This window comes from Legionella lytica (genome assembly GCF_023921225.1).
Classification (GTDB): domain Bacteria; phylum Pseudomonadota; class Gammaproteobacteria; order Legionellales; family Legionellaceae; genus Legionella; species Legionella lytica.
Genome location: NZ_CP071527.1, coordinates 2,004,027 through 2,061,697 on the forward strand (window position 1 = coordinate 2,004,027; position 57,671 = coordinate 2,061,697).

Consider the following 57,671-nt stretch of genomic DNA (forward strand, 5'->3'; position numbering starts at 1 on the left):
ATCGGTATTTATGGTTTACAAAAAGAGTTAGCCAATTCTCATGAGGCCTATACCGAAGAAGCCAATTTTAACTCTTCAGAAAGCAGTTTTTCCCATCATTTGGTCAACCAATGGGAGCAAACAGCCCTTCAAGGAATACAGTATGGCATACCCGTAACCATCATGCGTTTTGGTGTCGTGCTCAAGCAAGGTGAAGGAATGTTAAAAAAACTTGAATTGCCTGCTCGATTTGGAATGGGGGCAGTAATCGGCGCCGGAAAACAACCTCTAGCCTGGATTGATCATAGCGATTTAGTTAATGCTATTTTATTTCTTATCGACCGTCCTGAAATTACTGGACCAGTAAACTTGGTAGCACCAGAACTTGTATCTCAAAAAACTTTTAATAAGACCCTTACTGAAGTATTAAACAAACCAACATTCCTCCATATACCTGCGTGGCTGATTCAAATGCTTTTAGGTCAAATGGGAGCCGAGTTACTTTTATCGGGACAATCCGTAACCCCTGCTCGCCTAACAAAGTACCAATTTGATTTTAAATATCCTACTTTACTGCATGCTTTAACAAAAGAATTTAAAAAACCACAAAGAGAAAATTAATCACACTTAGTCACCACCACGAGATCAGATTGAATGATTTTAAACCTTTGGATACTATAGCCCATCCTATTGTTTTTTATTCAATGTGAAGAATCGACTATGACCAAACGTAATCGCGACTATAATGGCTATGATGATGAATCGGATACACTACGTTCAGGAGAATCTTATTCCAAAGCAAACAGATCAGGATATAGTTATGAGCACCATTCCAGACGCCATCAAGTGGTAGCTGAAGTGGGACTTATAGAAGACAACCCTTTTTATCGATTGCAAAGACATCTATATATTCTGACTGAACAGAAAAAAAAATTTAATTCCATTAATTCGCCTGATGCTCAATTCCGCAAAGAAGTAAAAGAACTTTTTAATTCGTTTGAGTATGCAGTCCTATCTTTTGAAGACTGGATAAAGAAAAGAGAACATATTGATGGCGGCAAACATATTATCAATAAAACTATTTCTTTTATTTTTCTTAATTTAGGCCAACTTTTAGAATTTACAGATGTATCGCTATCCGCCAATAAGTTAGCATTAATTATTCGTGAATTAGAACAGCCAACATTGCAGACACCTACGTTAATATCACGAGCATTTTATGGGCTTGGAACCATAGCTGACGCCAATAGGCTCAATGGAAAAATCCCAACAGCACTAATTGAAAATCTTTTAAATCAACTGTTACAATTCCCAAGACTTACTGACCAAGAACTCTCTTCTTGCATTACAGGCCTGGGATCATTAGCCTCTGGTTTAGATACACCAATTAAAACAGAATTAATACACCAACTATTAATGCGAGTTAACTCGAATACCTCAGAAAACCGTGAGTCGATAATTCGTATCACTACATTATTAAGCCGTATGTCTCGGGAAGATAAGTTAACAACACCTATTGATAGTGCCTTAATACAGTCTCTTATTGAGAAATTCTATAATGTTCCTGATTTGACCGAAACAAACCATCATAAGATGCTCACAGGCTTGGAATGGTTTATTTATTCAAAAAAATTTCATGGTGACTTTGATGCCCATATTATCCCCAAACTATTAGAGTATGGATTGTCCAGAGACAGAAGCCTATACCTAAACTTAGGTTTTTCTATCCTCCAACAATTGACTCAAGGTAATCATTTACGAGGGGCCATTGATTTTTCTTTAATAATCAATAAATTTAATAAACGAACACCCGATATAGGATACATCTCCGAACTAATTTATATCACCGGCATATTAGCGCAAAAAGGCCACTTAAAAGCACTCTCCCCCCAAGTTGTACAGGAACTTATTGATACACTTTCTAAAGTAACGTGTCATGATGAGAGGCATGTAGGCGATATTTTCACCGGTCTTGGCTTGTTGATACAAACTCAACATGTGAATATAAATCAAATAAACCAATTAAATGGCTGCTTGGCCCCACTCCTGAACGAACTACCTCTACAGAAAAGAAGCCCTGTTAATGCTGAAAAAATTCTATTTGGACTTGTAGAGCTTAGAACAAAAATGCGCTGCAATGATGAACAATTACATCAGATAATACATTCTGCTTTAGCATCAAAAAATCCCATGGCTCCCCGTGAGCTTATCAGGTATATTGATTGGTTTACAAAACTCAGCCAGGTATACCCTATTGCTCCACTTAACCACAGTTTTGAAAATCTTTTGTCTTCAATTCACTTCCAAGTTAACACGTTAAATACCGAGGAACGCGAGCGCTTTGACAGAATGTTATTAGCCCTTCCTAACCGCACTTGGGCTAAATCATTAAGCATAAAATTGGGCATGCCCACTGTTCAAACAAGACCTGCCCCCCTACACCGAGATGAAGATGTACCAATGCAAGAATCCAATACATCTCAACAAAAAACATCACAAGTAAGGAGCAGTCCACCAACAAGAACAATACTCCCCGTTCGAGGTGCTCCTGTTAGAATGCCCATCCAAAGAACGGAAACAACAACAGAGCAAAGACAGTCATCAGTACTCTCTGCACCAATACAGCATACTCAAAGAACAAGAACAGAATCAAGAAGTCTTCAATTAAGACCCTCACAGAGTAATAGCTCCGATCGTCCCGAAAGTTGGAACACTGCGTATAGGAGCAACGCCTTATTTAAGGCCATTGCAGATAGAAACATGCACCAACTTTCGGTATTATTAGGCGTTAATTTTCCTATTAGAACGCATGTCAATTCTGGGCAATCAACCTCTTCGAGTACAGGTAATAATCATCGGGGAAATCACTCTCAAGTCGAACGCGACGACCACCACGTTGCTAATGCGGCAGTTACTCAACTGTTGGAAAAAACACAACCCAATGCATTACGCATCTTAATAACCCAAGCTAATGCGGCTTATTTTGAATTGTTATTGCGGGCATGTTCTAACCATACGCGATATCAATTAGCGCAAAAAAACGCGTTACGCCCCATTATGCTTTATTTACCAATTCAAGAGCTTGAGCGTTATATACCTAATTTACTTGGTTTAGAATTCTATAGAGACAGCACTGCCCTAGTAAAACTTGTAAATGCTCTAAAGACTCGAGCAACGGAACATCCCGAAGAATTAGAGCGAATAAAGCAATTACAAATCCAACTGCTCGACCGAGCAATTGAATTTCATACTCGTCTCCATCATCCTAATGTCCTCAGTATTCTTAGGACAGAAAAAGCCCTGACTTTAAGAATGACAGCGAATACGAACCAATCATCTCTGACCCAAATACCTCAACGCATGTTTGCACCACAGCCTCAGCGTGTAGTACAGCCTCAGCGTCTAGTTATTAATAGACGATATCATTATGAAACCGAGGATATGAATCGTATTCTGCTCTTACGTCTTAGAAATCTAAATCTGAGCGAAGAAAATACCCCTAGCTTAAGCGTATTAAGTGCTGCGAATATGAGTGATGGAACTCAAGGAAATCGAGTATTGGATATTTTAAACCAATATTTTGCTGGTAATGAGGGGCAATTAGTAATAAATAGCCAAATAGAGCATAATCTTATTATTCCTATTGTACATAATAATCATTGGGTAGGTATTCGTATCCACTTGAAGCCTGGTGAGTCTCCACAAATTACCTATTACAATACAGTAAGCAATTATGAATATGATGATGAACTGCAAGTGAGTATACTTTTGGAGGTAAACAGAGCCTTACTTAACCATACTTCATGGACCCAGCCCTCGATAAGACACCATGATAAGACCTTAATCCAAGATGACGCCTCCAGTTGCGGTCCGTTGTTAATTGAAAGCATTTATTGCCATTTAACAAATAGATCTTGGAGACAAACCAACCCTCCTGAGTTACTTGCTGAAAAAATTCGCAGACAGCAGTTAAAACTTCTCGAAGAAAAGGACCCACAATTTTATCATAGGTTCTATACGCATCAAGCAGAACAATCTGAGCAAAATAACACAATGAAAATGTCTTAATCATTGCTTGGATGGAGACTCTCAATTGAAACTCCCGCGGGTTAACCGCGGGAATTCAAAAAAAGATTCATTAGAATTAGTTCCGAGGCTAAGTCACAGCATTAACTAGGAAAATTTCTTCCCTTATTAAGTAAGCCATGCCCCTTGTCATGCATAGGGCTTACTTTTGACGCACTATGTCCATGCTCTTTATTTTCTGCCTGATGATGCTTTGCTTTTTCATCAGCAGCACGTGGCTCTTGCTTCATAACTTGTGGAGTATGGGATATATTTGATTTGCTGTGCTGAACTACAGGCTTAGCAGCTTTTTTCGCGCTATTTTTCTCACCTGCTTTAGTAACCGTTTTGGTACTTGGTTTTGCAGCAGACTTAGTATGAGCAGCCGTTTTCTTAGCTACGGGCTTTTTTGCTGTTTTGCTTGTTGCTGAACTTGCTTTTTTTGCTGTCGAACTTGCTTGCTTTAGTGTCGAACTTGCTTGCTTTATTACGTCTCTCGCAGCTTCGTCGGTACGATGAGATACTTTTATCCAATGATTTTCTAAAATACTAAAAGTATCACGCATGTAATCAATAGCCATATGGCTATTACGAATAAACATATTCATGTTTCGTTCTAAAAGCTCTTCTGGTTTTTTTATGCTAAAAAGATCACCAGGTTTCATATAAGAAAAGCCTTGCATCGTTTTGATATTCAGTTCCATTAATTTTTGTAATGGAAACTCCATATTACCAAATATTTTTTGATCAAAGTGAACGTTTTTCATTATTTCTCCCTATGCGGCAGTGCACAACTCAAGATTAGTAATCCTCAATCAATTTGTCAAATTTAATAAACCATGAATATTATTTTGAATATTTTCTGTAATTCGATCTGTTTGCGGTTGAGAAAATAACCCCCATCGTTTCGTAAAAAGGTAATTAACTCCTACCGCAATCCCATACCCGACAACTAAAAGCCCGATAACTGCTGCAATCTCACTAATTAACCATTGAAGATCACGATTATCTCGAAAGTAAGGCCGGTGCTTAGCTATTTCCTCGAAACAACGCTGACTATATAGAGGAAGAAGCCCAGGATCAGGGTTATCCATAAATTCATTAGTGTATTTAGCAAGTTTTTTATGTAATCTTTTAACCTGATTTGCAATTTCAATAAAACCACGCCCCACTAGGTCCCCTTCCTTTTGTTCCAGATCGCGCAACAATTTATTAATTAATATAAGTCGATGCTCATAATGATGCAGTTTGGCTTTTGAAAAAGTTTGGATCGTTGCCAACTGATACATTGGACGGGCAACTTTTGCAAACAATTCAATCGCCTTCTCCAATGAAAAACGAGTATCTGGATCCTCCTGCATGAGTCCATTTAGACAGGTTCTAACGATCGCCTCATCGCTTTTAAACAAATGAGCCCCTGGACAAGTAAATAAATAATTATTCTTCGTCATTTGCTTCGTCTCAGGCCAAGACCAAGCTTGTTTATTATTTAGATAATAATTTGTATAAGAATCACCCCATACATAGCTCAATATTCTCCCTACGGCATAAGCATCCGATTTTTCTGAATACTGTACAGGGACAAGAAAGGATTCAGGTGAACGATACGCCGGTGTTCCCACAATACGCGCATCCTGATTGTCCATTAACATGGCTCGCCCATAATCAATAATTGCAATTTTAGGCGGGCTTTTTTTCATATCAATAAGCATATTTAAAGGTTTCAAATCACGATGCACAATTCGTTTATCAGTGACTTGAGCCTTGACCGCATGCAAAATAGCAAACGTAATGTCTAATCGCTCTTTTACCGTGAGCTTGCCATGACGTCCCTTATCCCATAAAAGTTTTTCCAGGGTACAACCCTCTGCCTTATCCATAAGCAAATAACTTGTTTTACTATCCGCTTTAAAAACAAAAACCGGTGGCTTCACTTGAAGATAAGAGGCGCGTTTTAAAAATTGGTACTCTGCTTCAACTAATGTTTTCCGCTCATGATGCATATGATCTTCAATTTTAATAACTTCCGTAGCATTACGGCTTATAACAGGCTGATGGGTTTTAAATTGTATTGTGCCCAATACAGGATATACCGCCCCATAGAATCCTCTCCCCAGAGGCTCTTGTGTTGTATCAAAAATGACAAATTGCCCTTCCGTATCTCCCAATCTTAGCAATGAATGAGTAAAACAAAATTGATACTTAACATTTTGATGCGTATGCTCGTAACAATGCTTCTTAGTCCATAAAGTTCCTGTTTGTGCGTTATTAAAAAATTCCGCCAAGACCTCCAAACACTGAAAATCAAATAAAGCGGGCTCCATTTTCAAAGGATTTACCGTAATTATCTTAGAATAAGTCATAAAAAATCATATGGAATAAATTTAAATAATATGGGTGATTGTACAGCGATCATAATTTGATGCGAATCATGAAAAACTGCAAGAATAATTTGGTGTTAATCATTAAAAATCGATGGCTTTTTTCTGAAAGTTTCAGGTAGGATGAGTAGGCAATTTAAAAATCTTACGGAGGAGTACAATCATGAGCAAAGTAAATGCTATGGGTATGGACGAGATCAAAAAGGAACGAGAAGAGCATGAAGCAAATTTACAACGATTTATGTCCCAACCATTTAACCCATCCAATAAAGAGCAATTAGACGCATTGAAAAAGCGCATTGATGACTTTGAATTTACGCTGAATCAGATGTATCTATTTCAAGGCATGAATACGGGGCTTCAGGCCTGGGGTATATTTACAACGGTCAGAATGCTATTGCCCCTACCAGAATTTGCTAACTACTTCTTATCTGCTTTTCTTTATTTAGGTGCCGCAGGATTTATTCTACAAAAATTTAGCACCACTGATTTCTATAACGAATTGCAAGAAATGAAAGAAATTTACAACTGGGCTCTCAAAGATGGCAAGGACCTTTATGATGGCAAAACCAATAATGCAGAGAAATTAAATACCACAGAAATTCAACGATTAATTACTTTATTAGCTCCCCTATGCTCTCTTCCGTTTATGCTGGCTTGGCCTAAAGTTACTGCAGAAGAAGAAGTCAAAACAGGTTTTAGTGCTGTATTTGCCGTAGGGCAAAGCCTCTATGGTAGATTTTTTTCTTCTGCGCCTGAAGTTTCAGATAAACTAAAACCGCTGCAAATTCAGGTAGAAACCGAAGCATTATCCATTAATGCTTTAGCCGGATTTGAACAATCTCTACGTTATTTTGCTACTAGCCCCTACTGTCGGGACTTACTGAAAGCAAAAATTCAACAGCCTGTTGAGTACGTCAAAGGGATAATTCCTGAAGTGATTACCTCGAGTTTTTCACATCAAAAAATGGCTTAAAGAGAATAGAGTAGACTGGGCTGAAAAGCCCAGAATACACAAAATGTACTACTCTTAACGCTGAGGCTCGTCTCAACTTAGCCTATTTAACGAGAAGAAATACCAACTTATAGCTAAAAAGATCGTAGAGTTCCCGCATGAAAATCGACATTGTCGTCGCTTTCGCTCTCATTATCGAGACTAGATTCCTGAACTCTCATTTGCTGAAGACGTTCATAAGTAGCCCCCACATCATTTGCGGCACCCACTCGAAGTCTAGCACTCCCCCCAACGGAAGCCCCCATAACTTGGTTAATCAACTCCTTTGGCCAAACAGGAGCGCCTGTGCATTGGCAAAGTTTTGCAGCAAATAACAATCCATTCTCACTCCACTGCGTAATAGTATCTAGATCCATTAATAACTGAGAAAAAGTCTCATGAAGCTTAGCTTGTAACGTAAATCGCATAATAGCTAACCTCAAACAGATGAGCTCAATTACTATACTTATAGATTATTAATAATCCATTAAGGACTTATTTTTTCCGTAAACCGAGTTCTAAGATAAAAGCCTCTGGGTAATGTTTTTACCTTATTTCCTTCGCTATCAAATCCATAACAGAGGGATTTACCACTAGCTCCTTTGGGTCTTACTTGCAGATACTCTCCAACACTAGCATCCACTGTTTCAAGATAGCCCGTGCTGATTTGTTGGGTTAAATAATTCCAATCAGCAGCCAAGATACGCTCATCCTCAACACTCGGTGACCATATAAATCCCTGACCAATTCGCCGTTGGGAGTATGGAATATCGGTATCACCTTCAACAGGAACCCAGAGTACACGTCGTAATTTGGCATAGCATTGCGATGTACTCCACTCTTGCTGATGGATGGTCAGTAAAGGAATTGATGTGATAAAGGTAGATTCTGTAGGTTTTCCAGATGCAGCCATAGGCAAAGTTTTAAGTTCAACACCTAACTCTTGAAAGTCAGGCAAAGACTGATTAAATGCATTCGCGCCTAAAGCGAGTTCAATGACTTGCCCTATCCAACCTTTGCGCTGGTCTGGGTTTTCGGGAATAGTTAGGCCCAAGCTCAGGCTCAATTGAGCAAAACTCAGGCCAACCAGATTGGCGCAACGTTGAATTAGCTCCGCCTCAGTTGTGGGAGGGCTAATCCTTGGCAACAAGTTGTCCATATCCCTCTTTAATTTCTATGGCAAGTGGTTCAACTGGCGGTCTAACATTTGCAGCTTTAAATTGAGCCGTAATCGCAAAAAGTACATTCGAGCGCACTTCAAAGCGTGAGTGTAATTGCACATTCACATAATAGCGGGCCTCGAACTCAATGAGCGCTTCATCAATTTTCTTAAGAAACACTTGTGCAGGAGGGTCTGGCACAATTTCAGGAATAATTGCCAGAACATCAAGAATTAATTGCTGAATCATTACGGGGTCATCGGCACGGCTTACCTTGATGGGAACAACCGAGCGCACAATACCATCCTGATGGGTCCAGTTAGTAAATGGCTTGTTAAATGTTTCTGCATTAGGAATTAATATTTCCGTATTGTCCCAGGATGACACACGCATGCAGCGAATACCAATATGTTTGACCTCGCCTTCATAGTCACCAATAGTAATTAAATCCCCTTCACGAACTGGTCGTTCAATCAACAGCATTAATCCACCAACAATGTTGCTAGCAAAGTCGCGCAAGCCAAAACCCATACCGACTGCAAGCCCCCCAATAATCATGGACATACCACTAAAATCAAACCCCCAAACATGTAAAGTAACAAAACCACCAATGAGTACCACCGAATATTGGCTAAATACAGAAAGACTATTGCGGATACCTACGTCTTTAGTATTTTTAAATAACCAACGATAGCAAAACTCACGCGTCCATTTTGCCGCCCAAAAGAAAATGGCTAACAAAATTAAAAAGGCAAGTGTGCTAGCAACGGTAATATGAATCCCAGGTACATTGACAATAGTAGATTGTATTAGTCGTTCTAAACTAATAATAACCCATGAATCAGAATTCCAACCAAATAAGTTACACAACATACTGAAGCTGAAAAAAAGCATGCCGATACGCAAAATACTATCAATCGGCTTTAAAAAAACCTCGATCCATAACCAACCATTACGTAACGAGGAAATCATCCATTCTGAAAAGAGCTCAAGCGCATCAAAAAGCAAGCCACGAGCGATAATATAGGTGACTAACACAGTAAGAACGTTAGCCTGATATTGGCTCATTGTCCAAGCCAGGTTAATAAAGCCTGACAAACCAATTACCGCAGTAGAAAATACGGTAACAGGCACTAAAATAATTAACAAAGAAATCGCATTAAGCACGTACCGTTTCTTATTTGTCAATAATGGATGGATTAGATAGCGCACCACCTCCCTACTTTTCCAGCCTACTACAGATACCGCTAAGAGAAACAACATAAACAAGCGGTTAAAAATATCCTGAATCAATATGGATAGGGGTAATAAATGGCCAATAGTCATCAGTGCCGTTGTCCAGCCACCAAACAGTAAAAGCCACTTCAAGCGATAATAGAGTTTAACATCTTTACCTGAAGAGTCAGACAGTGTCTCTAATAAAACCAAACGCGGAATTAAAATCGCTATGCGGAATGTAAACCATACGGCAATAAGCTTCAGTACAAGCTGGTAATTAGAAAAAGAAATATGCGTCACGTAGAATATCATCATGAGCATCGCCGTGAGGCAAAGATAAGGTATATTTCTTTCTACAAGTACTAAAAATCCATCGAGGAGATAGCCTGCCAAACGTGAACGCTCTTTATCGCTACGCCACTTTTTTAAGAAGCGATTCAACATATAGAATAAGCCTGCGATCAAAGTCAGGCTAACCCAAAACATTGTTAAAGCTAAGGGGGTTAACCACAAATAACTGTCATAAACCTTCAGGCTTAACGTTTTGATGTATTTATAAAATAAGTTGGGAATCGCAGCGATTTTTTTAACAATAATAGGCCAGCTGTTGATGTTGTATTCAGCGAGTGTTTGCCGGGAGGAAATTAATTGTTTTAATTGCGCTTGATAATCTGCTAATTTTTTTAAGGTTTCTTGTTTTTGGAATGCAATTTCATTAAGGCGCAGCGCTAAAGTATCCATTAATGTTTTGACTGTTTTTTTAAGATCAGGCGTTTTAATTCCATTCGCCTCTGAATTCAAGAAAACGTTAATTTGCTGCAGCGACTTCGCTATTTTACTGTATTGGCTTAACGCATCTTTATAAATATCAGTGACTAATTGTAAGTTTTTGCTATCTGGGCTTTTAAGATAAATCATATCTGCCCTAACCACCATTTTTTGTGCACTCAACGCATTCAGCTCATATTGAATGGCAGCAATATTTTGGTTATTTACTAACAACCTTGTTTCATAGTCGGCATCGTTAGCACGGAGAACAATAGCTTTTTTCCCAGTAGTCTTTGCCAGATCGCTTTGATAAAGCTTACTTAAATCCTGATTTAATTTATCCTTTATGGCTTTAATTTGCAGCAGTTTTTGTTCTAAAACAAAGTTTGCGTGCCAAAACTCTAAATGCTTACCTTCTTCCGTAAGTACCTCATGAAATTCTTTTGCAAGGGCTAAGTTATCATTGATTAGCTGCGTTGCTTGCTTATTAATCGCCAGCAATACTTCAACCTTAGCCACCCGTTCTTCAATGGAAATCCCTTCTTTGACTATGGGTAATTGTTGTAAATGTTTTAAACGTTGATTGAGGGTATTTTGTTCTATATTTTGTTGGTCGAGAAACCCATTCAAGCTGTCAATTTTGGCCGCGGTCATTTTTAGTATCGACGATACCTGTCCCAATTTAACTTGATATTCTTTTTCATCTTTAGGTTGCAGATGTTGCTTACTCTCTTTAATGGCTACTATGAGGCGATTTTTTTCCTGACTTAAATATTCGCTAAAATTCGCAGGTCTCTGTACTGACACCGCAACCTGCCTGGATTTTTTTTGTGCAGACTCAGATTTCGCTAAAGAATAGCCAGAATAGCATAGCGAAAAGAAAAATATAAAAAAGGCATAACACCAGCAAACAACGCTGGCGTTATGACGAAACAGATTATTTTGTCGATTTAGTTGGAGCAAGTCTAATTCCTAATTCATTAAGCTGTGCACTATTAGCCGGTGATGGTGCACTGGTTAAAAGACAGGAAGCCGTTTGAGTTTTAGGAAATGCGATTACGTCTCTAATTGAGGTAGAGTCAGTAAGCAGCATCGCTAAACGGTCGATACCTAAGGCAATACCACCATGTGGAGGCGCCCCGTATTGTAAAGCATCGAGTAAAAAGCCAAACTTCTCTTGAGCTTCTTGTTCATTAATTCCAAGTAAATTAAATACAGCCTTCTGTAAATCGGACTGATGAATACGTATGGATCCACCACCAATTTCATAGCCGTTTATTACTATATCATAAGCTTTAGCTAAAGTGTGAGTAGGATTTGCACATAATGATTCCGGAGACAACTCTTTTGGTGAAGTAAACGGATGGTGCATGGCTTGTAACCTATTGTTTTCATGATCCATTTCAAACATGGGCCAATCAACAATCCATAAAAGCTCCCATTTATCACTAAGTAGCTTTCTATCATGTCCCAATTTAATACGTAAAGCACCCATCGCTTCATTTACGACATGAATCTTGTCTGAACCAAAGAATACGACATCCCCAGTTTCAGCTTCAACTCGATTAAGAATCCCGTCAACTACCTCTTCAGAGAGGAACTTAAGAATTGGCGATTGCAAGCCTTCCATCCCTTTGCTGCGATCGTTGACTTTGATGTAAGCCAAGCCCTTCGCACCGTAAATGCCTACAAAATTACCGTAATCATCCAGCTCTTTTCTACTTAACTCATTTCCTTTAGGAAGCTTTAATGCCACAACTCGAGATTCTGCATCATTGGCTGCGCTAGTAAATACTTTAAAGTCACATTCTTTAACCAGATCAGCAACATCCACCAATTCGAGTGGATTACGCATATCGGGCTTATCACTACCAAAACGACGCATTGCTTCGGCATATGCCATTCTCGGTAGCTTTTCAGGCAAATCAACATTAAGGATTTCTTTAAATACAAGCTTTAGCAACCCTTCAATTAAATTTTGAATGTCCATTTCATCAATGAAGGACATCTCGATATCAAGCTGGGTAAATTCAGGTTGTCGATCTGCGCGCAAATCTTCATCACGGAAACAACGAACGATTTGGTAGTACTTATCAAAACCAGCCACCATCAATAATTGCTTAAACAGCTGGGGTGATTGTGGTAATGCATAAAACTCACCTGGGTGCACTCGGGATGGAACTAAATAGTCGCGTGCGCCTTCAGGAGTTGCTTTGGTCAACATAGGCGTTTCAATATCTAGAAAGCCTTGTTGATTCAAGTAATTGCGCATACAGGTGTTTAATTGATGTCTTAATTGCAGCTTCGCTTGCATTGATGGACGACGCAAATCAATGTAGCGATATTTGTAGCGTAAGTCTTCATTTACTGTTTGAAAATCATCCGGTAAGAATGGTGGGGTTGGCGATTGGTTTAAAATTTCCAGTTTAGTGCCTAGAACTTCAACGCGTCCTGTAGCCATAGCCTCATTGATCATGCCTGCAGGTCGATTGCGTACTACCCCGGTAATGGCTACAACAAACTCAGAACGGAGTTTTTCTGCTATGGCAAAAATGTCTTGATTTTCTGGCTCGTATACCACCTGTACTAAACCTGTGCGATCGCGGATATCTAGGAATATTACACCTCCATGATCACGTCGGTGATGTACCCACCCACACACAGTAACTTCTTTACCTAAACTAGATTCATCCACTCCCAAACAGTAGTGTGTACGCATAAAAACCGCCTATTTAATTTTATTAAGATTTGGAACCATTACCAAAAACTCTGAAAATACTACCTAGTCCGTACTTGTCGATTTAGTATCAGCTTTTGCAGGAGTAGTTTCTTTACTTGTAGATGTAGTTGAGGAAGTACTGCTTTTATTTTTGAAATCAGTAGCATACCACCCAGTTCCTTTTAACTGGAAACCCGCTGCAGAAATCAGTTTAATTACCGTATCCTTTCCACACTCTGGACATTGCTTAACAGGTTCATCACTGATTTTTTGCATTAAATCAAAATGATGATGACAATTTGTACATTGGTATTCATAAATTGGCATCTAAAACAACTCCATTAACTTCAGTTTAATAAATTCAACCTTTAATTATAGCCAAATCATATAAGATGACAATATATGAAGCAAAAAACAATATTGCCCAATTATTGACCTGCACATATGATGTGCAAGCTAAAACATATCTTCGCGTTTAAAACGATATGTACCTTTTGGATAAGTCTACTATTTGTAATTACAAAACAAGGATAAATTACGCATGAATTATTATGAACGATTAGGTGTTAAAAAAATGCTACTGATAAGGAAATAAAAAAAGCATATTACAAATTAGCGTTAACGCTCCATCGTGATCGCAATGAAGGAGTCGATACGACCGCTGGATACCGCGGTCAAGCCGCGGTAATTTGAGCTTTCGTCACTACAACTCTATAATTTAAAAAACATTTTCCGCCGATACAAAAACGCCGCGAAAAGAAAATTTAAGAAAAGAAAAACTAACGAATAAAAGAGCCCAGCATTTTCTTGGCTAAAGCTGCCAAATAAATACTCAGAAATTGCTACGCGCAAATTATCCGAAGTTCCATCGGGCATAGTGACATTGAATACGGCTTGCAACTTAAGTAACAGTACATGGAAAATAAAAATAAGTAGCGCATTCATTCCAAAAATTTTAAAGGGTAAAGCCCATTTACTGTAGCCCAGAATATCGATCACGTAATAACACAAAGCAAAGACCCAAAGAGATACGCCTCCCACCCATAAAACAAAAGAGCTAGACCATAAATTTTTATTAATGGGGAAGCTATAGCTCCAAAACCAGCCCAATACCAGGAAAACTAATCCGGCCAACACCATTAAAGTACATTTCTTTTGTTTACTAAATGAGGTAAGTAACAGGTTTCCCGTCAAGAGTCCGGCCAAAGTAGTCGCTATTGCAGGAATTGTGCTCAATAAACCTTCTGGATCAAAGTTTTTATAAAAATGTGGTGGTGCTAAAAGTTGTTGATCAATATAAAGCACCCAATTATTTGTCATACTTAATGGCTCCCCTATTCCTCCGGGAACTGGAACAAAAGCCATCAGGTACCAATAACTGAGAAGGATAGCCACAAAGAGAACACTCTGAGTTCTAACTGAAGTATTTAAATAAAGAAGCGAGCACACAAAATAACAAATCGCAATCCGTTGTAGGATTCCATAAATACGAATGGTTGCAAAATCAAAGTGTAAAGGAAAAGCATTTAAAAAGAGCCCAAATAAGAAGAGCAATGCGCTGCGTTTAAAAATATTTTTATACACATCCAAAGATACTTGGGCATTTGCTACTACCTGTCTTTTTAAACTAATAACCGTTGTTACCCCGACAATAAATAAAAAGGATGGAAAAACCAAATCGGCAAAAGTACATCCGTTCCAAACAGCATGATCGAGCAAAGGATAAGCCTCGTGAGTTCCCTGGCTATTCACTAATACCATTAACGCCATAGTTAAACCACGAAACACGTCTAAAGATAATATACGTTTGGAATTTCCGTTCATAGGGGTCGTTTCACCATTAAGTAGGTAATAGCTCATATTGGACAGAAACTGAATGACTACGGTCATTCGAACGTATTTTGTAAAATAGGAAACTTAAGATAAGTGACTTACTTTTTAAGCTCTGAGCAATTACTAAAATAAAATCATCATAGCATATGCTAAATGCTCTTCAAACCACGAACAGGCACATCCAAATGATAGACATAATGCTTGATAATTTGCTCTGCTTGCTCACTAGTTAAAGGCTTACTAATTGCCCCTTCCATAAAATAGTGCTGACAATCGTATTTGACTACATCGGCCTCATACCCCGTTAAAGCAATAATGGGCACATGAAATTTTGTATCTTTTTCTTTTTGTCTTAATTGCTTTGCCACGATATAGCCTGATGAGTCTTCTAAACCAATATCCATCAAAACCAAGTCATATTTTCCAGGTTGAAACAACTTCACCGCGTTATCAGCTGTTTCAGCAATATCCACATGGCAATTTAGGGAGGTAAGTAATGCTTTTTCAACATTTTGGGCAATTACATTATCCTCAACCATCAGTACAGTAGGTAGGTGCCCTTCTTTTACAGCGGCTTTTACTTCTTCTGCATCTTCAATGAGAGATGTCGATGCAGCAAGTTCTTTACTCATACTCACATCAGTTAAGACAACGACCAAACCAATGACCTCTTTTTGTAAATCAAAAATAGGCACTCGTGACGTATGAAAATAAAACACTTTACCATTTTGGTTCTGAATAGGTTCTTCTTCGATGTGATGCTGTGATTCGCCGGAAAAGAGTACTTTCATATCTTCTAATTTTAAAGCCTCAATCCGTGCTTCATCCCAATGGCCAAACTCAACCATTTTTTGATAGGGAGTGCCTTTAAAATCCTTTAACTTTTTCAAACCTAATAAATCGCGAAAATTACTATTACACCCCTTCAAATTGCATTCCATATCAACCCAATAAACAATATTAGGCATTGCGTTGATAATCTCCATGTAATAATGATTGATGGCTTCAATATCATCTTGCTTATATACATTCTTGCCGTGGGGGACATGCAATAGCTCCGCTTATTGTGATTTGCATGTAAAGTATAGTACAGATTAACTAGTTTGATTGATTTAGAGAAAAACCCCATCAATAAATTTAGTTTGCTCATTTACTGGAATATGCTCAGAAGCATTTTGATGAGCAGGGAAGAATGACTCACTATTCAATGATAATCTTATCTGTGGCTGTCGAGGATCAAGTAACTCAGCAATATCATGATGCCCCATAATGAGGGCAATCTCGTAGGGAGATACTTGAATAGGCGTATCCCCATAAAAACAATAAAACAAAAAACTTGTTATCGATTTAAATAGATTATAGAACCACGTGGAACCGCCTTCAGGCATTTCGCTAAATGAACTGATTAGCCATCTAAAGAGTTTATAAAGCTTTACATCCTTATTTTCTGATGTTTCATTAAGAACTTTCTGCATAACAAAGTCATTCATTCTGCTAATAACTCGATCATCTTTTTTCCAGGACGAAAAATAACTTAACTCATCTGCAGATTTAGTTAAATACAGATTCAAATTGGCTTTTTGTTTTAGTAACAATTCCACTATCGAACGATGGCCTTCTTGGGCAGCAATAAAAAGAGGAGTTGTCCCCTCTGTTGATGGACGATCAATATCAACATTATGTCTAATTAGTTCCGCCACTACCTCTTCATGCCCTAATGTAGCTGCAATATATAGAGGTGTGCCACCTAATAGTAACTGGTTCAAATCAACACCATACTGAGCTAATTGCGCAACAATTGCTGCATGTCCATAGAAAGCAGCAACATACAGTGGTGTCTCTCCACCAAACGCGGGTTGATTTAGATCCACACCATGTTTAGCCAGCTCCACGAGAACGTCTACATTCCCGCATTCAGCGGCAATATATACGAGTGCAGCACTATCATCAGTTAACTCACTTAAGTCGAAGTAAAATCGCATTAACTGCCCGAATTTTTGAGACTCATTATCAAGCACCAAAAGTTGGGCCAATATTGATGAACATGATTTACCTACTACCTTCTCTTCAGTTAATAAATACCTTTGCTCCAATTGATTAAAGGTATCTGTCAGCGTTGCTAATTTGGGGTTATTTCGGGTGGTTATTACTCGAGTCGTAAATGCGAGTTGATTCTCTTCTATTGGCAAAAAAAAAGCTTGGGCAAGTAATTGAGGCAGTTCGTCAGTACGTACCAATTTGGGAGGATATTGATTGCTGTCCATAAAGGACCATCCTCTGTTCTTTGAGTACGTCAAAGCAATACTATGAGTTAAACTAGATAATAAAAAACCAATAGTTTCATCAGCAGGAATGTCTAAAACATCGATTAAATTAGTTAAATCATCAAAATAGCTTTTTATTTCTTCCCGATAATAAAGATTTGATGTTGAGTATACGTTGCTCAGCCCGCCACGCTCATGTATCTTGCGTGAAGAGGCTAAAGATGAAAATAAATCAACATTCCCTTGAGCCACACTTTGGCCACTAAATTTTGCATACCTCGCAGGAGTTTGAAAAAAGGCAAGGCTGTCAAAAAATCCCATCACCTCAAAACAGGTTAAATCTTCTTCAGTTAAATTCTTTCCTTTTTTAGCTTTCACACGAGCAAAATCTTTTTTAATAGCAACACCTCGAGCAAGAATTGCTTCCAAACGCGCTAAAAATAAATGCTCTTCGTTAAGCAGGCAGGCTTCAATCCAACGAATTGCCAAACCATGGCACAGCCCAGGTGTTTTTGCATAACCTAGTTGATTAAACAAGTCTACAAGATCAGGATGCATTAAGAAACCTAACGAAAATCAATTTGACCATTATAACCTCACAAAGGGGTGAAAATAAACAAAACCACCAATTTTTCAAGCATATGCTGTATAAATCGTTAAGGGTATTAGCGCTGTTACTTATGTGAAGGAAGGAAAAGAGGCAGTAAACTACCTCTTGAAGAATAAGAATTAGTGACTCTCACCAGCGCACCCTTTGCACCCTTTGCAACCAGCATCGCCTTTACAGCCTGTGCACCCTTTGCAATCATGTTTACCTGCACAACCTTTACACGTTTTGCAGCTAGCTGCTGTTGTAGCTTCATCAGCATAAGCAACAGATAGTACAGGTACTGCTAGCACAGTTAACAAGGCAGCTACAGCCATTGTTGTTTTTTTCATAGTATAACTTCCTTGAGGATTAATAAGTTTTAACACATTTCAGATATTAGCAAAAAATTTGTGTGTTTTCTTCTCTTTTGTATAAAAATTAGATTCTGGTGGCTTCAATTAATAACACAATAACACGCCCGAACATCTATTTGACATAGCCTGATTATTTGCAACTGCATCTTATGCATATCTCTGCTGGCACCTCACAGTCGGCTATGGATTATATTTATAAGTTGTAGCAAAATTTCTTAACTTAATGGTAGTGTCTCTGGGGTTAACGAAAAATCACGAAACATCAACGTGTAGAGCCTGCTATGTCATAAGATATATGTATAAAATTAAGTCAATTGCAACCAAGTGTCTTTATAGCAAGAAAAATAAACCCCTTGCGCTTAAGATACCTCTCTTTTCGATGCACGTAACAAAAATTTATCCAACATTTTTGTACTTAATATACGTTTTAAAAAAACCATAAAGTGCGCAGGAAACGTAACAGGATATTTTGCACGTGGTCGTTTAGACTCAATTGCATGAATCAACTTAGTAATCACTGCCTCCGGCGTTTTAGTAAAAAATGAATTAGATCCCGTTTGTTTATGTGCCTCAATAAGTTTGCTGTATTGTGCCTTAAAATAACTTGTTTCTGGAAGAGGGGTTGTATTGGTACTCTCAACACAATTGTCACGAAAACGACTCTCTATAGGTCCAGGCTCTATCGCAATTACCTTGATCCCCGAAGACTTAAGCTCCAATCTCAAAGTATCACTTATACCCTCAACTGCATACTTGGATGCATTATATGCACCACGAAAAGGCATACTTATAATGCCAAGGATGGAACTAATATTAATTATCCGCCCTTGTCCCTGTTGACGCATTACGGGTATTGCTAATGCACTAAGTTCCATCAAGCCAAAAACATTCGTTTCAAATTGCTGGCGTAATGTCTCACGAGGTATATCCTCTAAGGCACCTACCTGCCCATAACCTGCATTATTGATTAAGACATCTAATCGACCACCTGTTTTAGTGAGCACTTCAGCAAAGGCAGTTTTAATTGAATCTGAGTCATTTACATCTAAAAGAATCGTATCTAAACCTAAAGCAATAAGCCGTTGTTGATCTTGTTTTTTTCTACATGAAGCGATTACTTGATATCCTCTTTTTTGTAACGCTTGCGCCGCATCTAATCCAATACCACTTGAGCAACCCGTTATTAATATTGTCTTTTTATTCATTATTAAAATCACCTGTGAAAAAATTAATCATTTCATTTTATGGTCTATAATTTCATTGAATAACCAAAAAGGACCTCAATCATGGAACGAGCAAAAACTAAAAACAGTAAAGCTTTATCGATACTTCTTTTTTCTTTTATACTCTTAATTGGCGGAGGACTATACAACACTACTAAGGCTGCAACCTCGCCAACATCGCCCTTAGGCGGACAACAACTTGCTTATTTTGTAGGCTATCATACCAATGCACCTGTTTACGTTGGGCCTCGTGTTTACGTTGGGCCTCGTGTTTACGTTGGGCCTCGTGTTTACGTTGGACCTCGTGTTCAAGTCCACCACCGTCACAGAAGTGTTCGTTGGACGGGCTGGAGATACGTCGGTCATGGTTGTCGTCAAAATTGCTTAGTAGATCGTTGGACTGGACGTGTTATACGATGCAACCGTAGTTGTCGTAGATAAGAGTTTAACCGTATTTATTCCCGAGTTAGGCTGGACTGAAAAGCCCAGAAAACCTAATTCGTGTTACCCCGGATGCTGGGCTTTTCAGCCCAGCCCACATTCTAAGCAAAATAATCGATCACACCCTGAGGCTTCGCCTTATTTTTTACCGGAGTAAACACTCCGTCCTCTTCGGCTTCATTTAAGTAACCAGCCTCTTCTTGAGAAGAACCTTCATGCTGTTGTGCAAACTGGTGTGTACCTTCATCAGAATCAACATTAAATTCAGACAAAGTAAGACCTTGTTCTGCCATCATTATATGTAATCGAGAAACAGACTGATCAATAACATCTCGAACTTGCTGGCTTTGGCTAATAATATTTACCGATGCTGAATCGTTAATCACTTTAATATTGATCTCTAAAGGCCCTAAATCTTCGGGATGTATTCTAATAGTAGCGTTTTTAATCCCTTGTTGTCCCAACCACATTACATGCTCAGAAAATTGCTTTGACCACTGCGGATCGTCAATATCCAATGGAATAGAAAGCGCTGTTGGGGTAGAACTACTCCGCTCGAGCTGTTTCGAGCTGACAGCCGAATTGGACTCTAGATTACTAATTACATGGCTCGCTAAAGAACGCTCAACTGCTCCTGAGTGCTCCGGTGAATTTATCTCTGCTTGAGAAAAAGAAAACTCAGAATGTTGTTGTTCCGTTTTAGATTGAGGTAGGTTTTCAATATCAAAATCAGAGGATTCAACATACTTAATATCTTCTTCTATGGAAGAGAGATCCTTAGCGGGGGGAGCTGACGTTATTGGTAATGCATTCCTGCGCTGACCACCCTCTTCCACATCTACACTTGCAGCCTCGTGCTTGGGTACATCAAGCTCCTGCAAACTCACTTTATCGCTAACTAATTCAGGCTCTACATTAGGCGGACTTAATTGCGTTTGCTCATTAGTTTCTACCTCTGCATCTGGTGCCACTACAAATAAAGAAGAAGACAGCTCAGCCAAAGAGTGCTCCTCAGTTTGAATTGCTTGTGTCTCAGAAATAAGATTATTAGAAATCTCTGTATCCTGCGCTATTTGTCCTGCCTCTGTAGCTGAAATAGCAGCGCTAGAATTTCGTTCAGCTTGATAATACTCAGAATTAATCCAAGTTACAGCAACATTATCTTCTAAATTAGCATTAAGTTCTGTATTCAACGGCTCAGGATTAGATTCTTGAGCTAATTTACTTTTTGCAGTTTCTAATTCAATAAAATTTACCGAATCTGATTTTGCTGAATCTTTTTGAGTTTCATCAACAAACTCAGGGGTGACTTGCGCTAATAAAAATAGAAAGGTGCCAGGATCAATTGAATCATCGTCTTGCAACCCATTGTCTTGAGTTTCGGTTATTTGTTCCTGCTCAATACTCTCTTGGCTATTAAGCATAAACAATGAGCTTAAAGCTATATTATTTAAATCCAGCATCCCACACTCCTTCGTTACTACGACTCCTCGTAGCGATATCCCTATGCACTGCAAACCAACTGCAAAGACGATTAAGACCGCGTTAATAAATATTACTTAAGCGTAAAACTTTGTAAAGAGATCTATCCGCATTTAAACACAGATGATACTCTTTTTTTATCAAAAAGATAGGAGGAACCACTGATGACTTATCCTTTATTTAGTCACACTCCAACTCGTACCCAGGTTGAACAGAAAATCAACGATGCAAAACAGTTGCTCTTGCAAAGTAGCGTTGAAAATAACGAGATATTCATACTAATGTTAGACCAGAGAATAAGTGATTTTACCACCGCGCTTGATTCAAAAAAGACCTTATCAAGAGCCGATAAAAATGACGTTTTATTACAATATCATCGATTTGCCAAAACGCTTTATGCTTGTTTAAATAACTCGACTAGAGCGCAATCTTATATGGATAGTTATTTTAATCAAGTTTATTATCCTGTGGGCGTAGACGAGTACTATAAACCTAGCCCGGGGAAATATTATGGTTCCAGAATAGGAACAATAGTCGGAGCCGCATTGATCCTGGCCTCATTTGCAGCGTTTACTTTTACCCCCTTAATTGCAACAATCCTGCTCCCAATAGGTATTACAGTTTTAGCCCCTAGCCTATTTGCTTTATGCGTACCGGAAATGCTCGATCCAACTCAGAAAAAGGTTGAAGAACGGCTTATTTTTGACACAGGGGTAAGTATGCTGCAGGAACAGCAAAAAGATATGTTACAAAGCACTCAAGAACGTCAACACATGCCGGTATAAAAAAAGAACACCTTGGATTACAGAAAAACTGTAATCCAAATAAAACTCCTCCCGTAGCTCTTAAAGCCCACATTTTCTTTGTTTTCATGATGCAGCCGCATGAAAAATTCTAAAATTTGAGCTATGATTCAACTTTTAATTCCAGGAGTTTTTTTTATGAAAGTTGGCCACGACAGTCTATCCACGAAGTGTCAATTACACGTAGATGGAAAGACCTATAACTACTACAGCTTAAAAGAAGCTGAAAATAAAAATTTAAAAGGGGTTAGCCGTCTTCCCTACTCTCTTAAAGTACTTCTCGAAAACCTATTACGTTTTGAAGACAACAACACCGTAACCACCAAAGACATTGAAGCGATTGCTGCGTGGCTAGACAAAAAAACATCACAGCATGAAATTGCATTCCGACCCGCTCGCGTACTGATGCAAGACTTTACAGGGGTTCCTGCTGTTGTTGACTTAGCTGCGATGCGTGCAGCAATTGTTAAAATGGGTGGCAACCCTGACAAGATTTCTCCGTTATCTCCAGTTGATTTGGTCATTGACCATTCCGTTATGGTTGATAAATTCGGTACTAGTGATTCATTAACAATTAATACCGAAATTGAAATGGAACGTAACAACGAGCGTTATGAGTTTTTACGTTGGGGCCAAAAAGCATTCAACAACTTCCAAGTTGTTCCTCCTGGAACAGGTATTTGCCATCAGGTAAACCTAGAGTACTTAGGTAAGACTGTATGGAGCAGCAGTGACGACGGTCAATTATACGCTTATCCTGATACCTTAGTTGGTACTGACTCTCATACCACAATGATCAATGGCTTAGGCGTTTTAGGCTGGGGCGTTGGTGGTATTGAGGCTGAAGCAGCTATGTTAGGCCAACCAGTATCGATGCTAATTCCAGAAGTTATTGGCTTTAAATTACATGGCAAAATGCATGAAGGCATCACCGCAACTGACTTAGTACTCACAGTAACTCAAATGTTGAGAAAGAAAGGTGTTGTAGGCAAATTTGTTGAATTCTACGGCCCAGGCTTAAGTGATTTACCACTTGCTGACCGTGCAACCATTTCCAACATGGCTCCAGAATATGGTGCTACCTGTGGTTTCTTCCCAGTGGATAAAGAAACTATTCGTTACCTTGAATTAACAGGCCGTGATGCGCACACAATTGCTCTGGTGGAAGCGTATGCAAAAGCTCAAGGTATGTGGTACGACAAAGACAGTGAAGATCCAGTATTTACTGATACCTTAGAATTAGATTTAGGCTCGATTGAACCTTCTTTAGCTGGTCCAAAACGCCCACAAGATAAAGTAAATCTACACACATTGCCTGTTGAATTTGCTGCCTTCTTAAAAGAAGCAGGTAAAGAACAAGAAAAAGATAAGTCATTCCCAGTAAAAGGTCATGACTTTGAAATGAAACATGGAAATGTAGTGATTGCTGCAATTACTAGCTGTACCAATACATCAAACCCAAGCGTGCTCATGGCTGCAGGTCTTGTTGCTAAAAAAGCGATCGAAAAAGGATTACAACGTAAACCTTGGGTTAAATCGTCATTAGCACCAGGTTCTAAAGTGGTAACCGATTACCTAAACCATGCTGGTTTGCAATCTTACCTGGATCAATTAGGTTTTAACTTGGTTGGTTATGGTTGTACTACTTGTATTGGTAACTCCGGTCCTCTTCCTGATGCGATTTCACATTCAATCAGCGATAATGATTTAGTTGTTGCCTCTGTATTATCTGGAAACCGTAACTTTGAAGGTCGTGTACATCCGCAAGTAAGAACAAACTGGTTGGCTTCTCCTCCATTAGTTGTTGCTTATGCGCTTTGTGGAACTACTTGCATTGATTTAGGCAAAGAGCCTATTGGCAAAGACAATAAAGGCAATGATGTATTCTTGAAAGACATTTGGCCAACAAACGAAGAAATTGCAGCTGAAGTTTCTAAAGTTACTGGTGGTATGTTCCGTAAAGAATATGCAGAAGTATTCCAAGGTGATGCACACTGGCAAGCAATCAAGACCAGTACAGGCAAAACTTATGAATGGAATGCAGATTCAACCTACATTCAACATCCTCCATTCTTTGATAACTTAAAAGAGACTCCAGATCCAATTAAGCCAATTAAGCAAGCTTATGTCCTGGCTCTTTTTGGTGACTCCATTACTACGGACCATATTTCTCCCGCGGGCTCAATTAAAGCCAACTCCCCTGCGGGCCTGTATTTGAAGTCGAAAGGCGTTAGCGAGAAAGAATTCAACTCCTATGGTTCACGCCGTGGTAACCATGAAGTGATGATGCGAGGAACTTTTGCAAACATTCGTATTCGTAACGAAATGACTCCTGGTCAAGAAGGTGGCATTACTCGTTATATTCCTACTGGTGATGTAATGCCAATCTATGATGCCGCAATGCTTTATCAAAAAGATCATCATGACTTAGTTGTCATTGCAGGTAAAGAATACGGTACTGGTTCATCAAGAGACTGGGCTGCAAAAGGTACTAACCTACTTGGTGTTAAAGCGGTAATTACTGAAAGCTTTGAGCGTATTCACCGTTCTAACTTAATTGGTATGGGCGTATTACCCTTGCAGTTTACTCAAGATATGACACGTAAAACACTCGAGCTTACTGGCGATGAGCGCATCAGTATTGATGTTTCTGACTCATTAGCTCCTGGTGCTATGGTTAATGTGACTATAGAACGTACTAATGGTAAGACTGAGCAAATTCAAGCACTGTGCCGTATTGATACTGCTGATGAATTGGAATACTACAAAAACGGTGGAATTCTGCAGTACGTATTAAGAAACATCGCTTAATATTTAAAAAACGTAGCCGTATTAGACGCAGTCGCAATACGGGTTTTTCTTCAGTACCACAAAAGTCTCGTATTGCACCACGCTCCGTTCAAGGCTACGTAAAAATATCATTCCTTTATAACCTGGTTGCTTGCAACTAGGTTTTCTTATATAGGTTGAATCACCGCTGCACGATCTTTTTTTAATATGACCCAATGTTTTTCCCCCCTGGTTATTGTCTTAGCTACCCCCCACTGTTATACTGCGCGACTGCTTATTTACTATGAATTCAACTAGGTGCGTGGAGAATTTTTTGCTTTCTTAATCCTTAATTAAAAGCTTTGTACCCAAGCCACCTAATGATTTATTTGTACGTTAAGGATTAATCATGAGTCAACCAAAAAAAGTTTTGAGCGTTTTTTCATTGGTAATGATTAACGTAATTGCTGTTGATAGCTTACGTACCTTACCGATTAGCGCCAAACTGGGTTTATCATTAGTTTCCTATTATGTGATTGCTGCATTTGCCTTTTTTATTCCTGTTGCTCTTGTAGCAGCGGAACTAGCCACAGCTTATCCTAACACAGGTGGATTATACGTTTGGGTTAGAGAAGCTTTTGGTAAACGAGCTGGCTTTATTACGATTTGGTTACAATGGATCTACAACGTTGTTTGGTACCCCACTATACTTGCTTTTATTGCCGCCACCCTCTCTTATTTAATTGCCCCTGAGCTTGGAAACAATAAATTTTATTTATTAGGTACGGTTATTGGCCTTTTTTGGCTGTTTACCTTTTTAAACTGCTTTGGCATGAAGGTATCGAGTATTGTAAGCATTGTCGGTGCAACTATAGGCACGGTTCTCCCTATGTTGTTGATTATTGGATTAGCACTCATGTGGGCGCTCCAAGGTAAACCAATGGCAGTCGACTATCCCTCATCATGGTTCCCCAACTTTGAGTCATTAGGAAATCTTTCCTTATTTGCTGCAGTTTTATTTGGCTTAATTGGGATGGAAATGTCTGCAGTGCATGCCGAAGAGGTAAAAAACCCTCAACGTGACTACCCTAGAGCTTTGTTATACTCAACCATTTTAATCATCTCTACTCTTTCATTAGGTTCCTTAGCCATTGTTGTCGTAGTACCTAATGATAACCTAAGTGTTGTATCAGGCCTGATTGATGCCTATGCCGTTTTCTTTAAGTCTTATCATATGCCGTGGATGACCTCTGTCATTGCAGTGTTAATCATTCTGGGCGGTTTAAGCGGTGTCTCTGCCTGGATCATTGGCCCTACCAAAGGTTTGCTTGTGTCCGCTCGTGATGGTTCTTTACCCGCGAGATTTGCCCGAACTAATAAGTATGGGGCACCAACTACAATTTTATTTACACAAGCAATTATTGTTACTGTATTAAGTACTGTTTTTATTTTATTGAATTCCATTAATGCAGCCTATTGGATGTTGAGTGATTTAAGTGCGCAAATGGCTTTATTGGTTTATGTCATTATGTTTGCAGCAGCGATTAAACTTAGATATTCCAGACCGGATCAGCCTCGTGGTTATAAGGTACCTGGTGGAAACAAGATGATGTGGTTTATCTCTGGATTAGGTATATTGTGTTGCCTGAGTGCGATGTTAGTTGGCTTTGCGCCCCCATCACAAATTCCTATCGGTGATGTGTTCCTATTTGAATCGTTCCTCGTGGGAGGTTTGATTTTATTTGTTCTAATCCCATGGTTTTTTGCTAAAAAGCATTAATATCCCAGACCACTTATAAATTGTGGGTTCGGCCATAGCCCAACCCACAAGCCTAATACCAGTCCCTATAAAAAATACTACATCCCAAGATTAATATTACTTTGCTCCTGTGGCGCTTCTACAGCAGGAACTTTAATATCCTGCAAACGTTGTTTGAATGAAGACATCATCGTCTCTTCCTGAGTCGGTCCAGTAAAGAAGGAAACAAACTTTTTAATCAACTTAACAAATGGATTATCCGAATTTTGATGCAGTACTTCCTGACAGCTATTACTCAAGCCATGACTTTTGACATCAGCCAAACGTTCAGAGGGTTCTTTCGAGTCAACCTCTAACATTGCCTGCATCTTAGCGATTTCCTCTATTTTTTTGTCTTTAATGAGCACCGAAGTTTCTTTGCTATTCACATAAGATTTCATCTCATTAAGGCTATCGTGTACTTTAATGATCGCATCATAATGCGGTACGCGTGCTAAGAAAGTCTGTACTTCTGCGTTGCGTCTTTGTAAATATTGCATTCGTTCGTGCTCAGGAATATTATCTCCATTCGCGAGAATATTTTGATATTTTTTCAATTGATTGATTTTTTCTTCTCGTCCTGGATTACCTGGGTTTTCTTTATTTATACGCTCTTCCTCTTCAATCACACGACTGATGGTTTTTAAAGATTGATTCAGTAACGTACATAAATCTTTTGCATCCTGATTCTTAGAACAAACATTAGTCCAATGTGGTTTAGACCTCTCTACAAGTTGTGCTTCTGTTTGATCATCAACCGCTAAATCCTGAATTATTTCAGACTTTTTAGTCATAAAATCCGAACTAACCTGTTGGATAAACGCAGTAGTATAAGGACCCAACTCTCCTCGCATTTGCTCTGCCAGAGTAACATTTAAATGATTATCAAACAGTTGCCCTTTATAAGCATCACCCACTAAGTAATGATTAGCACTTCTTAATACATTCTGCTCTGATGCAGCACTTAGCCTACTCAGCGCCTGTTCTAATCGCTCAAAAGGTAACGAAGTTTCATCAGCTAATCCGTCCTGAATCGCAGAAATTGCTTTTAGTCGTTTTTCTTTTTCCTCTGGCGCCATCGATGCAGTTGTAATCTTTTCTTTTAATTCATTAAGTACATCATAGATATTAATGATTGCATCGTAATTTACTGCTGTTGTTATGCGTTCTTCTGCAAGAGCGTTAGCCTTATTTACAAAATCAGCTTTATTTGATTCCTTACTCACATCAAGTTGTGTCAGTTCTTCTTTAAGCTCAGTTAATAGAGCCAGTTTTTTTGCTCTACATGGGTTGTCTTCTGCAAGAGCTTGTTCTTGTTCAATTAAACTGTTTACTGTTTCTAAGGTTTTGTTTAACTTAGACAAAGAACCCTGTAACTCTTGATTTATCTCAAGCACCATGGGAACTACAGTACTCACAGAAGCAGCTATTTGCTCACCCATCTTCTCATTGAACTCAACCCCATTAAGAGCAACTGCTTTTTCTTGCTTATAATCAGATTGTATCGCCTTAAGAAATGCCTCTGTATAAAAACCAAGAGACTCCCCTGCTGATTTTTTAACAGCTGCTTGCGCCTGTTGCTCAAACTGCATTGCTTTGAATGATTCTTTTTGCTCAGCGATAATGTTTGTAGAAGCTCCAATAACTCTCTGTGCAATTACCGCCTCCATATCCTGAGTCATTTCAATTCCATCAATTATTGCAGCCTGCTTTTTAGCGAGCTCAGGCAAAATATATTGAAAAAAGGCTTCTGCGTTAGGGCCAAGCTGAGCCTCTAAAGCACTTTTTAAATTAGCATTTACATAGTTACTAAAGAGTTTCTCTTTAAATGCAGCTATTCTTTGAGGGCCGATTACCTCTTCCTGGTTCTTGATCATAGCCTTAAGGTGGCCGATACGCTCGTCACATAATTTTATTTTTAGCTCTTTTGCATCCTCAAGCCCTTTAATTAACTCCTGCAATTTAGGTGCTTCAGCAACTATTTTCTCTCCTTGAGCTTTGAAATCCGCAGGATCCTGTAATTCTCTTAAATAAGAACTAAAATTATATGCATAATTTACTTTGCTAAGATAGGGTTGAAGTTCTGCATAATACTCTAAAAACTTCTTCTGATCTTCTTCAGACTGAAAATCAGATTCTCGTACTAAAAGTTGGAACTTTTCAAATGTAGTTACTGGTTGAAGAATTTTATCTTGTACAGCAAGTACTTGTGCCAACACGTCCTGTAAATCGAACTCATCAGAAACATTATCCATAAAATCAGCTGTAAATTTTGGGTCAACTTCGGCTAATAAAGGTTGAATCTCATCATAAGCACTTACTGCTCTGTCTTTTAACCATAAATACTCATTGGCAAGTACCGAGCTAGGAGCATCACATGCATTATTAGTCGCTTCCAAAGAATCAAAAACGCGAATTCGTCTAGCGAACTCATCATAATGAGCACTAGTTAGCTTTTCACGAGCAACACCAGCAGGATCCGACGCTATTATGTGATTTTGTCGTTTTTCTTCTCTCGCTAAACGTTTTTGGGTATCAGAGAGATCCAGTAGCAATGCAAGCCCATCCTGGTCTCTTTTAAACTCAGTAGACACATTGACTATAAGTGATTCGTAAAAGCGATCAAAACGTTCTTTAACGACATCAGCATACGTTCCTGGTTTTAAGCCTAAATGAAATTCAGCACTATCCGCAGCTTCCATAAAAATTGCACCAAATTCAGAGCGAATTTCTTTCAGGCGAGCCATCGCTAAATCATGGCTTAAGGCGCCAATTTCTGAAATCTGCATTTGAAATTTGGTAATGGTATTTAATATTTTATTTGCGGAGCCAGGTCCAAATGACAAACCATTTAAACCATCAACAAAGCTTTTAATTTGCTTTTTCACCTCTTCATCCGAAGATAAAGAAGCATTATCGACACCTTTAAGGCGATTAAGTGCTACAGGTAATTGATATAATTTTTCTGCAATTAGTTGCACGTACTCGGTTTTCTGAGGAGCAGGAGCCTGTTGTTGAGGTGCTTGCACCACTTCAACCGTACCCTCCACCACTTCAACCGTACCCTCCACCACTTCAACCGTACCCTCCACCACTTCAACCGTATCCTCCGCCACTTCAACCGTATCCTCCGCCACTTCAGATGGAGAAACCTTAGGGGAGGCTAAGCCTCGTTCTACAATTTTTTGCTGATCTTTCCAGGCCTGAATCACATCAATCTGAGGAGCTTCATTAGACGCTGTTAAATAGCTTGAACTTTTTGTCATAGGTTCTTTTACATAATCACCAAGGACAGGAATATTTTTTATCGGCGCAAGCAAATCAAGTCCTTCTTGAAGAATTGCCTTTAATCCTGGATTTCCAGCAGCTTCAAGCAAATGGAATTTACTCGTATTAATGTTTTGGAGTAAAGCACTAAAGGCTCCCCACAGATGCCAGGTGCGCGTGAAAATATTGGTAGGATCCGCGGTGTTATTTAATGCCTCAAGCTCTTTCAAACCTACTCGCATATAATGCAGCGAATTGATTAGCTGTTTATACATTACTACTTCTTCACTATCTTTATGAAGAGCCCCATATGGCAGATGCTTTGGATCCAGATCCAATTCATCAGTACCCTCTTTTTTGGGTAACTGTTTCCATACATCTGGAGATAAATTAGCTTTTAAGTAATTTTGGAATTTAACTTGCAAGAAATCATCAACTGATTTAGAAAGCTTTAATTCGCTAAGCATTCCAAACAGTGTTTTCTTGCCAACGTCCTCACCTTTAGTGATAAGCGGTTCGGAAGTAACTTCTTTTTCTTTTTGCGCTTGTTCTTTTTCCAGATATGCTTCTCTATCCTCTTTGGCAGTATCTTCCAGTGTTTTTAGCTTGCCATCAATTAAGGCAGCCTGCGTAAGCACGTGAGCTAAACGTAAAGGAGGATCTTTAGGATCATGAGCCGTTGGCGAATTTAAAATAGCAACTAACTGCTCATTAAGGCTCTCAAACGTTGCCCCCATTGCAACCAACTGAGGTTGAAACTTTTTATATTGAACACGCAAAAACTCTTTATCTTTTGCAGTTAATGATTTGTATAAAGGTTCATCATTTACAGAAATTCTTGGTGGCTCACCTTTCTGCGCATACTCGTTTAAATAATCAAAAAATTGTTTCGCTCCTTCACGAGCATGTTCTAATTGTGTGACATGGTTTGCCGCAACAATACCTTGTTTATGATAATGCTCAGCAGATTTACCCTCTTCAAAGCTAAATACATGGGGCACATAAGGTTGTACTGTTGCGTTTAACTTCGTTGTTTTCTTATTTGCAGCGTAAGCCACTTCTTCAGCATGACTCATTGTATTATTAATAAGTTTAGCTTTAAAACCTGCTTGCGCTTTGCTCTGTTCAATATGTTCCACAACATCATTTTTGCATGCTAATACTTTAGAAAAATGATTTGAACCATACAATTGTTTGTATTCTGAACTCCATAATCTGGAAACGATATTAGTGCCTACCGACAGGGTTAATGAATCAACAATAAGCTTATCAATGTCCGGGTGCATGGCTGCAAAATGGGGCTGAAACTGTTTGTAATCAGCTAAAAGAGCTTCTCTCTCAGATTGCGAGACATTAGCTAAACTCCACTTACATAAGGCTTGATGAACACTATTGTATGAATTAAGTCGGTTAAAGAAGCGAGTGGCTGCTTCCTTGGCGGTATCATCTTGTCCCGCATAGCGTGCTTCGTTTAATCGAGTTGCTTGATTCGCTTTTCGTTTTTCAACAAATCGATCATCCATCATGACCGTTAAGCCTTCAACTGGCTTGATTTTCTCACCTACATCTAACTTACCCTTACTTCCAGCCAAATAAAGCACCATGGTTCCTAAAGTTGAATCCATGTATTCAGTAGCCGTATCTAACACTCCGGCCGTTTGCGCAATCGCCTCAACTTGGGTAGCTAACTGAGTATAATAAGTGTTCATTTGTTTCAACACGGGATCCGTCAGGGTTCCTGGTTTTAAGCTCATCCCTTCTTCAATTTTTTCAAGCTCAGCAAGTAATTGAGGCAATAAATCGTGTTTAATTTCATTCAGCTTGTCTGCAGCATCCAAATAAGCTTGTTTTGTTAATGGCGCTGCTGTGTTAACCAGATCTGTACTATGAGCAACTAACTTACGTATTACACCAAGATAACTGGGTAGGCCCAGGAGGCCATCTTTAGTACTCAATTTTTCAAGGTATTCTTTGGTTTCATTAGCCCTTTGAATCATTGCCTGTTGATAGGCTTCGGGACTGGTAATTGATTTAGTAGCAATACCTGATGCACCTGTCGCCACAAGTTTTTGCAATGCTTCGAAACGACGAGGTAAATCAAAAATAAATGTACTTAAGTTTTCCAGGCTTTGATCTTTGGTATACTTGGCGTGTGGAAGTTGCTGTATTGCCCCCCCCACAAATTGACCAACACGTTCTTCGGGGCTAACATACTCATCACTTGCCTCAGAGCCTGATGGGGTAAATTTTTTTAAAGCACTCGTAGCTAAAGCTATTTTCGGCATCAGTTCTTTGATATGTGGTGCTACAATTTCCTGAATATCAGAACTACTGTGGTTAATTAGCTCTAATGCACCAGCCACTTCATGAACAGCATTATACCCAGCTTTAATTAAATCTCTATAAATGCCTATCTTGTATCTATCCCGGTTAATATCAAGATTTTCAATTCTGGAGATGGCTTTTTCAACATTTTCCAAAGCATTAAGCAATTTTTTAAGAACTGCGACTTGTGTAGGGTCAGTTGGCGAAACCTTGAATGGAGCTTTTTCATTATCTCTGACAAAATACGCAGCCAGTTCTGAAGAAAAATACTCACCCTTTGTAATCGCATCTAGAATACTTGTTCTTATATTCTTACAAGTCTCCGCAATTTTTAAATCTTCTTTAAATTGGATAATGTATTTTTCAAGGTCTCTATGATTCATAATTGCTATCCAAAAAATGAATTAACTATATATATAGTAGTCGAAAAAGAGAGCAATTTGGCCTGAAGAAGTTGGAACTTAGCAGAATCTTAACAATTAAATATTGATAATGGCAAAAAAACAATCAAGAAGGATGAATTATTTGCTACTTTTTTTATTAGTAGGACTCTCTTCCAAGGTCTCGTCATCTGAAGAAAGATCATTCCCAAACAAGGTTGTAATAATACCACCGAGAAAACTAAAGGGGCTACTCGATAGTTTGGGTTCTACTGTTTTTTGATATTGTTTTTCCAAACGGAAATGAAAGAGTTTTAATTGCTGGTCAAACTCGTCAAATTTTTCAACATCATTTAAAGATAGGGCTTGCCCTGTTTCGTCTATATCATGGGATTTACGAAGATAATTGGCTAAAGAATCACGATCGTATACTTTTCCTTTCGGCGTAATAACGGGGTTTTTAATGAATTCATTACTTAGCGGGCATAAAAACAATGAAGGCCTTTCTGGAAGTTCTCCTTTTTGATTTACAATAGCTCTCACTTTCCGAATAAAATCATTTTTCTTTTCCTCATAAAGGGCTTTTCGTCGAGTAAACTCGCTAATAATCGTTAATAATTCGGAAAAATCCTTGAGATCCTTAGGTGTTAATTTATTACGCGTTTGTGGGTCTTCTTTTTTTGTTGCTAAATGAGTAAGAATAAATTTCTTATCATAAACTTTTCCCTCAGGAGTAATCACCGGCTCTTTCATGAAGTCACCACTAATAGGGCAAATAAGCATGGTCGGTGCCCCTTCAGGGTGAGTCACTTTAGCTTCTTGAGCTGCCTCTAGACTATACTTATCTTTGTCTGACATTTGATTACTCTTATGATTAGTCTTCGGCGGAAAAGACATGATGGCATACCTTATTACAATAAGTCTCCACAGGTATGTAATATACTTCCATGTGAACACTTGCTAATTAAATTATCGTAAGTTTAATTTAAGTTTTATTTGTTGTCTATTTTTTATCCGTTTCACAATGCAAAAGACAGTTCATTGCATGCTTGGCTATCATGTATTCTTCATTCGTAGGAATGACCCCAACATAGACCGAGCTATTAAGAGTACTGATCACGGAGTTATTACTAAGATTTGCTTCTTCGTCCATACGAACACCAAGCCAATGCAAATGCTCACATACTTTCTTTCTCACTACAGCTGAATTTTCACCAATACCCGCAGTGAAAATAATCGCGTCGCATCCCTGTAGTACTGGAAGTAACCTACCAATCTCCTGGGCTATACGGTAACTAAATAAATCAACCGCCTCAATAGCTCGTGGATCAGGATTCAGCTCCAAATCTTGCATGTCCGAACTAATTCCAGAAACACCAAGTAGGCCAGACTTATAGTACAAAAGATCATTAACCTCTTTAGCCGTATACATTTTTTCTTGCTGTAAATACAACAGGACTCCGGGATCAATGGTTCCACAACGAGATCCCATCATCAAACCATCTAAAGCAGTAAAGCCCATAGACGTCGCCATGCTTCTACCCTGATGCATCGCGCAAAGACTCGCTCCATTGCCCAAGTGTGCCACAATGGCTTTAGAACCTATATTCTTGGGTAATACTGAAGCAATGTATTCATAAGAAATCCCATGGAATCCATAACGAACAATTCCTTCTGCAGTCAATTCGCGCGGAATAGCAAATAAAGTTGCCAGTTTTTCTTGTGTATGATGAAAACTCGTATCAAAACAAGCAACTTGTGGCAAGTTTGGATACAGCTTACTAACACTCCTAATTGCCGTCACATTAAGAGGCTGATGCAAAGGGGCCAAAGGTGTGAGCGAATCGATTTGTGTGGTAATTTTTTCATTAATTAAACAAGGCTCATAGAACATGTTTCCCCCATGCACCACACGATGCCCTACGGCACTTAAAACAAAGCGATGAGGTAGGCCGCTAAACCAATCAAATAAGTGCGCTAATGAGGATTCATATCCAGGAAAGGACACCTGCTCATTGATAATTTGCCCTTGTTGTGGACTATAAGCAACAAATTGAGGCTTATCAAATATAGCCCCGATCTTACCCTGATAAAGTAATTTTAAATCAGCGCAAGTAAACAGGGCGAATTTAATACTAGATGAGCCTGCATTAAGAACTAAAATCGCCTTATTCATGCTATTTAACTCCATCCGTTTTTCTACGAACATAGAGTAAACCCATAATACAGGAAGCTTTACGTGATAATTCATCACTACCACGGCTCGTAAGAATAATCGGCACACGAGCCCCCAATACAATTCCTGCAGCCTCAATGCCAGAAAGATAAGTCATTTGTTTATATAACATATTGCCAGACTCAACATCAGGCACTACTAAAATATCAGCCTTTCCTGCAACGGGTGAATAAATTCCTTTTTCGCGCGCAGAATCTATAGAAATAGCATTATCAAATGCTAAAGGCCCATCAAGAATTCCGCCTTTAATTTGCCCGCGTTCGGCCATTTTACATAATGCAGTGGCATCAAGTGTGGAGGGAATTTTTTCATTAACTGTTTCTACGGCAGAAAGAATAGCAACATTCGGCACACCAAAACCTAAAGTGCTAAATAGATCAATCGCATTTTGAACAATGTCGCATTTTTCTCTTAAATTCGGGAATAAATTAATTGCCGCGTCAGTTAAAAAGATAGGTTTAGGATAGTTAGGCACATCCATACAAAAAACATGGCTCATACGTCGTGCCGTACGCAACCCACCATTCTTACGTACGATGGGTGTCATCAACTCGTCGGTATGCAATTTGCCTTTCATAATTGCTTCAACCAAACTTTTTTGCGCCATTTCCACGGCTTTTTCCGCAGCCTCTGTGCTATGCATTGTGGGAACAATCTCATAGTCGGAAATATCCAAATTGGCTTCTTTTGCCGCATCCAGAATTTTTTGTTTCGGTCCGATTAAAATTGGGGTAATTAAACCATCTTCCGCGGCACTGATAGCTCCTGTTAAGGAGAGAACATCTACTGGGTGTACTATTGCGGTAACGAGCGGTTTATATTGTTTGTTAACCGCCATTAAATTTTGATACCAGTGGGCCTTTTCCTCTTTAAATTCAACTTCAGGAAGTGTTACTCGTTGTCTTTTTATTTTTTCTGTAGGTGCAATAACTTTAGCATAACCGCTAATCACAGTTTTTCCTTGCTGGTTGATGCAAATACAATCCAATACCACCATATGTTTATCCGGCAACTTATCAATAACCTTCAAAGTGACCGTTATACTATCACCAATAGCCACAGGAAATTCAAAGTTTAAAGTTTGCTCTACGTAGACTGTTCCAGGCCCTGGAAGCTCAGTACCTAAAACAGTAGATAATAATGATGCGCCCCACATACCATGTCCAATAATTTTATGAAACATGGTATTTTTAGCGTACTCCGCATCAACATGAAAAGGATTCACATCCCCCGACATCAAAGCAAAAAGCTCTACATCTCTTTGCGTTAATGTACGCTTTAAGGAAGCGGAATCACCGATAGCAATCTCATCAAAAACACGATTTTCAATGTAGCTCATCCTTTTCGTCCTTATAAAAGAAGTTCATTAAAGCATCGAAAAAAAACATCTGTATTAGTTATATTCTGATCCATTAACAATAATTGTCAAGAACGTAAATTTGAGCAAAATGGGCAATAAAGTGCTACATTTTAATGTAATCTATAGATAAAGGATAAGCTCGATGTATGCAATGATTTTGGAAGGCGCCTCACAAAAACTAGTATATAAAGAAGTACCTAAACCAAGCCCTGCCCCCAACCAGGTATTAATTAAAGTAAGTGCATGTGGAATTTGCAGAACTGATTTGCATGTTGTCGATGGTGAATTAACTAACCCTAAATTACCGCTTATCCCTGGACACCAAATCGTAGGAACGATCGAACAACTAGGCTCCGAAGTGACAGAATTTCAAGTTGGCCAGCGGATCGGCGTGCCTTGGTTAGGAGGCAGTTGTGAAACCTGCCAATTTTGTTTAACTGGGCGAGAAAACCTATGTAATCGTGCTCGTTTTACAGGTTATCAAATTGATGGTGGATTTGCAGAGTATTGCGTTGCCAACCATAACTTTTGTTTCCCCATACCAGAGGGCTACTCCGATCATCAGGCTGCACCATTATTTTGTGCAGGATTAATTGGTTACCGAGCACTATTAAAAACGGCACAAGCTGAGCATTTAGGCTTATATGGTTTTGGAGCGGCCGCGCATATACTTATTCAGGTTGCACGCAAACAGGGAAGAACTATTTATGCGTTTACCAGTGAAGGTGATTATGCTGCCCAAGAATTTGCCTATCAATTAGGCGCCAATTGGGCTGGAGACTCAAATCAAGCGCCCCCTCATCTTCTTGATGCTGCAATCATTTTTGCCCCGGTGGGTGCCTTAGTACCTATTGCTTTAAGCCACACGATTAAAGGTGGGATTGTGGTATGTGCAGGAATTCACATGAGCGACATTCCCAGTTTTCCTTATGATATTCTTTGGGGTGAGCGTACTTTATGCTCTATTGCCAATTTAACGCGTACTGACGGTAAAGAGTTTTTATCTTTGGCCCCGACTATTCCTATAGTAACTGAGGTTCATACTTATCCCTTGATTAAAACCAATCAAGCACTTGATGATTTGCGTCACGGACGTTTTACAGGTGCGGCAGTGATTACGATCGAGTGATCTTATCAAAGAACAGAAGAATTCTTAGCACTCCTGCCTTCCCGGATTTCGCTTTGCTGCATCCAGGCCACATTTAAGAGTAGCCCAGTTGCTTGAAGCCTGCGAACTCCTTGAGTATCTACCTATTGAGTCAGCATAATGCCACCAACAAGTACAGCAGCACTAGCAGTCGCAGCAAGTACGGCTGCTTTGTTATTCCATAAAGTATTGAAAAATGAATACCCTGTGCTTTAAGATGTCACCGTATGTTCCACGTTTACTTCGCTCACTACTTCTTTGGATGAATAGGATCATGATTACCCTAGCAACTCAAATGTATTTGCTCATGTATGCGCTCATGTTTATTGGGGCAATTCGATTATCATGGAATCAAGGAGCTCAGCACCGATGGGGTATTTTACTCACATCGCTAATGGGTTTAATCGGTATTGGAATCGTATTCACCGTAAGCTTCACCCAGCCTCCTTCATTCAAACAGGATTCTCAGCTACTTTATAGTCTATTGCTTAGCCTAAGCTTGCTTTTAATGGCTAGCACTTCTCTTTTTGGAAAAAAACTACTTTATTATGCTCAGCTTCCTCGCACATATTTAAAAAACTGGCGTTTGAAAAAAGCACCAGAAAACTCATTGTTCTAATTACCATTAAAGTGAGACACGATGTATATTCCACTATCAGAACCTGTATCGCCAAGATACATCTACATTAATCCCGATACTAATCAGGTACACCTGCTGGTCCCAATTGTCGGAGGGGAGGAAATCTCTACTGATAATACCTGCAAAGCCACCACCGCCTTACGCGAATTTTTTGACGGAGGAGCACTGCATGAATTAACTACTTATAAAAATGCCCTACTCTTCGATCTAACGTTACTGGGTGAAGGCAATCCAGCTTCAATCCTCAAAAAAGCTCGCTTAGAACAACTAGAGGTCTATATAAATGCCATTTCCGCCATGCAAACTCATTATGGTCAAACAATTAATGCCTTACTGAGAAAAACATCTAATTTATACGCTATCCAATTACGGCCTCGTGAACCCGATCCAAATTCTTCAGTTATTAATCCATTATTTACTATTGAACGAAGAAACGATTCTACAGGAATCCCTCTTTCACCCTTGTATAATGCAATGCATGCAGCTTACCCTCATGTTGAAATAGCACAACCTTCCCTGTACACAACCTTAACCGAAAGCGTATTAAAGGCCCTATCCACTACTCCAAGCTTTTCAAAGATCCAAGAAACCTTAAAAGCACAATGCTTAGCCTTATTTGGTTTGCTTATTGATTTTACGCAACACACTAATAGCGAACCGGTTACCCAGGCCACTATTGATACCCTTATGGGTTTTAACAACAATGCGACACCCAAAGAATACATTGATGCACTTGTGGGCGTATGCGCCCCCCATTTATGGAACGATATACCACTTCCTCCTTTCTATAGTGTTCTAACCTTAAAACAGGAAGAGCAAACAGAGCGCTTATCCATACTCACCCAGTTCTTTTTAGCCATCCTTAATATTTATTGTAAGTCTAAGGGAATTAGTAACAAAAACTTTGGTGCCATTCTTGATACAAATCCAGAATTAAGCAATGACCTAGTTGGGATAATTTGCAATGCATTAATTCGAAGAGAAGATATTGAGCAACAAATTTGTACTTTTTTTAATGTGTATATAAATAAATTTAATTTATCAACATACTTAGATAGCAATGATTTAACTGCAATTAAGCAAAAATTTGCCCGGACCTATCACACCGTGACAGCCACTAAAGAAAATCCTCACATGGATGACTTTATGATTTTAGATACCGAATCCCAAGGAGAAACAGCCAAATTTGTAGCTCATCAAGGAGCTATTTGTGTGAATTTTGCAGAAATTATTCATTCCGCCATTCCTAATCAAAACTATTTTTCAGCTATTCGTGTTGACTTTTCAAAACACTCGCCAAAAATTCCTCATAAAAATGAATGGGTTGCAAGTGGCGCAGATATAGAGCTTATGACTCTGGTTACAAAAAGCTCCGATGAGTTCTTTGAAAAACTACCCGAAGTAGTCAAAGAGGCTTGCCGTGCCCATCCTAACTTTCAAATGCGTCAATTTTTACATGACATTGCCCAAGGAAAACAACTTGAGGCAGAGGTATTTCTAAACCAAAATACTGCCAATGCGCAAACCATGCTGCAAACCCCAGGTATTTTTACCGATTATTCTGGTCGTACGTTCAATTGCACCGCCTATGAATACGCCTATTGGGCTAAAGACACCCATATGCGCCACATGCTAGAACAGCATATGGATGAGGAAACGAAAGCACATTTGTCTGCCCGTATTGAAGAAATGGAGCGCATCGATCCAGAGACTGGAAATGCGGTAGGATTAGCATATCAACAACATGGAACAATTCATCGCTCTGCTCATTTCGACTTTACTCCCTTAAAGCACGCACTACAGCATTTTAACACCGGCAATACTGGATGGTTCTTCTCTGCTAATGGTTTGAATAAATTACGTAAGGCGTGGATGGATATTGGCAAGGCCCAGCGCGATGTTCCGGCTCATGTAGCCCAAGAGTACTGTCGCCCCGATAGATCGTTTGCTCCAATACCGCAATTTAAGGAAGCTGACTTACCGCGAAATATAACCTTTTACAATGAGAAAACAGGACAGGTTGATTCCTGGTTTCCTTTAGCCTCATCCCCCAATGGGCTTGGCTACAATTTCTCAGTAACACGTGGCCAATATAATTGTAAAGGTTGTGGATTCGAAAGTGGAAAGGGATACGATCACGATTTAACAGCACTAATTCATCTTGATGAAGTAAGAACAGAAGAACTGATGCAATCACGTATCTATTTAAGCACACTAGCTAATTCGTCAGGGATGATGTTGTAAGCAGAGAGCTATGGCACACTACGGTTGTAACTCCCTTACTAGGGAGTTACATAGCTGGCAACCACGAACCATGCAGACCATGTGGAATTCTACGAGGTATTTTTATACGAGCCAAAGGTTCTTGCGTTATATGCCGCGCATCCAAAATGACAAACTCACTTTGTCTAGTGAAGCTATCGTAAATAAAAAGCAGCAAATATCCATCATCCTCTGCCCCTTGGGTTGCTGCCGGGGCAAAAACAGCCTCGCCTATTTCTACAGTGCATCCAAACTCATGAACCTCTGAGCGCTGCAACAACACATCATATTTAATCAATGCATTAAAAGTACGGGGATTTTTATTGTTAGCAGTTTTGGTCGGTGTATACACATACCGATGTGTTGAACTGTTGCGATCTTCTCTAATGCGGGGAAACTCCGCCATTCGATCATCCAACTGGCTATGGCGGACCGTATTTTTATCCAATTGTATTTGAGTTCGATAAAGCATGGGGGGTGATCTTCGAGCACTATCCCCCGTTAAAAGAACAATTTTCTCATGACGAATATACTTAATTATCAATTCCGAACCTTGCTCATAAGCATTGGCAAAATGAAAAACAAAAAAAGGATCCGTTGTAAACCAGCGTATATGACCATCAGCCCGAGATATCACTCCGATACGACTTCCCAAGTCAGGACGCCAGCCTAACACCTCACCGCCAGTCATCATTTTCTGGATATCAAAAATGACCGGGCAATCAAAGATAATGACGTAATGTTGCGTTAAACAAAAATCATGAATCATCGATGAAGCTCATCTAAAACCGGAGCAAAATTTTCAGCAAGAAACGGGTTAGAGAATTCCTTATTCATGTATGCACTTATCCAGATAGTATTATGATTTTTAATATAGCATGGGGCCACATTTATAGTGCAAATTTAAAGAACATTTGACATTTCATCCGAATAAAGGGTAGTATCGCCTAATATCAAATTAATTCTACACACTGAAAAATAAATGACCAATCTTCAACAACAACAAGTTCTTGTAAACAGCCCAGCTGCGTTGTTGTCTATTGCTATTTCTTCTGTTGTGATTTCTGTGGTCGTCGTCATTCTCTACCTCTCCCTTCCCTAGAGTTATGTCCTTGATTATTCGACCTCTCTAGGGAGGATGCAGAATAATCAACCAATTAGAGATTAACTATTTAGAGGAGGCGCCATGGAATCCACATGTGATGCACAAACACTGAACACAAAAAAAACAAAAACAAATACAACTCGTGCAGTTCTCGTTATTCTTTTATGCTCTGCCTTTTTATTTTATAAATACGTATTGCAAAACTTCCCCAGTGTTATGGCTCCCCAGTTAATGGATGCATTTAACTTACACGGCTTAGGACTTGGCGTACTTTCAGGCGTTTATTTCTGGACTTATCTCATTGTTCCTTTATTTGTTGGTATTATCCTGGATCACTACGGAACCCGCTGGATAACCTCTGCAGCCATTCTATGCTGTGCTCTTGGTACCTTTGTTTTTGCTCAAGCAGAGCATTTAAATAGTGCAATTTGGGGGCGTTCACTTATTGGTGTAGGCGTATCCTTTGCCAGTATTGCTTATTTTAAACTCGCAGCAGTATGGTTTGCGAAAAAATATTATGCTCTTCTTACCTCATTACTCGTTGCTTCGGGAATGATCGGTGCTGTATTTGGTCAAATGCCTCTTGCTTGGCTTGTTAACCAAATTGGCTGGCGTGGAAGTTTATCGAGTCTGGCATGGACAGGAGTTGCATTAGCCGCCCTATTCCTGCTTATTGTTAAAGATAAGCCTAATGCTGAAACTGTTACCGTGCAAAGCACTGAAAGCCAACATTTATGGAGTGATATTCTTGCCATTGTAAAAAATAAACAGAACTGGCTATTAACCGCATACAGCGGCTTGGCATTCTCTCCTATTGTTATTTTCTGCGGTTTATGGGGTAATCCATTTCTGCAAAAAGCATATAATCTGGATGCGCTTGTTGCCCCCAGCCTTATTTCAATGGTATTTATTGGCTTAGCAATTTCATGTCCTTTATTCGCCTTATTTGCCAATCGTGTACGTAATCGTTGTGCCTTTATGATGTACAGCACCCTGGTTTCTGCATTGTGCATCACTTTGGTAATCTACGCACATCCTATGCCAATTTGGTTACTCAGCTTTTTATTGTTTATGTTTGGCTTTAGTTTGGGTGCTTTTCCAATTGTGTTTGTAATTGGTAAAGAGTTAAATCCACTGCACTTAGCAGGAACCGCCACGTCATTAATCAATGCCAGTGACGCGTTCTTAGACGCAATTGCTGAGCCCGCTATCGGCAGCTTGTTGGATGCATTCAGCACCACAGGGGCCCCTCATGATTTCTCTTTGTTCAGCTACCATATTGCCTTAGCCGTTTTACCTTTATTCCAAATCATCGGTGCACTCATGTTGAAATGGGTAAAAGATGAGAATAGAGCGGCACACTAAAAAGGAAATGTCGGGCCATGGGCCCGACCTACATTTAATAGATAAACGACGTGGGCCCAAGCACCGTTAAAGTAGCCTGGATGCAGCAGCGAAATCCGGGAAGCCATGAGCGAAGCAAATTCCTTTACGCCCCAGCATCTGCCCCAACATACACCCAAGCAAACGTTCCCGAAACAAGCTGAACCTTAATTCGCTTATAATCAGCAACCTCATAAGTATCCGCTTGCTCTAACTCCTCAGGAGTCAGTTCAAAAACCATACCCGCGACTTTATCGCTAGTTCGTCCCGTATACCGAATCACCGGATGATCCGCTTCCCCACTAATTGCGACCACCTCAGGGTTACTAATTGTTAACAAAAACAGCTCAAACTCAAGCAAGCTATCTGCCACCCCTTCCAATTTACGACCAAAACTAGCTAATTGCACCGCTTCATACTGCAATGTTCCGTAAGAGAATAATTTTTCCATTATTGTGTTACCTCTCTACTACTGTGCTCTAAATAATATTTATCCACAGTTAAAAGTATTTTCTCCTCTAACGCCTTAGCTTTTGCATTCGATTTTCCAACCCCATTGCTAATAATGGAAAATACAAAAGATTTAGCATTGGGATTAATAATAAAACCAGATAAGGATGATAGATCATGCATTGAGCCTGTTTTTGCAAACACTTTTTTATTAAGGATACTGTCTTTCATTCGCCCCTGAAGGGTTCCAGAAACTCCAGCTTGTGGCAACGCATTAAGTAAGGCAGATTGCAGACTCTTATCTTGATAAAGCTGCGTCAATAAATCAACAAATTGCTCTGCTGCAATTAAATTATAACGAGTTCCCTCACCATCAGCCAACTCCATCTGCTTCATATCCAAATGCGTATGTTCGGAAATAATTTTTTTCATGGCGAACATAGCCTCTTTATGCGTACCTTTACCAGTTACCAAATAACCCAACTTACGGCTAATGTTATTTGCATACAAATTATCTGATTTTTGCAGCATGTGCTTAAGGAGTTTAGCTAAATTACCAGACTGATAACTTTCAATTACCCGAGCATCTGTTGGGGTCGTACCGGTAATAATTTTACCCTTCAAAACTATCCCTTCTTTTTTTAAGGTTGTTTGTATGACCTGCTTCGCAAATAAGACGGGATCAGGTATAGCAAACTCAAGCAGTTTAGGATTTTTATCTTGAACCATACAACCATAGAGTCGCAAAGTATTATTATCTTTAATTTCAACATGCAAACTGCAATGATTTTTCTCCTCCTCTTTGCTCACCGTGACAACCTCATTAATCAAAGTTAAGGCTTTAATTGCAGGTTTCGCATTGGGTTTTGAACTGACTTTCGGTTTAATCCGGACAGCACCTCCCAACGTTGGAGCGCTGGTTAATTCATAACGTTCTGCATTTTCATTTAATACAACGGCAGTATCTGGTGCGGTATATCCCCAGCCTAAATCATCATAAGAATCACCACTCAGATAATAAGGTGCAGGATATTGGCTGTCATCAATAACAATATTACCTTGAATAACTTTGGTATTATTCTTTTTCAAATTTGCCACAAGCGCAGCAAGATTGTCTGCTGTGAGTGAAGGAGAACCAGTAAAGGTAAGGTAATAATTCTGTCCTTTCTGGGCTAAGGTGGTTGAAAAGCGAAAATCCGGCTTTAAATAATATAGAGCCGCGGCCGCAGTAAAAAGTTTAGTACTACTTGCTGGACTTAATAGTTTATTTGCATTGCGACTGTAAATGAGCTCTCCTGTTTGCGCATCTTTAATCAGTACGCCCACAGTTGCCCTTGGTAGTTGCTGGTCTATGATTTCATCAATTTTTGCTGTTAATGGTTGCGCAAATAGAGTCTGATTGAAAAGAGCTAAGGCACTGATCCACGTGTAGTTAAAATAGCGCACTGAAATTCCCCTTTAATGCATGACGATTTGGGCATATAGCTTCTCTGATTCTGCAAGGAAGTGCAAGTGATGATCGCTCAAATCATCACTTCATTCTTTTTTAGGTCCATTGCTCCATCCAGATCACTGACTACATGCTTATGGTTAACAGGCTTTAATAATGCCTGAGACAAACAAAGAATAAATATGCTTACGGGGAAAATACAGAGCAAGTCAAAAGGAAAACGAAGTACTCCTATTCCTCCAAAGGAACCTAGATAAGAGATCAAAAGCATGCTTCCCATATACAAAAAGAACCATCCCATGAGTACTCCATTATCAAAAGAAACTCGGCGATGCGCAATAAAATACAGAACCAAACCGAGCAATAAAGCCACATCAAGCTTCCATATAATTGCAAAACCACACCAGTACAACATTAAATTACAAAAATAAAAGGCAACATGAGAACAAAGCAATGCCCCATATAACTTGAATGGGCGTTGGGTTTCCGGTTGCAATTTGCGCATGGCTAATAAGCAAATCGGTCCAATGCTATAAGAAAGAATGCTCGCAGACGAAAGGAAAGCCACCAGTTTTTGCCAGCCCGGGAAAGGTAAAAAGGACAACATGCCAACAATTAAATTCGCATACAAGGTAATGTAGGGAATTTTATGGCGATTTACTTTTAAAAAAATCTTTGGCAAATGCCCATTTTGTGCCATTCCATAAAGAATACGCGAAGTTGCTGCAGCATAGACTAATGCTGTCCCAAAAGGAGAAAAGGAGGCATCAATCATAAGTAAAGTAGCAACCACCCCCAGCCCTAAAAGCAATGCTAACCCCACCAAAGGACCACTGTCCCCAGGATAAGATAATCCTGACCAGCCATGGCTTAAATATTGCTGGGGAATTGCGACAATAAAACTTAATTGCAGTAAAAAATATAAGATAAAACCAATTAAAACGGCGCCTAAAATCGCAATCGGAATGCTGCGTTGAGGGTTTTTAACCTCTCCTGCAAGCACAAGCCCATTTTGAAAACCGGTAAAGGCAAAAACAACCCCACCTTCTGAAAGTGCGGCAAAAATAGCAACCCAACTGGCTTTATCCGATATATCAACAGAGACATTACTCATTGACGGTGCGATATGAAAAAAGGAAACAATAGCGATAATGGGTAATATAAATTTGATAATACTGGCGTATTTATTACATTCAGCCAGTAATTTAATCCCATAGGAATTCAAAAACACGACGAAAAGCATAATCGCAACAGCCGCAACATAGCCATAGGCTGAAAGCTGTAAGGTAACCGAGTGCCCCGCAACCAATATGGGGAAGAAATGACTAGCGTATTGGAGAATAGCTTGAATTTCAATAGGGGTCATAACTACATAAGAAAGCCATGAAGTCCATGCAAATAAAAAACCAACCTCATTCCCATGGGTAAAAGTGGGGTAATTAGACATTCCGCCAGAAATGGGGAACATAGTGCCTAACTCACAAAGAGGTAGCGCAATAAACAACATAAAAAAGGTAGCAATAACCCAAGAAATTAATGAATTACTACCGGCTATTTGAGCGCTAATATAGGGACTAAATAGCCATCCGGAACCTACCATTCCACCAGCCGCAGCAATTAATACATTCGTTGTTGAGATGTCGCGTCTTAACATGAAAATTTCCTTATTATTCAGGTAGCTTCCAGTTGCTTATTCTTTTCATGATAGCACTTTATTATAGAAAGCCAAGCTACACACGCTTTGCTGTTCAGAAACTTAGCTGATTGATTTATTGATGTTTATTAGCAACATCTTTTCTGAAGTGTTCATAGAAGTAATTAGGATTAACCCTGCTAGTAGTCCAAAAAAACATAAAATCAAGCTGTTCTTTCATTTTATTTTTTGTTATCATACCAAAAATTTTTATCAACTATGAATTATCCTTGTGGATAATTTTTCGAACCCGGCTCATATAAACTCCCTAATAAAAAAATAAAACAAACGTAAATCCTGTTTCTATGGGTATTAGCTCATAATTTTTTTATTTATCTTCATAAAAAGATAGTCGCTGTCGCGAAATGATTTGGGCAAGTTTGAGGAATAAGAAACTGAAGGAATTTTTTTGATTTTAAATCATTAACAAAGTATCATAATTTGGAATAGTTTTTCAATATTAAATAAACATATAGGATGCTGGCGCAGGGAATGAACTATTTATTAGATATCAAACAAGACTTGCTCTTAACGCCCAATGATGGGACCATTGCCAGCAATCAGCATCAGCAATCAGCACTAGATTTCCCCTTATTTTTATCTTTTCCCCATACATTTTTTTGTGTTTCTTTCCTTTACTCAGGGGCTTGTTTCATCTCTTTGCTCTACTTAAATCGTATGGGGCTCGTTTGTGCCTTCACTCTCTTGTTATTCCAATCAATTGCCGCTGACTGCTTACTATTTTCACATGATAAATCGTTTTTACTTTGCAAGGAGTGCTTGTGAAGTATCGTTTATTTCTTTTTATAGCAACAGCCAGTGTGTTGGGAAGTACAGTATTTGCGGGCACCATGGGGCCTGTTGCTCCCTCCAAAGATTGGACCTGGGTTGCTTCAATAGCCGCGGGACCCATTTGGGCCAGGGGTGGTGAGACACAGACTTTTTATTTGGCGCCAGAGATTGAAAAGACCTATGCCGCCAGAAAATCGACTAATGCCATTGCCTCGGGTGAACTGTTTGTTGGTATACAAAAATCATTGACTTCTCAATGGTTGGGGCAATTGGGATTGGCGGCCGCCACTACTGGCAATGCCAAACTGCAGGGTGTGATATGGGATGATGCCGACCCTCAATTTGCTAATTACAGTTACCTTTACAAAGTACGCAACAGTCACGTAGCGGTAAAAGGCAAGCTGTTGCTTGATAAAGGATATTGGGTCATGCCTTGGGTGAGTGCCAGTCTTGGGGTGGGGTTTAATCGCGCCCATGATTTCACTAATACGCCCTTGATTTTTGAAGCATTACCTAATCCTAATTTTGCAGACCACACGAAAACCGCTTTTACCTACACTTTGGGCGTCGGCATGCAAAAGCCCTTAAACACCCACTGGCAGATAGGGGTTGGTTATGAATTCGCCGATTGGGGCAAAAGTGAGCTGGGTCGTGCTGCGGGGCAGAGCCTAAATTCAGGATTAGCCCTCAATCACCTCTACACTAATGGGGTGTTGTTCAATCTGACTTACATCGCATAAGGACAAGGACCATGCATCGATACAACAACAAAATTTTTTTGAAGAGAATACTGGCATTCTGGTGCTCAGTGTTCCTGATGACAACCGTTTTTGCAGGGACTCCATTGTGGACGTTTGAGCCGCTCACGGCCACGACTGTTTCGGTTCCCTCCAATGGGACAGCTCTGGTGCAATACCGAGTCACCAACCAGTCCAGCAAGCCACACACCTTAATCATGCAGCCCATTCGGGGCATTACACAAATCACCACTGGTTTAGGCATTTGCGGCAACCCTTTTGTACTGTCAGGCAAGGGCTCCTGCATCCTGTCTTTACAGATAAGCGGTAGCCAGCTAAGCAGTCCGGTTATAGATGGTCCTGTGGTTTGCCAGCAAGGAAACCACAACCAGTGTTATCGGCCAAGCGCTGCCAATATTTTGCGCATTGCCCGTGGTCCTGCAGCAGGAGCTACGATTACGGTGAGCCCGTCTTCTTTAAATTTTGTTGCGGGCAATAATGGAGTGGTCACTGTGGCCAACAGTATAGGCTCGACAGAACCAGCAAACAATGTGGCTGCAACCATTCCAGGAGGCAGCGGCATCAGCGTACAAAGCACGACGTGTGGTGCGGTTCTGGCGATTGGAGCAAGCTGTACGATTACCTTTACTGCCCCTGCGGTGGAAGGCCCAACTAACATTGGCATAAGCGGCAACAACACCAATACCGCAACTGTTGCAGTGACCGTCACGCCCATACCAATGGCCACCATTAGTGTTAATCCGACCACATTACTGTTTGCTGAAAATTCAACGGGCGATGTCACCGTGACTAATGATGCAGGCTCTCCAGTTGCGGGAGAGAATGTGGCTGCAACCATCCCAGGAGGCAGCGGCATCAGCGTACAAAGTACGACGTGTGGTGCGGTTCTGGCGATTGGAGCAAGCTGTACGATTACTTTTGCTTCAAGTACACAAGAGGGACCAACGACTATTCCCATCGTCGGAGACAATACCAACACTGCGAATGTCGATGTGACGGTGACCAGTCAGCCACAGATAAGCATCACAAGCCCTGTACAGCAAGACCGGGTCGTTACGGTATCTTCAATAACACCGTTGTCATTAGAAATCACTAACGATGCGGTCAGTGTCGTGAATGCGAATGCAATTACAGTCAGCAATAAGGCAGCCTGCCCTAATCTGTCCGTTGACGACAGCAATTGCGCCAGTGTGACACCTGGAGCCAGTTGCACGCTGAAACTGACTTCCAACTCCCCTTACGCACCGTGCATGATTACCGTCAGCGGCAGCAACACTGCCAACAGCCCCGCGACCTTAATTGCCTTCTCTCATATGGGAGGATTGGTGTTTCAAGAAAGCGGGGGCAGTGGCAAGGTCGTCATTGATGTGGCGCAAGGTTTTAACAGCCAATGGACAAGTACTTTTTCAAATATAGCTGGCGCAACAAGCCTGGATGATGGGGTTAGCAATACCAATGCGATTGTTCTTGATGGAGCTTGTACAGGCAGTCCTACTAACTGCGCGGCCCAACGTTGCCGAGGCATCAGTACAGACTGGTATCTTCCCGCAAGAAATGAGCTAGCTACAGTCCATAGCGCATTGTGTTCCAACTCTACAATTCCCTGTAACTTTGGCGGGTTTTCGTCCGCGTTCTACTGGAGTTCGTCGCAGGATGGCTTCGGCGTCGCGAGGGGCGTGCTCTTCCCGTCGGGTTTCGACCTCGTCGACAGTAAGGATATCGTACAGCCTGTCCGTTGTGTCCGGGCTTTTCCCCCTTAGCCCCTTTATCCCTTTTCTTTTGAGGCAGCGCAGCTGCCTCATGATTTCTTTAAAGACGAATGATTTGGATTTTGGCTAATGGCTTTCTATACAGAGTTACCCGTTTATAAGGACAGTTATCAGTTGGTTCTGAGGGTGTTTGAGGTAACCCGCGATTTTCCAAGAGAATATCGATACACACTTGGCCAAGACATGAAGCGCGATGCCCTTCATTTGCTTCGTTGCATTTACCGGGCTAACAAGCATCAAAACAGGGTTGAGCATTTAGAGGACTTTTTAGATGAGATGGAGTTGCTGAAATTAGAAATTCGCCTGTGTGTTGAGATGAAACTGATATCACTTAAAAGGCAAGCCCTGTTAAGTGAACTCTTGACACGCATAGGCAAGCAGGTGACTGGCTGGCGTAATGCCAGCCGAAAGCCAGAATCATGAAGGCTACGGTGTTCATGAGTGAGCATGCTTTTGTTTAAAAGCGACAAAGGGACTGCTGTGTAGCAGTTGATTCGTGTCTGCATAAGACGCCTTGTGCAGACCAAAACACCTTTGTATTGCGTTTGGCGGGTTTTCGTCCGCGTTCTACTGGAGTTCGTCGCAGAATGACAACAACAACGCGTGGAACGTGAACTTCCCGTCGGGTAACGACAACAACGACAATAAGAACAACGAGCAGCCTGTCCGTTGTGTCCGGGGTTTTAAACAAAGCAATGTCACAATTGGCGTGGGCATTTAACAAGTCCACGCCACCTATTAGAATGAGATGATTGATAGAAAAGGAACAGAGCTGTATGAAATATGGTGCGTCATTGGAATCATTATTCCAAGCCTATTTTGACTGTCGCAAGAACAAGCGCAACACCATGAATGCGCTCCGCTTTGAAACGGACTATGAAAGCAATCTCATCGCTTTGTATGATGAGCTCAATTCCAACACTTGGCATCCTGGGCGCTCCATTGCTTTTGTCATTGACAAACCGGTGAAACGCGAAATCTTTGCCGCTGATTTTCGTGACCGAGTGGTGCATCACTGGTTAATTAATCAACTGAATCCCTTGTTTGAGAAGGCCTTTATTTATGACAGCTATGCGAGTCGAAAAGGGCGAGGCGCACATATGGGCATTGCGCGTGCGGCGCAATTTATACGCAAATGCTCCTTAAATTACCAAAGAGACTGCTACGTACTAAAACTCGATATCATGAGTTTTTTCATCCGCATTAATCGGCGTATTCTCTGGGAAAAACTTCGCTTACTTCTCGAGAAGCATTATAACCAATCCGATGAAAAATTAATTCTGGAGGTGGCTAGAAAAATCGTTGAAAATGAGCCGACGAGCAACTGTTTTATCAAGGGAAAACGGCGTGACTGGCAAGATTTCCCCAAAGACAAGAGCCTTTTTTATGCCAGACCCCATTGTGGACTGCCAATTGGCAATCTGACAAGCCAGGTGTTTGCCAATTTTTATTTAAATCCCTTTGACCATTATATCAAACACGATTTAGGTGTGCGTTTCTATGGTCGTTACGTCGATGATTTTATTCTGGTACACGAAGACAAAGCGTTTTTAAAATCACTCATACCCCAAATGGAGCAGTTTTTGCAAGAAGAGCTCCAACTCGAGCTTCACCCGCGCAAGCAATACCTGCAGCATTATCGCAAAGGCATTCCTTTTCTTGGGGTGATGCTCAAACCACACTGTATTTATGCCGGTCGTCGCATCAAAGGGACTTTTTATGAGGCCATTACAAAGCATAATGCAGTAGCCAAAGACCATAAACCCACGAAAGAAGAGCAAATGGCCTTTTTATGTTCTATCAACTCTTATCTTGGGATTTTAAGTCATTACCAGACGTATCGCCTAAGAAAAGGTATGCTCAAAAAGCACTTATCCATTTGGTGGTGGAATCTGATGTTTTTCAGTGGCGGATGCGCCAAATTGGTAGCAAAACAAAGAGCGGTACGATAAAAAAAGAAAGAAGGATGTAAGGTAACAATGAGTTTGGATGTGGATGGATTTGATGAGCTGGTCACCGGTGGCAGTGTCACCACTGCAATCAGGAGTGACCATCGCCTGATGAAGCTGGCGCAAAAACTTCCCTGGGAAGAGATGCTGCAACTAGTATTACCTGATTTACAGCGTACGGAAAAGAAACATTGGTGGATGGGCAGGCCCTTACGCGTACGCATTCATCTTGGTGTTTATATATTACAACAGATGTTTAACCTCACTGATCGCGTAATAGAACAACAAGTACGCGATAATGCTGCCTTTCAATTGTTTTGCGGTTATGGTTTCATCAAGAAATGGCATGCGCCAGACCATACCAAAATCGAGACGTTTCGTTCTCGATTAAGCCCTGAAACACAACGCCGACTTGCCAATTTGATAACGCAACACGCCGTTACACTGAATTACGCCAATCCTACGGAGCTTGATATTGACTCTACCGTGCAAGAAGCTAATATAGCTTATCCCGCAATCGCCAATTTATTGGTTAAGGTTGCTGTTCTTGCGTCAGAAGTTGGAAAAGGACTGAATCAATTGTGCTGTGGTGGCATGAAGCGTTACCGTGTTGGGCTAAGCAATTTAAAACAAATCGCGCTGTATTATTTTAATTTGAAACGCAAGGATGTTGGCGAGGATATATTATCCGTGGTGCTTCAGCGGCTATGGCGTGAAACGTATGCCGATGTATTGCCTATCTTAAATGATATCTATTTGTTTGGTAATCAGTTGGCATCGGGTAAATATTGGGCGCTTCGCCGTGCTGTTGAGAAGCTGAGCTGGCGCGGGACTATGTTATTACAGAATGTACATGGTTATCTTTTTGAGGGCATTGCCAATACATCGATTTCTTCATTGCATGCTTATGAAGTCGGTTGTTTTAATAAAGGTAAATTAAATAAAAGACTGCAGTTTGGTCGCGCCTATCAATTAGGACGTATTGGAGGTAACTTTCTTTTTGTTGGCGAATGTGCCTCTACTTATATGCCAGATGCTCAGTCTTTACCGTTGATGCTCAATACTCATGAGCATCTTTTTGGAAAGGGGTTGCTGGCATCGGTTGCGACAGATAAAGGATATTATTCATTGAACAACGAACAACTATTGATTGAAAAAGGCGTTCTTGAAATTCAATTACCCCGTCCTGACAGGGCGCTCAATGCGGCTCGCGAAACAACACCATGGCCAATTCGGCAATTATTACATCATCGGCGCGCTGGTATTGAGCCTTTGATTGGCCACACGAAGCAAGGTGGCCAATTGGGCAGAAGTCGTATGAAATCTGATGAAACCACCAAAAGCGCCGGTTACGCTGCTGTATTTGGATTCAACTTAAGGCAGCTTACTCGCTATCTTACAGGAGAGGTGCGTCCAAAAATTGATAAAATGGCTAATATTACAACAAACGATGCAAATAGCACCTATAAAATAGCCATGCAAGGAACGTGATTGAGCTGATTGGGTTCGATCTAATTTTAGTCGCACGTTAATGCGTCAAATCAGAGCTTTCCGATTATCTTACGGTCAAATCATTTCGCGACAGCGACAAGATATCCACAAAATCTGTGGATAATTCTGTTAACAGATCCTGTAAAAGCTCTTAATTTCTGCTTTTCTATTCATGTCTGCAAATCAAACAAGCTGCTATTGAATACCAAACCACCCCCCTGTATCACCACCAGCCCAGCATAAATTATTGCTACACCCTTTAATTTTTTCAGAACACAACTCTTTTAACTGATCTGATTTGCTAATATCCATATTTTGATAGCCTTCTGGTTTACAAATACGAATCATATACTTACCACGCACCCGAATTTGTCCCATTACCGAGATTGTTGGAGAAACCATATAGAGTCCAGGGGAATGTGAGTAACAAGCAATATAACATCCAGGTTCACCTGTATAAGTATTATCTGTAGGCAGAAGAACTTGAGTTGCTCCAGGATAAGAATGATTGACAACACCTGCGTCTTTAATCACATATACAGGATAAGGAGATGGTAATAATGTTTTGTTTGGGCCTGAGGGTTCAACTGCAAAAGCCTGGGTTATCATACAAAGACCTATACTACCTAGCCACATTCGTTTCATCATGAGCTCCTCATATTACTCGTGTTTTAGTGTTAGTAGCTTTTATAAAGTATAGGTTAAATTGGTTGGCCATTTATCACCATAGTCTTGACTACTTGCAAAAATGGCATGCATTCGATTAAAAAGAAGATGATTCGTTTGTGAAAATAGGGATGCTATATTATTTCAGTGCGAAAATACAAATTCCGACCCTGAGTTCGCGTTTTCAATAGATAGTTCCAAATTGGTGCTCCGAGACAAAAAAGCTATTGGATCATTTTTTTATCTCGAAACAAGATGTGTAGAAGAGTCAGTTGCATGCAACCAGGACCTCCTTAAAAAGCAATTAAATCAGAACCCTAAACAGCATAACATCAATGCGGTGCTGACATCGGTGGCTCATAGCGTTGCTCATTTTGTGCTCTTGAATCAGCAGAGCGAGCTAACGCACCTTCCAGTTTATCTTTAATTTCCTTAGCTGAATCACTAGTCTTATGTGCTTGTTGCTTCAAATATTCTTTCGCCATATTAGACAAATCTTCATCTTTAGGATTTTTCGCCATGGCAGAAACAAGCTCATCAACCTTATCCGATCTCATTCCATTACTAAATTTCTTATAATCCGTTTTGACATTCTGATGATCTTGCTCATTTAATTTATCAAAACCGCCCTTTTCGACTGCCTTTTGACATAAAAGAATTCCATGGACATTCGAGCGTGGATTAGCAACTGTACAGTTATCGCATTTTTGACCTTTTTGATCGATCTCATGTATTGGTGCTTTATTACCCGCAACATTGTGAATCTGCATCATGATGGCATCATGAGATTGCCCCTTAGAATGCCCATTCATCATCGAATTAATAAACTTACTATCTACCTTACTCAAATCATCAATGCGATAAATTTGCGTTCCCGGATTATCTGCTCCAACACCACGGTTTGTAAACACCATATACCCTGATTTAGAACCCGGGCCATCAGGAACTACCGATAGACCCATCGCATGTCCTTCGCAAGAAACAGGAATAGTTGTAATCTTACCTTGACTAATACGATCTGCCATTTTCTCGCCAGCTTGAGGTGAGTTTCTAGCCGTACTTGAAGAAAAACCTGCCGTTTTATTAGAAAAATCGAATGCTTCGGAAATCTCTTTAAATTTAGGCTCTCGTTCCGCATATTTAGCAACAGATTGTGACACCATGTTGTATGAAGGGCCAATTTCAGCAAGCTGAGAAAAAGTACCATCCTTACTCATCATCTCAACCCCTAGAGTAAGTCCGAAGTTTTTTACCGGATGAAGTGGTTCTGGTCCTTTGGCAGAAGGGCGTTGCAAACCAGATGCTGTAGCCGCCTCACTATCTAAAGCCACATTAAATGCAGCTCGTTCAATAGGACCAACTTCGGCACCATAATCTATCAGTTGATTGGCTTTGCTAAAATCTTGTTGTTGAAATGCTTGTTGTAAAGGGCTTTGTCCAAATTTATTTTGCGCAAAATTTAATGCATGTTGAAGATTGTCAAATCCAGACTGTTGCGCCGCCTCTTCTAGCGATGCTTTTAAACGATCTGCGCTTAGGCTCTCTAAGAATAATCGATTCAATTGCGCAAAAAAATTATCGTTATCAATTTTCATGCGGGTCATGATTTCTTGCTGTTCAGCCATTTTCTGCTGCTTTTTAGTATCACTCTCTTGCTGAGGATACATTTTACTAAGCATGTCTATAACTTCTAGCGGATTTAAAGGCATATTAATCACCTAGGCTATTTTTATTTAAGTATATCACGGCTCAAAGCCAGATATGAGCAATTGCATCTCCAAATCTTACCCACCTTTTCGATGTTGCATGATTTCGGAGAAAAACTCCGGCTTATTAAGCCCCATGGCGGCAAAAATTTGTGGCACTCTATCCCAAGAACCTTCTTGCTCAATGCTCGCTACAATTAAATCAAAGCCTGCTTTTTTATCAGCCCCAATTCCCCAGCCATTAATAAAGCTCAAACCTTTCAATCTCTTAGCTTCAATATGGCCTAAATTCACTGCCGCCGATAAATAGGCATGAGCTTCCTCATAAAGTCGCTGGCAACTTTTGCTATTGGATTCGCTTTTGAAAACGCCTTCTATTTCCAGTTGCTCTCTGAATTTTGCCTCACCTAAAATTATTTTTCCTAATTGATAATTGGCCTCCGCATCATCAATGCTCGTTGCCGTTCTCAAGCACTCTTCATACATGATGCGTGCGTAAGGAAACTTCTTGCTGCATTTCATCTTTTTGTAAATGTCAGCTAACTCAAAATAATAAGCAATTTCCTTTTTTAACACCTCATCACCAGGTTGGTTGTTTACCCGGTTTGATTGCATTGCTTTTATCTTTTTTACAATTCTTTTAATTTTCCATTGATTAAACATAAAAAGCTCCTGTCATCCTCGGCTAGGAAGTTGATTGAATAACATATTGCAACAAAAATATAAGCACCACGATAACGATCATTAATGCAAGAATTTTGCCCCCTAAGCTTGCGGACTCTTTAATTTGTTTTTGTAATTCACCTGGCTGCTTATCCTGTTCTTCTTCTGGATTAATTTCAGGACCATACATTTGATTATCAAAATAACGGGAAATATAATAAGAAATTATCCCCGTAATAAGGCAAGGTATAAAAAACATTAACCAAATAACAGTCTTACTTCCTGCAGAAGTATACTGATAATCATCTTGGTACTTTGCCATCAGATCTAAAATAAAATCTGGAATATTGTAACTCCATTCAAACAAAAAATAAGGCAAAATGTATAGACTAAAAAAGAACAAGCCCAAGCTTGTAGTCAGACAAATCATCCCAAAAATAAATAGCTTATCGTGCCCACCAAAGCGATTTTGTTCCATAACCACCTTCTGATAGATAATTCTCCATTTAAATTATAAGATAGCAGATGCATATAAATATGTACACTTGCTGGAGATATTAACCAATTCATTTTAAAATGAATTAACCTCTATTCGCTCTAAAAGGTAAATGATGAAACGCCATGTTTTTATGCTCTCCGATGGGACGGGAATCACCGCTGAAACCCTAGGAAACAGCCTGATCAGTCAATTTGATAATATTTCATTCGAACGCCTGACAATCCCCTATATTGATTCGATGGAAAAAGCTGAAAAAGTAGTGCAGCAGATTAATAAAGTTAATGAGGACGACGGTAGTAAACCACTAGTATTTATGACCCTTGTTAACAGGGAAATACGTAGCCATTTTTTTAAAGAAGCCAAAGCCAGTGTTTTTGACTTATTTAACACCTTTATTGCTCCTCTTGAAAATGAATTGAATGAGAAGTCATCCTATACGGTAGGCCGAACACATGGTGTAGTTGACAATCAATTGTACCTTCATCGCTTGGAAGCGATAGATTTCGCTCTGTCTCATGATGATGGCGTTAAAACACGGGGCTATGAAAAGGCTGATATTATCCTTATTGGGGTTTCTCGCTGTGGTAAAACGCCAAGTTGCTTGTATATGGCATTGCAATATGGGATTTTGGCAGCGAACTACCCGTTTACTGAAGAAGAAATGATCGGCTTTAAATTGCCTGAAATATTAAGGCCTTATAAGCATAAACTCTTCGGTTTAACCATTGATGTGCCACGCCTGCAACAAATCCGTTCTGAGCGCAGACCTCATAGCAAATATGCCTCTACTGATCAATGCCGTTTGGAAGTCGCTGAAGTT

General features: G+C 39.9%; 44 protein-coding genes (2 of these 44 cut by a window edge). 19 read left to right on the top strand and 25 right to left on the bottom strand.

What is annotated here, in order from left to right:
- Both J2N86_RS08860 and J2N86_RS08865 read left to right on the top strand, forming a co-directional pair.
- A protein-coding gene (locus J2N86_RS08860; RefSeq protein WP_252579035.1) for a TIGR01777 family oxidoreductase crosses the window boundary here: on the top strand, positions 1–600 show its 3' portion. Its footprint begins 342 nt before the window's first position; only the last 600 of its 942 coding nucleotides appear in the window; its start codon lies off the left edge, out of view; its stop codon occupies positions 598–600.
- Between the two features lie 99 nt (positions 601–699).
- On the top strand, positions 700–4,047 hold the full coding sequence (locus J2N86_RS08865) for a Ulp1 family isopeptidase (protein WP_252579036.1): 3,348 nt from the start codon (positions 700–702) through the stop codon (positions 4,045–4,047).
- Positions 4,048–4,148: 101 nt separating this feature from the next.
- Here the strand turns inward: J2N86_RS08865 and J2N86_RS08870 are convergent, their stop codons facing one another.
- Both J2N86_RS08870 and legK1 read right to left on the bottom strand, forming a co-directional pair.
- On the bottom strand, positions 4,149–4,811 hold the full coding sequence (locus J2N86_RS08870; RefSeq protein WP_252579037.1) for a hypothetical protein: 663 nt from the start codon (positions 4,809–4,811) through the stop codon (positions 4,149–4,151).
- A gap of 48 nt (positions 4,812–4,859) precedes the next feature.
- On the bottom strand, positions 4,860–6,407 hold the full coding sequence (gene legK1, locus J2N86_RS08875; protein WP_252579038.1) for a Dot/Icm T4SS effector kinase LegK1: 1,548 nt from the start codon (positions 6,405–6,407) through the stop codon (positions 4,860–4,862).
- Between the two features lie 181 nt (positions 6,408–6,588).
- Here legK1 and J2N86_RS08880 point away from each other — a divergent pair, with 181 nt between their 5' ends.
- Positions 6,589–7,401, top strand: coding sequence for a hypothetical protein (locus J2N86_RS08880; protein WP_252579039.1), 813 nt, complete (start codon positions 6,589–6,591; stop codon positions 7,399–7,401).
- 113 nt (positions 7,402–7,514) lie between these two features.
- On the opposite strand, the gene J2N86_RS08885 is transcribed toward J2N86_RS08880, so the two are convergent.
- From J2N86_RS08885 to J2N86_RS08905, 5 genes are all read right to left on the bottom strand, one after another.
- On the bottom strand, positions 7,515–7,847 hold the full coding sequence (locus J2N86_RS08885; protein WP_252579040.1) for a hypothetical protein: 333 nt from the start codon (positions 7,845–7,847) through the stop codon (positions 7,515–7,517).
- A 59-nt stretch (positions 7,848–7,906) separates the two neighbouring features.
- Positions 7,907–8,578 carry a DNA mismatch repair endonuclease MutH gene (mutH, locus tag J2N86_RS08890; RefSeq protein ID WP_252579041.1) on the bottom strand — a complete coding sequence of 224 codons (672 nt, stop codon included), beginning with the start codon at positions 8,576–8,578 and terminating at the stop codon, positions 7,907–7,909.
- Positions 8,553–11,528, bottom strand: a complete 2,976-nt coding sequence (locus tag J2N86_RS08895; RefSeq protein ID WP_407658955.1) for a mechanosensitive ion channel domain-containing protein — start codon at positions 11,526–11,528, stop codon at positions 8,553–8,555. Before J2N86_RS08895 ends, mutH begins: the two co-directional genes overlap by 26 nt.
- A complete protein-coding gene (gene aspS / locus J2N86_RS08900; RefSeq protein WP_252579043.1) occupies positions 11,503–13,284 on the bottom strand; it encodes an aspartate--tRNA ligase in 1,782 nt (593 codons plus the stop codon). The genes J2N86_RS08895 and aspS overlap by 26 nt, the downstream gene beginning before the upstream one ends.
- 63 nt (positions 13,285–13,347) lie before the next feature.
- Positions 13,348–13,611 (bottom strand): FmdB family zinc ribbon protein, encoded by a 264-nt coding sequence (locus tag J2N86_RS08905; RefSeq protein ID WP_252579044.1) that lies wholly within the window; start codon positions 13,609–13,611, stop codon positions 13,348–13,350.
- Between the two features lie 264 nt (positions 13,612–13,875).
- On the opposite strand from J2N86_RS08905, the gene J2N86_RS16230 reads away from it, so the two are divergent.
- Positions 13,876–13,977, top strand: coding sequence for a J domain-containing protein (locus J2N86_RS16230; protein ID WP_407658990.1), 102 nt, complete (start codon positions 13,876–13,878; stop codon positions 13,975–13,977).
- 18 nt (positions 13,978–13,995) lie between these two features.
- On the opposite strand, the gene J2N86_RS08910 is transcribed toward J2N86_RS16230, so the two are convergent.
- The 5 genes from J2N86_RS08910 to J2N86_RS08930 form a co-directional block, all read right to left on the bottom strand.
- Positions 13,996–15,108 (bottom strand): acyltransferase family protein, encoded by a 1,113-nt coding sequence (locus tag J2N86_RS08910; RefSeq protein WP_252579045.1) that lies wholly within the window; start codon positions 15,106–15,108, stop codon positions 13,996–13,998.
- Positions 15,109–15,266: 158 nt separating this feature from the next.
- Positions 15,267–16,103: a response regulator gene (locus J2N86_RS08915; RefSeq protein ID WP_252582432.1), complete on the bottom strand. Its 837-nt coding sequence runs from the start codon at positions 16,101–16,103 to the stop codon at positions 15,267–15,269.
- Between the two features lie 126 nt (positions 16,104–16,229).
- Positions 16,230–17,939, bottom strand: a complete 1,710-nt coding sequence (locus tag J2N86_RS08920; protein WP_252579046.1) for an ankyrin repeat domain-containing protein — start codon at positions 17,937–17,939, stop codon at positions 16,230–16,232.
- 171 nt (positions 17,940–18,110) lie between these two features.
- Complete coding sequence (locus J2N86_RS08925) at positions 18,111–18,320, bottom strand: hypothetical protein (RefSeq protein ID WP_252579047.1); 210 nt, start codon at positions 18,318–18,320, stop codon at positions 18,111–18,113.
- A gap of 383 nt (positions 18,321–18,703) precedes the next feature.
- Entirely contained in the window at positions 18,704–19,549 is an 846-nt protein-coding gene (locus J2N86_RS08930; protein ID WP_252579048.1) for an SDR family NAD(P)-dependent oxidoreductase, read from the bottom strand.
- Positions 19,550–19,630: 81 nt separating this feature from the next.
- On the opposite strand from J2N86_RS08930, the gene J2N86_RS08935 reads away from it, so the two are divergent.
- Entirely contained in the window at positions 19,631–20,008 is a 378-nt protein-coding gene (locus J2N86_RS08935; protein WP_252579049.1) for a hypothetical protein, read from the top strand.
- A 101-nt stretch (positions 20,009–20,109) separates the two neighbouring features.
- On the opposite strand, the gene J2N86_RS08940 is transcribed toward J2N86_RS08935, so the two are convergent.
- Entirely contained in the window at positions 20,110–21,471 is a 1,362-nt protein-coding gene (locus tag J2N86_RS08940; RefSeq protein WP_252579050.1) for a flagellar hook-length control protein FliK, read from the bottom strand.
- Between the two features lie 183 nt (positions 21,472–21,654).
- Between J2N86_RS08940 and J2N86_RS08945 the strand changes: the two genes are divergently transcribed.
- From J2N86_RS08945 to J2N86_RS08955, 3 genes are all read left to right on the top strand, one after another.
- Positions 21,655–22,275 carry a lpg1689 family Dot/Icm T4SS effector gene (locus J2N86_RS08945; protein ID WP_252579051.1) on the top strand — a complete coding sequence of 207 codons (621 nt, stop codon included), beginning with the start codon at positions 21,655–21,657 and terminating at the stop codon, positions 22,273–22,275.
- Positions 22,276–22,431: 156 nt separating this feature from the next.
- The gene (acnA, locus tag J2N86_RS08950) at positions 22,432–25,104 is read left to right on the top strand and encodes an aconitate hydratase AcnA (protein ID WP_252579052.1); all 2,673 of its coding nucleotides are present in this window, start codon (positions 22,432–22,434) and stop codon (positions 25,102–25,104) included.
- A 367-nt stretch (positions 25,105–25,471) separates the two neighbouring features.
- Positions 25,472–26,842 (top strand): amino acid permease, encoded by a 1,371-nt coding sequence (locus J2N86_RS08955; RefSeq protein ID WP_252579053.1) that lies wholly within the window; start codon positions 25,472–25,474, stop codon positions 26,840–26,842.
- Between the two features lie 77 nt (positions 26,843–26,919).
- On the opposite strand, the gene J2N86_RS08960 is transcribed toward J2N86_RS08955, so the two are convergent.
- The 4 genes from J2N86_RS08960 to J2N86_RS08975 all read right to left on the bottom strand — a co-directional run bounded on the left by J2N86_RS08960 (position 26,920) and on the right by J2N86_RS08975 (position 36,407).
- A complete protein-coding gene (locus J2N86_RS08960; protein ID WP_252579054.1) occupies positions 26,920–32,835 on the bottom strand; it encodes a hypothetical protein in 5,916 nt (1,971 codons plus the stop codon).
- A 138-nt stretch (positions 32,836–32,973) separates the two neighbouring features.
- Complete coding sequence (locus J2N86_RS08965) at positions 32,974–33,690, bottom strand: U-box domain-containing protein (RefSeq protein WP_252579055.1); 717 nt, start codon at positions 33,688–33,690, stop codon at positions 32,974–32,976.
- Positions 33,691–33,835: 145 nt separating this feature from the next.
- On the bottom strand, positions 33,836–35,008 hold the full coding sequence (locus J2N86_RS08970; protein WP_252579056.1) for an acetate/propionate family kinase: 1,173 nt from the start codon (positions 35,006–35,008) through the stop codon (positions 33,836–33,838).
- A 1-nt stretch (position 35,009) separates the two neighbouring features.
- Entirely contained in the window at positions 35,010–36,407 is a 1,398-nt protein-coding gene (locus J2N86_RS08975; RefSeq protein WP_252579057.1) for a bifunctional enoyl-CoA hydratase/phosphate acetyltransferase, read from the bottom strand.
- A gap of 163 nt (positions 36,408–36,570) precedes the next feature.
- Between J2N86_RS08975 and J2N86_RS08980 the strand changes: the two genes are divergently transcribed.
- The 3 genes from J2N86_RS08980 (at position 36,571) to J2N86_RS08990 (ending at position 40,459) form a co-directional block, all read left to right on the top strand.
- Complete coding sequence (locus J2N86_RS08980; RefSeq protein ID WP_252579058.1) at positions 36,571–37,557, top strand: zinc-dependent alcohol dehydrogenase family protein; 987 nt, start codon at positions 36,571–36,573, stop codon at positions 37,555–37,557.
- Between the two features lie 214 nt (positions 37,558–37,771).
- Entirely contained in the window at positions 37,772–38,194 is a 423-nt protein-coding gene (locus J2N86_RS08985) for an amino acid permease (protein ID WP_252579059.1), read from the top strand.
- Positions 38,195–38,215: 21 nt separating this feature from the next.
- A complete protein-coding gene (locus J2N86_RS08990; RefSeq protein ID WP_252579060.1) occupies positions 38,216–40,459 on the top strand; it encodes a hypothetical protein in 2,244 nt (747 codons plus the stop codon).
- Between the two features lie 46 nt (positions 40,460–40,505).
- Here the strand turns inward: J2N86_RS08990 and J2N86_RS08995 are convergent, their stop codons facing one another.
- Entirely contained in the window at positions 40,506–41,246 is a 741-nt protein-coding gene (locus tag J2N86_RS08995; RefSeq protein ID WP_252579061.1) for a carotenoid oxygenase family protein, read from the bottom strand.
- A 417-nt stretch (positions 41,247–41,663) separates the two neighbouring features.
- Here J2N86_RS08995 and J2N86_RS09000 point away from each other — a divergent pair, with 417 nt between their 5' ends.
- The gene (locus J2N86_RS09000; protein WP_252579062.1) at positions 41,664–42,947 is read left to right on the top strand and encodes an MFS transporter; all 1,284 of its coding nucleotides are present in this window, start codon (positions 41,664–41,666) and stop codon (positions 42,945–42,947) included.
- Between the two features lie 124 nt (positions 42,948–43,071).
- Here J2N86_RS09000 and J2N86_RS09005 read toward each other — a convergent pair whose 3' ends face one another.
- From J2N86_RS09005 to J2N86_RS09015, 3 genes are all read right to left on the bottom strand, one after another.
- Positions 43,072–43,416, bottom strand: a complete 345-nt coding sequence (locus J2N86_RS09005; RefSeq protein WP_252579063.1) for a gamma-glutamylcyclotransferase family protein — start codon at positions 43,414–43,416, stop codon at positions 43,072–43,074.
- Positions 43,416–44,861: a D-alanyl-D-alanine carboxypeptidase/D-alanyl-D-alanine endopeptidase gene (dacB, locus tag J2N86_RS09010; protein WP_252579064.1), complete on the bottom strand. Its 1,446-nt coding sequence runs from the start codon at positions 44,859–44,861 to the stop codon at positions 43,416–43,418. Before dacB ends, J2N86_RS09005 begins: the two co-directional genes overlap by 1 nt.
- A 77-nt stretch (positions 44,862–44,938) precedes the next feature.
- Positions 44,939–46,519: an APC family permease gene (locus tag J2N86_RS09015; RefSeq protein WP_252579065.1), complete on the bottom strand. Its 1,581-nt coding sequence runs from the start codon at positions 46,517–46,519 to the stop codon at positions 44,939–44,941.
- A gap of 531 nt (positions 46,520–47,050) precedes the next feature.
- On the opposite strand from J2N86_RS09015, the gene J2N86_RS09020 reads away from it, so the two are divergent.
- The 6 genes from J2N86_RS09020 (at position 47,051) to J2N86_RS09045 (ending at position 53,317) form a co-directional block, all read left to right on the top strand.
- The gene (locus J2N86_RS09020) at positions 47,051–47,344 is read left to right on the top strand and encodes a hypothetical protein (protein WP_252579066.1); all 294 of its coding nucleotides are present in this window, start codon (positions 47,051–47,053) and stop codon (positions 47,342–47,344) included.
- Positions 47,341–48,090 carry an outer membrane protein gene (locus tag J2N86_RS09025; protein WP_252579067.1) on the top strand — a complete coding sequence of 250 codons (750 nt, stop codon included), beginning with the start codon at positions 47,341–47,343 and terminating at the stop codon, positions 48,088–48,090. Before J2N86_RS09020 ends, J2N86_RS09025 begins: the two co-directional genes overlap by 4 nt.
- 11 nt (positions 48,091–48,101) lie before the next feature.
- Positions 48,102–49,868: a DUF1566 domain-containing protein gene (locus J2N86_RS09030; RefSeq protein ID WP_252579068.1), complete on the top strand. Its 1,767-nt coding sequence runs from the start codon at positions 48,102–48,104 to the stop codon at positions 49,866–49,868.
- A gap of 78 nt (positions 49,869–49,946) precedes the next feature.
- Complete coding sequence (locus tag J2N86_RS09035) at positions 49,947–50,300, top strand: four helix bundle protein (protein WP_252579069.1); 354 nt, start codon at positions 49,947–49,949, stop codon at positions 50,298–50,300.
- A gap of 353 nt (positions 50,301–50,653) precedes the next feature.
- The gene (locus J2N86_RS09040; RefSeq protein ID WP_252579070.1) at positions 50,654–51,829 is read left to right on the top strand and encodes a reverse transcriptase/maturase family protein; all 1,176 of its coding nucleotides are present in this window, start codon (positions 50,654–50,656) and stop codon (positions 51,827–51,829) included.
- Between the two features lie 27 nt (positions 51,830–51,856).
- A complete protein-coding gene (locus J2N86_RS09045) occupies positions 51,857–53,317 on the top strand; it encodes a transposase (RefSeq protein ID WP_252579071.1) in 1,461 nt (486 codons plus the stop codon).
- Between the two features lie 195 nt (positions 53,318–53,512).
- Here the strand turns inward: J2N86_RS09045 and J2N86_RS09050 are convergent, their stop codons facing one another.
- The 4 genes from J2N86_RS09050 to J2N86_RS09065 form a co-directional block, all read right to left on the bottom strand.
- A complete protein-coding gene (locus tag J2N86_RS09050; RefSeq protein ID WP_252579072.1) occupies positions 53,513–53,965 on the bottom strand; it encodes a hypothetical protein in 453 nt (150 codons plus the stop codon).
- A gap of 350 nt (positions 53,966–54,315) precedes the next feature.
- On the bottom strand, positions 54,316–55,692 hold the full coding sequence (ankD, locus tag J2N86_RS09055; protein WP_252579073.1) for a Dot/Icm T4SS effector AnkD/LegA15: 1,377 nt from the start codon (positions 55,690–55,692) through the stop codon (positions 54,316–54,318).
- Positions 55,693–55,767: 75 nt separating this feature from the next.
- On the bottom strand, positions 55,768–56,352 hold the full coding sequence (locus J2N86_RS09060; protein WP_252579074.1) for a hypothetical protein: 585 nt from the start codon (positions 56,350–56,352) through the stop codon (positions 55,768–55,770).
- Positions 56,353–56,374: 22 nt separating this feature from the next.
- Positions 56,375–56,830: a hypothetical protein gene (locus tag J2N86_RS09065; RefSeq protein WP_252579075.1), complete on the bottom strand. Its 456-nt coding sequence runs from the start codon at positions 56,828–56,830 to the stop codon at positions 56,375–56,377.
- A gap of 133 nt (positions 56,831–56,963) precedes the next feature.
- Here J2N86_RS09065 and ppsR point away from each other — a divergent pair, with 133 nt between their 5' ends.
- On the top strand, positions 56,964–57,671 hold the 5' portion of the coding sequence (ppsR, locus tag J2N86_RS09070) for a posphoenolpyruvate synthetase regulatory kinase/phosphorylase PpsR (RefSeq protein WP_252582433.1). The gene runs 111 nt beyond the window's last position; 708 of the gene's 819 nt are visible here — the first part of the coding sequence; the start codon lies at positions 56,964–56,966; the stop codon falls past the right edge of the window.

What these genes read in the sequence shown, in the direction of transcription:
- J2N86_RS08865 (WP_252579036.1), top strand. Translation starts at nt 700, where the DNA reads ATGACCAAACGTAATCGCGACTATAATGGCTATGATGATGAATCGGAT.
- J2N86_RS08870 (WP_252579037.1), bottom strand. Translation starts at nt 4,811, where the DNA reads ATGAAAAACGTTCACTTTGATCAAAAAATATTTGGTAATATGGAGTTT.
- legK1 (WP_252579038.1), bottom strand. Translation starts at nt 6,407, where the DNA reads ATGACTTATTCTAAGATAATTACGGTAAATCCTTTGAAAATGGAGCCC.
- J2N86_RS08880 (WP_252579039.1), top strand. Translation starts at nt 6,589, where the DNA reads ATGAGCAAAGTAAATGCTATGGGTATGGACGAGATCAAAAAGGAACGA.
- J2N86_RS08885 (WP_252579040.1), bottom strand. Translation starts at nt 7,847, where the DNA reads ATGCGATTTACGTTACAAGCTAAGCTTCATGAGACTTTTTCTCAGTTA.
- mutH (WP_252579041.1), bottom strand. Translation starts at nt 8,578, where the DNA reads ATGGACAACTTGTTGCCAAGGATTAGCCCTCCCACAACTGAGGCGGAG.
- aspS (WP_252579043.1), bottom strand. Translation starts at nt 13,284, where the DNA reads ATGCGTACACACTACTGTTTGGGAGTGGATGAATCTAGTTTAGGTAAA.
- J2N86_RS08905 (WP_252579044.1), bottom strand. Translation starts at nt 13,611, where the DNA reads ATGCCAATTTATGAATACCAATGTACAAATTGTCATCATCATTTTGAT.
- J2N86_RS08910 (WP_252579045.1), bottom strand. Translation starts at nt 15,108, where the DNA reads ATGAACGGAAATTCCAAACGTATATTATCTTTAGACGTGTTTCGTGGT.
- J2N86_RS08915 (WP_252582432.1), bottom strand. Translation starts at nt 16,103, where the DNA reads ATGGAGATTATCAACGCAATGCCTAATATTGTTTATTGGGTTGATATG.
- J2N86_RS08920 (WP_252579046.1), bottom strand. Translation starts at nt 17,939, where the DNA reads ATGCATCCTGATCTTGTAGACTTGTTTAATCAACTAGGTTATGCAAAA.
- J2N86_RS08925 (WP_252579047.1), bottom strand. Translation starts at nt 18,320, where the DNA reads ATGAAAAAAACAACAATGGCTGTAGCTGCCTTGTTAACTGTGCTAGCA.
- J2N86_RS08930 (WP_252579048.1), bottom strand. Translation starts at nt 19,549, where the DNA reads ATGAATAAAAAGACAATATTAATAACGGGTTGCTCAAGTGGTATTGGA.
- J2N86_RS08935 (WP_252579049.1), top strand. Translation starts at nt 19,631, where the DNA reads ATGGAACGAGCAAAAACTAAAAACAGTAAAGCTTTATCGATACTTCTT.
- J2N86_RS08940 (WP_252579050.1), bottom strand. Translation starts at nt 21,471, where the DNA reads ATGCTGGATTTAAATAATATAGCTTTAAGCTCATTGTTTATGCTTAAT.
- J2N86_RS08945 (WP_252579051.1), top strand. Translation starts at nt 21,655, where the DNA reads ATGACTTATCCTTTATTTAGTCACACTCCAACTCGTACCCAGGTTGAA.
- acnA (WP_252579052.1), top strand. Translation starts at nt 22,432, where the DNA reads ATGAAAGTTGGCCACGACAGTCTATCCACGAAGTGTCAATTACACGTA.
- J2N86_RS08955 (WP_252579053.1), top strand. Translation starts at nt 25,472, where the DNA reads ATGAGTCAACCAAAAAAAGTTTTGAGCGTTTTTTCATTGGTAATGATT.
- J2N86_RS08960 (WP_252579054.1), bottom strand. Translation starts at nt 32,835, where the DNA reads ATGAATCATAGAGACCTTGAAAAATACATTATCCAATTTAAAGAAGAT.
- J2N86_RS08965 (WP_252579055.1), bottom strand. Translation starts at nt 33,690, where the DNA reads ATGTCAGACAAAGATAAGTATAGTCTAGAGGCAGCTCAAGAAGCTAAA.
- J2N86_RS08970 (WP_252579056.1), bottom strand. Translation starts at nt 35,008, where the DNA reads ATGAATAAGGCGATTTTAGTTCTTAATGCAGGCTCATCTAGTATTAAA.
- J2N86_RS08975 (WP_252579057.1), bottom strand. Translation starts at nt 36,407, where the DNA reads ATGAGCTACATTGAAAATCGTGTTTTTGATGAGATTGCTATCGGTGAT.
- J2N86_RS08980 (WP_252579058.1), top strand. Translation starts at nt 36,571, where the DNA reads ATGTATGCAATGATTTTGGAAGGCGCCTCACAAAAACTAGTATATAAA.
- J2N86_RS08985 (WP_252579059.1), top strand. Translation starts at nt 37,772, where the DNA reads ATGAATACCCTGTGCTTTAAGATGTCACCGTATGTTCCACGTTTACTT.
- J2N86_RS08990 (WP_252579060.1), top strand. Translation starts at nt 38,216, where the DNA reads ATGTATATTCCACTATCAGAACCTGTATCGCCAAGATACATCTACATT.
- J2N86_RS08995 (WP_252579061.1), bottom strand. Translation starts at nt 41,246, where the DNA reads ATGATTCATGATTTTTGTTTAACGCAACATTACGTCATTATCTTTGAT.
- J2N86_RS09000 (WP_252579062.1), top strand. Translation starts at nt 41,664, where the DNA reads ATGGAATCCACATGTGATGCACAAACACTGAACACAAAAAAAACAAAA.
- J2N86_RS09005 (WP_252579063.1), bottom strand. Translation starts at nt 43,416, where the DNA reads ATGGAAAAATTATTCTCTTACGGAACATTGCAGTATGAAGCGGTGCAA.
- J2N86_RS09015 (WP_252579065.1), bottom strand. Translation starts at nt 46,519, where the DNA reads ATGTTAAGACGCGACATCTCAACAACGAATGTATTAATTGCTGCGGCT.
- J2N86_RS09020 (WP_252579066.1), top strand. Translation starts at nt 47,051, where the DNA reads ATGAACTATTTATTAGATATCAAACAAGACTTGCTCTTAACGCCCAAT.
- J2N86_RS09030 (WP_252579068.1), top strand. Translation starts at nt 48,102, where the DNA reads ATGCATCGATACAACAACAAAATTTTTTTGAAGAGAATACTGGCATTC.
- J2N86_RS09035 (WP_252579069.1), top strand. Translation starts at nt 49,947, where the DNA reads ATGGCTTTCTATACAGAGTTACCCGTTTATAAGGACAGTTATCAGTTG.
- J2N86_RS09040 (WP_252579070.1), top strand. Translation starts at nt 50,654, where the DNA reads ATGAAATATGGTGCGTCATTGGAATCATTATTCCAAGCCTATTTTGAC.
- J2N86_RS09045 (WP_252579071.1), top strand. Translation starts at nt 51,857, where the DNA reads ATGAGTTTGGATGTGGATGGATTTGATGAGCTGGTCACCGGTGGCAGT.
- J2N86_RS09050 (WP_252579072.1), bottom strand. Translation starts at nt 53,965, where the DNA reads ATGATGAAACGAATGTGGCTAGGTAGTATAGGTCTTTGTATGATAACC.
- ankD (WP_252579073.1), bottom strand. Translation starts at nt 55,692, where the DNA reads ATGCCTTTAAATCCGCTAGAAGTTATAGACATGCTTAGTAAAATGTAT.
- J2N86_RS09060 (WP_252579074.1), bottom strand. Translation starts at nt 56,352, where the DNA reads ATGTTTAATCAATGGAAAATTAAAAGAATTGTAAAAAAGATAAAAGCA.
- J2N86_RS09065 (WP_252579075.1), bottom strand. Translation starts at nt 56,830, where the DNA reads ATGGAACAAAATCGCTTTGGTGGGCACGATAAGCTATTTATTTTTGGG.